At 69.5% G+C, this 55,206-nt stretch carries 52 protein-coding genes (1 of these 52 cut by a window edge); 28 read left to right on the top strand and 24 right to left on the bottom strand.

Going from position 1 to position 55,206, the window contains the following annotated elements; translation table 11 throughout:
* A protein-coding gene (locus Bsp3421_RS25180; protein ID WP_443111524.1) for a serine hydrolase crosses the window boundary here: on the top strand, positions 1–929 show its 3' portion. Its footprint begins 172 nt before the window's first position; only the last 929 of its 1,101 coding nucleotides appear in the window; its start codon lies beyond the left edge, outside the window; it ends in the stop codon at positions 927–929.
* Positions 930–951: 22 nt separating this feature from the next.
* Here the strand turns inward: Bsp3421_RS25180 and eco are convergent, their stop codons facing one another.
* The gene (gene eco, locus Bsp3421_RS25185; RefSeq protein ID WP_443111525.1) at positions 952–1,488 is read right to left on the bottom strand and encodes a serine protease inhibitor ecotin; all 537 of its coding nucleotides are present in this window, start codon (positions 1,486–1,488) and stop codon (positions 952–954) included.
* Positions 1,489–1,640: 152 nt separating this feature from the next.
* Between eco and Bsp3421_RS25190 the strand changes: the two genes are divergently transcribed.
* A complete protein-coding gene (locus Bsp3421_RS25190; RefSeq protein ID WP_273998589.1) occupies positions 1,641–1,946 on the top strand; it encodes a hypothetical protein in 306 nt (101 codons plus the stop codon).
* Positions 1,947–2,357: 411 nt separating this feature from the next.
* Here the strand turns inward: Bsp3421_RS25190 and Bsp3421_RS25195 are convergent, their stop codons facing one another.
* Positions 2,358–2,780, bottom strand: a complete 423-nt coding sequence (locus Bsp3421_RS25195; RefSeq protein WP_273998590.1) for an ecotin precursor — start codon at positions 2,778–2,780, stop codon at positions 2,358–2,360.
* A gap of 150 nt (positions 2,781–2,930) precedes the next feature.
* Here Bsp3421_RS25195 and Bsp3421_RS25200 point away from each other — a divergent pair, with 150 nt between their 5' ends.
* The 3 genes from Bsp3421_RS25200 (at position 2,931) to Bsp3421_RS25210 (ending at position 5,544) form a co-directional block, all read left to right on the top strand.
* Positions 2,931–3,311 carry a DUF5594 family protein gene (locus tag Bsp3421_RS25200; protein WP_273998592.1) on the top strand — a complete coding sequence of 127 codons (381 nt, stop codon included), beginning with the start codon at positions 2,931–2,933 and terminating at the stop codon, positions 3,309–3,311.
* 130 nt (positions 3,312–3,441) lie between these two features.
* Positions 3,442–4,809, top strand: a complete 1,368-nt coding sequence (locus Bsp3421_RS25205) for an MFS transporter (protein WP_273998594.1) — start codon at positions 3,442–3,444, stop codon at positions 4,807–4,809.
* 150 nt (positions 4,810–4,959) lie between these two features.
* Positions 4,960–5,544, top strand: a complete 585-nt coding sequence (locus Bsp3421_RS25210; protein ID WP_273998596.1) for a glycine zipper domain-containing protein — start codon at positions 4,960–4,962, stop codon at positions 5,542–5,544.
* 10 nt (positions 5,545–5,554) lie between these two features.
* Here Bsp3421_RS25210 and Bsp3421_RS25215 read toward each other — a convergent pair whose 3' ends face one another.
* The 3 genes from Bsp3421_RS25215 to Bsp3421_RS25225 form a co-directional block, all read right to left on the bottom strand.
* Positions 5,555–6,124 carry an AAA family ATPase gene (locus Bsp3421_RS25215; RefSeq protein WP_273998597.1) on the bottom strand — a complete coding sequence of 190 codons (570 nt, stop codon included), beginning with the start codon at positions 6,122–6,124 and terminating at the stop codon, positions 5,555–5,557.
* A complete protein-coding gene (otsA, locus tag Bsp3421_RS25220) occupies positions 6,117–7,538 on the bottom strand; it encodes an alpha,alpha-trehalose-phosphate synthase (UDP-forming) (RefSeq protein WP_273998599.1) in 1,422 nt (473 codons plus the stop codon). The genes Bsp3421_RS25215 and otsA overlap by 8 nt, the downstream gene beginning before the upstream one ends.
* 126 nt (positions 7,539–7,664) lie before the next feature.
* Positions 7,665–7,859: a hypothetical protein gene (locus Bsp3421_RS25225; protein WP_274004348.1), complete on the bottom strand. Its 195-nt coding sequence runs from the start codon at positions 7,857–7,859 to the stop codon at positions 7,665–7,667.
* A gap of 283 nt (positions 7,860–8,142) precedes the next feature.
* Here Bsp3421_RS25225 and Bsp3421_RS25230 point away from each other — a divergent pair, with 283 nt between their 5' ends.
* Positions 8,143–8,694, top strand: a complete 552-nt coding sequence (locus Bsp3421_RS25230; protein ID WP_273998600.1) for a hypothetical protein — start codon at positions 8,143–8,145, stop codon at positions 8,692–8,694.
* Complete coding sequence (locus Bsp3421_RS25235; protein WP_273998602.1) at positions 8,691–9,194, top strand: hypothetical protein; 504 nt, start codon at positions 8,691–8,693, stop codon at positions 9,192–9,194. Before Bsp3421_RS25230 ends, Bsp3421_RS25235 begins: the two co-directional genes overlap by 4 nt.
* A gap of 40 nt (positions 9,195–9,234) precedes the next feature.
* Here the strand turns inward: Bsp3421_RS25235 and Bsp3421_RS25240 are convergent, their stop codons facing one another.
* Both Bsp3421_RS25240 and Bsp3421_RS25245 read right to left on the bottom strand, forming a co-directional pair.
* The gene (locus Bsp3421_RS25240) at positions 9,235–10,566 is read right to left on the bottom strand and encodes an ABC transporter ATP-binding protein (RefSeq protein WP_273998605.1); all 1,332 of its coding nucleotides are present in this window, start codon (positions 10,564–10,566) and stop codon (positions 9,235–9,237) included.
* Positions 10,567–10,588: 22 nt separating this feature from the next.
* Entirely contained in the window at positions 10,589–12,343 is a 1,755-nt protein-coding gene (locus Bsp3421_RS25245; protein WP_273998606.1) for an ABC transporter permease, read from the bottom strand.
* A 486-nt stretch (positions 12,344–12,829) separates the two neighbouring features.
* Here Bsp3421_RS25245 and Bsp3421_RS25250 point away from each other — a divergent pair, with 486 nt between their 5' ends.
* Positions 12,830–13,096, top strand: a complete 267-nt coding sequence (locus tag Bsp3421_RS25250) for a double-stranded DNA-specific endonuclease (RefSeq protein WP_252982384.1) — start codon at positions 12,830–12,832, stop codon at positions 13,094–13,096.
* A 46-nt stretch (positions 13,097–13,142) separates the two neighbouring features.
* On the opposite strand, the gene Bsp3421_RS25255 is transcribed toward Bsp3421_RS25250, so the two are convergent.
* Together Bsp3421_RS25255 and Bsp3421_RS25260 are read right to left on the bottom strand one after the other, a co-directional pair.
* Positions 13,143–14,456 (bottom strand): ATP-binding protein, encoded by a 1,314-nt coding sequence (locus Bsp3421_RS25255; RefSeq protein WP_273998610.1) that lies wholly within the window; start codon positions 14,454–14,456, stop codon positions 13,143–13,145.
* Positions 14,440–15,165 carry a response regulator gene (locus tag Bsp3421_RS25260; RefSeq protein ID WP_252982387.1) on the bottom strand — a complete coding sequence of 242 codons (726 nt, stop codon included), beginning with the start codon at positions 15,163–15,165 and terminating at the stop codon, positions 14,440–14,442. Before Bsp3421_RS25260 ends, Bsp3421_RS25255 begins: the two co-directional genes overlap by 17 nt.
* 232 nt (positions 15,166–15,397) lie before the next feature.
* Between Bsp3421_RS25260 and Bsp3421_RS25265 the strand changes: the two genes are divergently transcribed.
* Positions 15,398–15,961: a periplasmic heavy metal sensor gene (locus tag Bsp3421_RS25265; protein WP_273998612.1), complete on the top strand. Its 564-nt coding sequence runs from the start codon at positions 15,398–15,400 to the stop codon at positions 15,959–15,961.
* Between the two features lie 189 nt (positions 15,962–16,150).
* Here the strand turns inward: Bsp3421_RS25265 and Bsp3421_RS25270 are convergent, their stop codons facing one another.
* Entirely contained in the window at positions 16,151–16,846 is a 696-nt protein-coding gene (locus Bsp3421_RS25270) for a pirin family protein (protein ID WP_273998613.1), read from the bottom strand.
* 305 nt (positions 16,847–17,151) lie between these two features.
* On the opposite strand from Bsp3421_RS25270, the gene Bsp3421_RS25275 reads away from it, so the two are divergent.
* The 4 genes from Bsp3421_RS25275 (at position 17,152) to Bsp3421_RS25290 (ending at position 20,274) form a co-directional block, all read left to right on the top strand.
* Positions 17,152–17,928 carry an ABC transporter substrate-binding protein gene (locus Bsp3421_RS25275; protein ID WP_273998614.1) on the top strand — a complete coding sequence of 259 codons (777 nt, stop codon included), beginning with the start codon at positions 17,152–17,154 and terminating at the stop codon, positions 17,926–17,928.
* A gap of 147 nt (positions 17,929–18,075) precedes the next feature.
* The gene (locus tag Bsp3421_RS25280; protein ID WP_273998616.1) at positions 18,076–18,765 is read left to right on the top strand and encodes an ABC transporter permease; all 690 of its coding nucleotides are present in this window, start codon (positions 18,076–18,078) and stop codon (positions 18,763–18,765) included.
* A complete protein-coding gene (locus tag Bsp3421_RS25285; RefSeq protein ID WP_273998617.1) occupies positions 18,762–19,475 on the top strand; it encodes an ABC transporter permease in 714 nt (237 codons plus the stop codon). Before Bsp3421_RS25280 ends, Bsp3421_RS25285 begins: the two co-directional genes overlap by 4 nt.
* A 19-nt stretch (positions 19,476–19,494) precedes the next feature.
* The gene (locus tag Bsp3421_RS25290) at positions 19,495–20,274 is read left to right on the top strand and encodes an ABC transporter ATP-binding protein (RefSeq protein WP_273998618.1); all 780 of its coding nucleotides are present in this window, start codon (positions 19,495–19,497) and stop codon (positions 20,272–20,274) included.
* 94 nt (positions 20,275–20,368) lie between these two features.
* Here the strand turns inward: Bsp3421_RS25290 and Bsp3421_RS25295 are convergent, their stop codons facing one another.
* Positions 20,369–20,887 carry a GNAT family N-acetyltransferase gene (locus tag Bsp3421_RS25295; protein ID WP_443111526.1) on the bottom strand — a complete coding sequence of 173 codons (519 nt, stop codon included), beginning with the start codon at positions 20,885–20,887 and terminating at the stop codon, positions 20,369–20,371.
* A 67-nt stretch (positions 20,888–20,954) separates the two neighbouring features.
* Here Bsp3421_RS25295 and Bsp3421_RS25300 point away from each other — a divergent pair, with 67 nt between their 5' ends.
* On the top strand, positions 20,955–21,908 hold the full coding sequence (locus Bsp3421_RS25300) for a LysR family transcriptional regulator (protein WP_274004350.1): 954 nt from the start codon (positions 20,955–20,957) through the stop codon (positions 21,906–21,908).
* Between the two features lie 499 nt (positions 21,909–22,407).
* A complete protein-coding gene (locus tag Bsp3421_RS25305; protein ID WP_273998621.1) occupies positions 22,408–23,502 on the top strand; it encodes a porin in 1,095 nt (364 codons plus the stop codon).
* A 130-nt stretch (positions 23,503–23,632) separates the two neighbouring features.
* Here Bsp3421_RS25305 and Bsp3421_RS25310 read toward each other — a convergent pair whose 3' ends face one another.
* Both Bsp3421_RS25310 and Bsp3421_RS25315 read right to left on the bottom strand, forming a co-directional pair.
* Positions 23,633–23,971 carry a P-II family nitrogen regulator gene (locus Bsp3421_RS25310; protein ID WP_252982396.1) on the bottom strand — a complete coding sequence of 113 codons (339 nt, stop codon included), beginning with the start codon at positions 23,969–23,971 and terminating at the stop codon, positions 23,633–23,635.
* Between the two features lie 79 nt (positions 23,972–24,050).
* Positions 24,051–25,736 (bottom strand): NAD+ synthase, encoded by a 1,686-nt coding sequence (locus Bsp3421_RS25315; RefSeq protein WP_273998623.1) that lies wholly within the window; start codon positions 25,734–25,736, stop codon positions 24,051–24,053.
* A 107-nt stretch (positions 25,737–25,843) separates the two neighbouring features.
* Between Bsp3421_RS25315 and Bsp3421_RS25320 the strand changes: the two genes are divergently transcribed.
* Complete coding sequence (locus Bsp3421_RS25320; protein ID WP_273998624.1) at positions 25,844–27,022, top strand: GNAT family N-acetyltransferase; 1,179 nt, start codon at positions 25,844–25,846, stop codon at positions 27,020–27,022.
* Positions 27,023–27,081: 59 nt separating this feature from the next.
* Positions 27,082–27,849 carry a GIY-YIG nuclease family protein gene (locus tag Bsp3421_RS25325; protein ID WP_273998625.1) on the top strand — a complete coding sequence of 256 codons (768 nt, stop codon included), beginning with the start codon at positions 27,082–27,084 and terminating at the stop codon, positions 27,847–27,849.
* A gap of 52 nt (positions 27,850–27,901) precedes the next feature.
* On the opposite strand, the gene ppa is transcribed toward Bsp3421_RS25325, so the two are convergent.
* Positions 27,902–28,429, bottom strand: coding sequence for an inorganic diphosphatase (ppa, locus tag Bsp3421_RS25330; RefSeq protein ID WP_273998626.1), 528 nt, complete (start codon positions 28,427–28,429; stop codon positions 27,902–27,904).
* Positions 28,430–28,570: 141 nt separating this feature from the next.
* Between ppa and Bsp3421_RS25335 the strand changes: the two genes are divergently transcribed.
* The 3 genes from Bsp3421_RS25335 to Bsp3421_RS25345 are packed head-to-tail and all read left to right on the top strand — an operon-like array spanning position 28,571 to position 32,170.
* Positions 28,571–30,013, top strand: a complete 1,443-nt coding sequence (locus Bsp3421_RS25335) for an aldehyde dehydrogenase family protein (RefSeq protein WP_273998627.1) — start codon at positions 28,571–28,573, stop codon at positions 30,011–30,013.
* 48 nt (positions 30,014–30,061) lie between these two features.
* Complete coding sequence (locus Bsp3421_RS25340) at positions 30,062–30,820, top strand: SDR family oxidoreductase (RefSeq protein ID WP_273998628.1); 759 nt, start codon at positions 30,062–30,064, stop codon at positions 30,818–30,820.
* Positions 30,821–30,877: 57 nt separating this feature from the next.
* Positions 30,878–32,170 carry an MFS transporter gene (locus tag Bsp3421_RS25345; RefSeq protein WP_273998630.1) on the top strand — a complete coding sequence of 431 codons (1,293 nt, stop codon included), beginning with the start codon at positions 30,878–30,880 and terminating at the stop codon, positions 32,168–32,170.
* A 200-nt stretch (positions 32,171–32,370) separates the two neighbouring features.
* Here Bsp3421_RS25345 and Bsp3421_RS25350 read toward each other — a convergent pair whose 3' ends face one another.
* The 3 genes from Bsp3421_RS25350 to hemC are packed head-to-tail and all read right to left on the bottom strand — an operon-like array spanning position 32,371 to position 36,510.
* Positions 32,371–33,561, bottom strand: coding sequence for a heme biosynthesis protein HemY (locus Bsp3421_RS25350; RefSeq protein ID WP_273998631.1), 1,191 nt, complete (start codon positions 33,559–33,561; stop codon positions 32,371–32,373).
* 1 nt (position 33,562) lies between these two features.
* The gene (gene hemDX / locus Bsp3421_RS25355) at positions 33,563–35,527 is read right to left on the bottom strand and encodes a fused uroporphyrinogen-III synthase HemD/membrane protein HemX (protein WP_274004352.1); all 1,965 of its coding nucleotides are present in this window, start codon (positions 35,525–35,527) and stop codon (positions 33,563–33,565) included.
* Positions 35,527–36,510 (bottom strand): hydroxymethylbilane synthase, encoded by a 984-nt coding sequence (hemC, locus tag Bsp3421_RS25360; protein ID WP_273998632.1) that lies wholly within the window; start codon positions 36,508–36,510, stop codon positions 35,527–35,529. The genes hemDX and hemC overlap by 1 nt, the downstream gene beginning before the upstream one ends.
* 179 nt (positions 36,511–36,689) lie before the next feature.
* Between hemC and ppc the strand changes: the two genes are divergently transcribed.
* Entirely contained in the window at positions 36,690–39,644 is a 2,955-nt protein-coding gene (gene ppc / locus Bsp3421_RS25365; RefSeq protein WP_273998633.1) for a phosphoenolpyruvate carboxylase, read from the top strand.
* A gap of 60 nt (positions 39,645–39,704) precedes the next feature.
* Here the strand turns inward: ppc and Bsp3421_RS25370 are convergent, their stop codons facing one another.
* A complete protein-coding gene (locus Bsp3421_RS25370) occupies positions 39,705–40,460 on the bottom strand; it encodes a class I SAM-dependent methyltransferase (RefSeq protein ID WP_273998634.1) in 756 nt (251 codons plus the stop codon).
* 156 nt (positions 40,461–40,616) lie between these two features.
* Here Bsp3421_RS25370 and Bsp3421_RS25375 point away from each other — a divergent pair, with 156 nt between their 5' ends.
* On the top strand, positions 40,617–41,447 hold the full coding sequence (locus tag Bsp3421_RS25375; RefSeq protein ID WP_273998635.1) for a helix-turn-helix transcriptional regulator: 831 nt from the start codon (positions 40,617–40,619) through the stop codon (positions 41,445–41,447).
* On the opposite strand, the gene Bsp3421_RS25380 is transcribed toward Bsp3421_RS25375, so the two are convergent.
* On the bottom strand, positions 41,437–42,405 hold the full coding sequence (locus Bsp3421_RS25380) for a Csu type fimbrial protein (RefSeq protein WP_273998636.1): 969 nt from the start codon (positions 42,403–42,405) through the stop codon (positions 41,437–41,439). The genes Bsp3421_RS25375 and Bsp3421_RS25380 overlap by 11 nt on opposite strands.
* A 428-nt stretch (positions 42,406–42,833) precedes the next feature.
* Between Bsp3421_RS25380 and Bsp3421_RS25385 the strand changes: the two genes are divergently transcribed.
* The 6 genes from Bsp3421_RS25385 to Bsp3421_RS25410 all read left to right on the top strand — a co-directional run bounded on the left by Bsp3421_RS25385 (position 42,834) and on the right by Bsp3421_RS25410 (position 49,370).
* Positions 42,834–43,367: a Csu type fimbrial protein gene (locus Bsp3421_RS25385; protein ID WP_273998637.1), complete on the top strand. Its 534-nt coding sequence runs from the start codon at positions 42,834–42,836 to the stop codon at positions 43,365–43,367.
* Positions 43,368–43,411: 44 nt separating this feature from the next.
* Entirely contained in the window at positions 43,412–43,942 is a 531-nt protein-coding gene (locus Bsp3421_RS25390; protein WP_443111527.1) for a Csu type fimbrial protein, read from the top strand.
* On the top strand, positions 43,929–44,663 hold the full coding sequence (locus tag Bsp3421_RS25395; protein ID WP_443111528.1) for a fimbrial biogenesis chaperone: 735 nt from the start codon (positions 43,929–43,931) through the stop codon (positions 44,661–44,663). Before Bsp3421_RS25390 ends, Bsp3421_RS25395 begins: the two co-directional genes overlap by 14 nt.
* Before the next feature lie 66 nt (positions 44,664–44,729).
* Positions 44,730–47,093, top strand: a complete 2,364-nt coding sequence (locus Bsp3421_RS25400; RefSeq protein ID WP_273998638.1) for a fimbria/pilus outer membrane usher protein — start codon at positions 44,730–44,732, stop codon at positions 47,091–47,093.
* 96 nt (positions 47,094–47,189) lie between these two features.
* Positions 47,190–48,599, top strand: a complete 1,410-nt coding sequence (argH, locus tag Bsp3421_RS25405) for an argininosuccinate lyase (RefSeq protein WP_273998639.1) — start codon at positions 47,190–47,192, stop codon at positions 48,597–48,599.
* A 90-nt stretch (positions 48,600–48,689) separates the two neighbouring features.
* Positions 48,690–49,370 carry an HAD family hydrolase gene (locus Bsp3421_RS25410; RefSeq protein ID WP_273998640.1) on the top strand — a complete coding sequence of 227 codons (681 nt, stop codon included), beginning with the start codon at positions 48,690–48,692 and terminating at the stop codon, positions 49,368–49,370.
* An 18-nt stretch (positions 49,371–49,388) separates the two neighbouring features.
* Here the strand turns inward: Bsp3421_RS25410 and Bsp3421_RS25415 are convergent, their stop codons facing one another.
* From Bsp3421_RS25415 to apbC, 5 genes are all read right to left on the bottom strand, one after another.
* Positions 49,389–50,093 carry a lysozyme inhibitor LprI family protein gene (locus Bsp3421_RS25415; RefSeq protein ID WP_274004355.1) on the bottom strand — a complete coding sequence of 235 codons (705 nt, stop codon included), beginning with the start codon at positions 50,091–50,093 and terminating at the stop codon, positions 49,389–49,391.
* A gap of 26 nt (positions 50,094–50,119) precedes the next feature.
* Positions 50,120–52,399, bottom strand: a complete 2,280-nt coding sequence (locus tag Bsp3421_RS25420) for an arginine/lysine/ornithine decarboxylase (protein WP_273998641.1) — start codon at positions 52,397–52,399, stop codon at positions 50,120–50,122.
* Positions 52,400–52,483: 84 nt separating this feature from the next.
* Complete coding sequence (gene dcd / locus Bsp3421_RS25425) at positions 52,484–53,053, bottom strand: dCTP deaminase (protein ID WP_252982419.1); 570 nt, start codon at positions 53,051–53,053, stop codon at positions 52,484–52,486.
* Between the two features lie 97 nt (positions 53,054–53,150).
* On the bottom strand, positions 53,151–53,690 hold the full coding sequence (locus Bsp3421_RS25430; RefSeq protein ID WP_273998644.1) for a superoxide dismutase family protein: 540 nt from the start codon (positions 53,688–53,690) through the stop codon (positions 53,151–53,153).
* A gap of 136 nt (positions 53,691–53,826) precedes the next feature.
* Positions 53,827–54,915: an iron-sulfur cluster carrier protein ApbC gene (apbC, locus tag Bsp3421_RS25435; protein WP_273998645.1), complete on the bottom strand. Its 1,089-nt coding sequence runs from the start codon at positions 54,913–54,915 to the stop codon at positions 53,827–53,829.
* Positions 54,916–55,206: the final 291 nt, after the last annotated feature.

A 55,206-nucleotide genomic window follows, 5' to 3' on the forward strand; every position in this document is an offset into this window, starting at 1 on the left:
GCCCCACGAAGATCAGGAAGAAGCCGCGCCGAGCCCGTTCCCGCACCGATGCGGCCGCATCGCAACCGGCCAAACGCCGCGCGAACGCGACGCAGGCGAACGCATCCGGCCGCAAGCGCGGCCAGCCGCCGCGCATCGCCGCTGTCCGTCCCCAGTTGCTCGCGAGTTGCGGCTACACCCAGGCGTCGCGCCAGTTGCTGCGTTCGCGCGCGGTCTACGTGGTCGACGAGCGGACCGGCACCGTGCTCGCGGAAAAGCAGGCGAACCGGATCCTGCCGATCGCGTCGATTTCGAAATTGATGACGTCGGTGGTCGCGCTCGACAGCGGCGCACCGCTCGCACGGCGGCTGAAAGTCGGTGCGCAGGATCGCGACTACGAGAAATTCACCGGCTCGCGCCTGAAGGTGGGCTCGGTGTTATCGCGCAAGGACATGCTGCATATCGCGCTGATGTCGTCGGAGAACCGCGCGGCGGCCGCGCTGTCGCGCGACTACCAGGGCGGCCGTCCCGCGTTCGTCGCCGCGATGAATCGCAAGGCGCGCACGCTCGGCATGGTGAATACGCACTTCGTCAACGGCACCGGGCTGTCGCCGCGCAATGTGTCCACGGCGCGCGATCTCGCGAAGCTCGTCGCGGCGGCGAACGGCTATCCGCGCATCCGCGCGTTCTCGGTGGACAAGCGGCAGACCATGACGCCGGGCCACGGCCGTCTCGTCTACGTGAATTCGAATCCGCTCGTGCGCGCGGGCGACGATCGCATCACCCTGCAGAAAACCGGCTTCATCAACGAGGCCGGCCATTGCGTCGTGATGCGCTACATGGCTCACGGACGCCCGGTGGATATCGTGCTGCTCGGCGCACCCGGCCCGCACGCGCATATCGCGGATGCGGTCCGGATCCGCCGGTGGCTCGACTGCTCGCTGCGCTGACGCGCGCGGCAGCTCGGGCCGCTTACTGCTCGACCGCGCGCGCGACCTCGTTCGACGCGCGCCACAGGCGATAACGCACCTCAAACCCGCTCGGCACGTAGACGACGATCGGCAGACGGCTGTTGTAGCGCAACAGGTAACCGTCGCCGCGCACCGGCACGAAGCCGTTCTGCTTCGCCTGCCCCGGACACGCCATGAGCGTCGACGCCGGGCCGTTAACGTCGGCCAGCTGGTAATACGCGTAACCCCAGCCCTGCACGACTTCCTGCTTGAGGCTGCCGCCAAACCACTGCTGGTTGCAGTCGATCGGCATCGTCTTGCCGACGATCAGCTCGACGCGGATATCGCCTTCCGCCTGTTCCGCCGGCAGCGCGATCACCGCGCGTTTCTGGCCCGGCTTGGCGGCCGGGAACATCTTGATGTCCTCGGCCGATACCTTCGGCGTCAGCGGTGCATCGGCGCCCTGTTCGGGCGTCGCTGCCACCACCGCGCCCGCGGCGCCGGCCAACGCCGCGCAGATGACCCAGTTCGCGAAGCGGGAAACGGGATGCAATTTCATCGAAGAACTCCTGACTGACAGTGGATACGCAGCGCAGCAGCGGCAACGCCGCGGCCACGGCTCAAACTTACACGATTGTAATCCGCGGACACATTTGGACGCGAACTCCTCTCTACACCGGACATTCCTATATGAAACGACAGGAGATCCTCATGTTCCGACTCTTTGCAATCCTGTCCGCCGGCGCGCTGCTGGCGGGCTGCGTCGCCGTTCCGGACGGCGGCTATGGCTATGCCCAGCCGTACTATCCGGGCGGCTACGCCTATGCGCCGGGCTATGGCCCGGGCTATGCGCCCGTCTACGGCACGATCAACGTCTGGGGCGGCGGGGGCGGGGACTGGCGCGGGCATCGCGGCTGGCGCGGCGACGGCGGCTGGCATGGCGGCCGCGGAGACGGCGGTCGGGGCACCTGGCAAGGCGGCGGCCGGGGCGGTCATGGCGGAGGCGGACGCCACTGATCCGGGGATTTGCAACAAGTTGTATCGCAGGGCGTCCGGCTGCCGCGCCGGGCGCCGCAACCGCAAGGACGACTCGTCCCGCATCGCCACGCCGGAAACGCAACGCATCCGCTCGCTCGCCATCGTGCCGACGACAATGCAAAAGCATGCGCCCCGAACGGGCTTGCTATGGAATACGAAGGGAAAGCGTCGGTCGAGACCGACGCCTGAGAAGAAGAAATCTGCAGGGTGACGCGCTCCGCCCGATTCCACCGCCACCTTGCCAAGGCACGCAGTCGACCCGGGATACTGCCTGTACAACCGTCTTCCGACCCACTCCGGACTCACTCCGGACTCACTCCAAACCATCACACCCCCACACGATGTGCGACCGGCGACCGGCCGTGCATCGCATGCGTGTCTCGTGCGTACTTACCAGCCCGCCGGTCGCGGCTGCGCGTACCCGCCGTACCCGTAGCCGTCGTTGCGATACCCGCCCGCGCCGCAGGCGACATAGGCGCGCTGATACGAGTCGTAGCAATAGCCGGGCGGCGGACCGCCGTAGACCGGCGCGGGTTGGTAGGTGGAGGCTTGCTGATAGGTCGGCGCGTCATAGCCGGGCGCTTGATAAGCCGGCGCCTGATACGCCTGATACGCCGGATACGCCGGCTGCGGATACGCGGGCGCCTGATAGGCCACCACCGGCGCCGGATTCAGCGCCGACGCGACGACCGCGCCCAGCACCGCTCCGCCGATCAATGCGCCGACGATCGCGCCGCCGCGATCGTGCGCGGACGCCGGGCCGGCCGCCGCGAGGCTGCCGGCCAATACCAGGACTGCGGCGATCTTCTTCATGTCGTGCTCCCTTGCGCGGGACGCGTATGTCCCGTGATGGAAGCCATTGTGCCGCCGGGCAACGGTAATAGATGCAGCAAGTGGTAACGCGCCATTACGCGCGATGCGCGCCTGCCGTGCTAGGATTTTCGTCATCACGGAGACACCCCCATGAGTCCTGAGACCGCCCACCGCTTCGACTCGGAATTCGCGCCGCGCATCGCGCAGACGATCGCCGGCCTGCTCGACCCTCGCCTGAGAACCGAAATCGTTCCGTACAGCGGGCACGGGCACCCGACCCAGGTGCGCATCCTGAGCGTGACGGACGAACACGTGCGCGGCTACTCGCATCCGATCAACATCGAGCTGACCTGGGACACCGACGAGATCGAGCGCCTGATGGCGGCGGACGGCGCGGCGCGTTTCGCGCGCTATCTCACCGCGCTGCCCAGGAAGCTGCCGGCCTGGCAGGAGGCCCGCGACATCGACTTCGGGTCGCGCACCCAGGCCGAGCCGCTCGTCCTGCTCGGCGGGCTCGATTTCGAAGCGTGAGCGCACGCCGCCGCGCGGTGGCGAACCCGCCCGCCGCGCCTGTTCCAGGCCGAACGGCACATCGCGCCGCCACCCGGTTGCACGCGCAACGATCCGGCCGCGCGCCCACTCCTGCGCCGCTCTCTCCGCCATGAACGCCGACACCGGCCTGCCCTTCCCCCAGCGCTACTGGGCCATCCTGTGCGTCGCGCTCGGCATCACGCTCGCCGTGCTCGACGGCGCCATCGCGAACGTCGCGCTGCCCACCATCGCGCGCGACCTGCGCACCTCCGACGCCGGTTCGATCTGGATCGTCAACGCCTACCAGCTCGCCATCACGATCTCGCTGCTGCCGCTCGCGGCGCTCGGCGACCGGATCGGCTATCGGCGCGTCTACGTCGCCGGCCTCGCGCTGTTCACCGCCGCCTCGCTCGGCTGCGCGCTGTCCGGCTCGCTGGCGTCGCTCGCGACGCTGCGCGTGATCCAGGGATTCGGCGCGGCCGGCATCATGAGCGTCAACACGGCGCTGGTGCGCATGATCTATCCGACCGCGCAGCTCGGCCGCGGCGTCGCGATCAACGCGATGGTGGTCGCGCTGTCGTCGGCGATCGGGCCGACGATCGCGTCCGCGGTGCTCGCGATCGCGCCCTGGCCCTGGCTGTTCGCGATCAACGTGCCGATCGGCATCGCCGCCGTGCTCGGCAGCCTGCGCGCGCTGCCCGCCAATCGCGGGCACGACGCCCCCTACGACTACCTGAGCGCGCTCCTGAACGCCTGCGTATTCGGGCTGCTGATCTTCGCGGTCGACGGGCTCGGCCACGGCGAGCGCTATACGCACGTGGCGGCGGCCGCGCTCGCCGCGCTCGTGCTCGGCTACTTCTTCGTGCGCCGCCAGCTCACGCAAGCCGCGCCGCTCCTGCCCGTCGACCTGCTCAGGATCCCGGTGTTCGCGCTGTCGATCGGCACCTCGGTCGCGTCGTTCACGTCGCAGATGCTCGCGTTCGTCGCGCTGCCGTTCTGGCTGCAGCACACGCTCGGCTTCTCGCAGGTGGAAACGGGGCTCTACATGACGCCGTGGCCGCTCGTGATCGTGTTCGCCGCGCCGCTCGCGGGCGTGCTGTCGGACCGCTATCCGGCCGGCGCGCTGGGCGGCGTCGGGCTCGCGCTGTTCGCCGCCGGGCTCGCCGCGCTGGCGACGCTCGGCGCGCACCCCGCCCCGCTCGACATCGTCTGGCGGATGGGGCTGTGCGGGCTCGGCTTCGGCCTGTTCCAGTCGCCCAACAACCGCGCGATCCTGTCGGCCGCGCCGCGCGCGCGCAGCGGCGGCGCGAGCGGCATGCTCGGCACCGCGCGCCTGACCGGCCAGACGCTCGGCGCGGCCCTGGTCGCGCTGATCTTCGGCATTGCGCCGCAGCATGGCCCGACCACCGCGCTCTACGCGGCCGCCGCGTTCGCCGCGCTCGCGGCCGTCGTCAGCACGCTGCGCCTGCGCGCGCCCCAGCAGTCGCCGACGGCCTGAGCCGCGGCCCGCTCCGGGCCGGACGCACGCGCATCGCACTTCGGCGCGCGCCGCCGGTCCAACGCTTACCCGCGCCGCGCGGTCCGCACCTTCATTCGCCATCCGTGGCGACGGGGCCAGGATGGCTTTTGCCATCGCCAGGAGGGTGCCATGTCATTGATCGTCGCAGCCCGCTTCCCGACGCAGGCCGCCGCCGCCACCGCCGCCCAGCGGTTGGTCGAACGCGGCTTCCCCGCCGAGGACGTCAGCTTTTTCTTCGTCAACCCGCGCGGCCAGCACGCGCGCCATTCGTCCGAATACCCGCCCGCGCCGCCATCGGCCGACGCGCCGCGCCACACGATGCTCGGCGCGGTCACCGGCGCGATCTGCGGGGTCGCGCTGTTCGCGCTGTTCACGCCCTCGCTCGTCGTCGCGCTGTGCGCGGCCGGCGCCGGCGCCTACGTGGGCGCGATGATCGGCAAGTCCGTGCATCTGCGCGACTTCTCGCGCCAGCACCTGCACGAGATGCGGGTGCGCGCCGTGCATCACGAGACGCGCGGCTCCGGCATGCTGGTCGCGGTGCACGTAACGCCCGACACCCAGCGCGACGCCGCGCGGACGCTCGCGGAAGCAGGCGGCGCGGACGTCGAACGCGCCGACGGCGACTGGCGCAACGGCCGCTGGACGGACTTCGACCCGACCCGCGCCCCGACCCTGGTCGAGGCCGATGTCGGGATCGCGCGCCGGCCGGCCTGAGCGGGATGCGTCAGGCCGCGCCGACGGCGTCGAGCACGAAGCGGCAGCGCGCCTCGACGCTCGCGCGCGGCAGCTCGACGAGGCGGTAGTCGAGCGCGGCATAGGTGTCGCGCATCGTGTCGCAGGTGCGGACGGCCTCGGCGTAGTCCTGCTGACGCTCCGCGTCCCGGGCGTAGATGTCCGGCCACGGCGGCGCGACGAACACCGTGCGGTGGTAGAGGAACCGCGCGGCGGCCGCGTGCGCGTGCGCCGGCACGGGCAGGCCGCTCAAGGTCAGGTAGCCGATCACGTCAGGCACGCCTCGATCGAAGAACACCGGCCCCGTGCAGCGCCGCGCCAGATGATGCGAACGCATCTCCCAGCTCAGCATGAGCTCGGCGAATGCGGCGCGGTCGTCCCACGGCAGCGCGCGCCCGCCGATCGCGACCTGATCCTGGATCACGCCGCGCCCGGCCTCCTGCGAGCGCGCGTAGCCGCGCGCCGCCAACGCATTGAGCAAGGTGCTCTTGCCCGCGCCCGGTCCGCCCGTGACGATGAAGAAGCGCGCCGCGTCGTCCGGCATCAGCGCGTCGTCAGACATGGGCGATCCGCCGCCCCGCCCGCAGCGTGACCGACGCCGCCGTGGCCACGCTGCGCAGGTCGGCAAGGAAGGCCTCGCGCCACGCCGACAAATCGTCGCGCCGCAATAACGCGTAGTTCTCCGCATGGCGCGCCTGCCGCTCGACGAGCGGCATCGCGAGCGCGCGCTCGAGCGCCTGCGCGGTCTGCGACAGGTCGTGCGGATTGACCAGCAGCGCGCCCGGCAACTGCGCGGCCGCTCCCGCGAACTCGGACAGCACCAGCACGCCCGGATCCGCGGGATCCTGCGACGCGACGTACTCCTTGGCGACCAGGTTCATCCCGTCGCGCAACGGCGTCACGTAGCCGACCTGCGACAGCCGGAACAGCGCCATCAGCAGATTGCGCTCGTACTTGCGGTTCAGATACTGGATCGGCGTCCAGTCGAGTTGCGCGAAGCGGCCGTTGATGCGCCCCGCCTCGCCTTCGAGGGTCTGGCGGATGCGCTGGTAACTCTGCACGTCCGAGCGGGTCGGCGGCGCGATCTGCACGAGCGACACCCGCCCCTGCCAGCCGGGCGCGTTCGCGAGCATGCGCTCGAACGCCTGGAAGCGCTCGACGAGCCCCTTGGAGTAATCGAGCCGGTCGACGCTCATCACCAGCTTGCGGCCGCGCATCGTCTCGCGCAGCGCCTTCACGGGCTTGCGCCCGCCGAAATCGACGGCGGCCTGCGCAATCGCGTCCGGATGGATGCCGATCGGATAGGCGGCGACCTTCACCACGCGGCCGTGCGCATGCAGCATGCCGTCGTCGCTCGCGGTGCCGACGCCGCGCCGTTCGACGTAGTCGACGAACGCCTGCTTGTCCGCCTCGGTCTGGAAACCCGCGATGTCGTACGCGCACATGAATTTCACGAGTTCCTCGTGCGGCGGCACGACCCGCAAAATCTCCGGCGTCGGGAACGGGATATGCAGGAAGAACCCGATCGGGTTCTTCACGCCCAGCTCGCGCAGGCACTGCGCGAACGGCAGCAGATGGTAGTCGTGCACCCAGATCAGATCGTCGGGCTCGATCAGGGTGCTCAGTTGCTTCGCGAGCGCCGCGTTGACGCGCAGATAACCCCCGTATTCCTGGCGGTCGAAGCGCGCGAGGTCGGCGCGATAGTGGAACGCGGGCCACAGCGTCGCGTTCGAGAAGCCGCGATAGTACTGGTCGTAGTCGCGCCGGGTCAGGCCGACGGTCGCATAGGTGACGCGGCCGTCCTGCTCGATCGTCGGCGCGCCGCCGGCCTCGCCGACGATCTCCCCGTTCCAGCCGAACCAGATGCCGCCCGTGTCCCGCAGCGCGTCGAGTACGCCGACCGCGAGCCCGCCCGCCGACGGGCGCGCGTCCTGGCCGGCGGCCACGCGATTCGATACCACGATCAATCTGCTCATTACGGCTTTCCCTCCTGTTGACGAATGGCGCCGGGAAAACGGGCGCGCGGGCGCCGCATCAGGCCCGCGGCCCGACGCGTCGCGACGATTCGGATTGACGTGCCGCGCGCAGGCGCGGCGAGATGGTCATGCGTCCTGCTCCGTGCCCAGGTCGCGCTGGTAATCGAGCCCTTCGGGACGCGCGCCGCCCTGGTTGTGATCGCCGTCGGCAGGCGCGTCGGACGGCTCAGCAGGCGCGGACGAAGCCGGCCCGGACGGCGGTGGCGGGGAACCCGGCCCGGCATCGCGCCCAGGTGAACCGGGGCGCCGGGTGCGGCGCATGGCGGGGTGTCTCATGATCGGAGCGGCGCATCGCCGTCGTAGAAACAGTCCATGACTAACGAGTTTAGGTGGGAATCCAGGGCCTCAAGGTAACAATTACCTTCATTTTGTAACGATACGACCCTTGCGCGGCGGTTTCCCCGACAATAACCGCCGCCTGCCGACCGGCCCACCGGTCGGGTTTGTCAATTCTTTGCATTTCTCTTCGGACAATTGCAGAACAATGGCGCAGTCGCCGCGCGGCCCGGGCCCGTGGCGCAAGCAGACAGGACCGCAATCAGGGATGAAACAACGCATCGAGGCGCCAGCGCGCCGCTTGACGACCTGGGCGATGCTCGGCGTCGTCGCCTTCTCGACACTGCTCGCCGGTTGCAATTCGCTCTACAGCGAGGGCGCGACGGCGGGCGCTGGCATCGCCGGCGCGACGATCGCCTCGAAAGTCACCAACAACGCGTCCGTCGCGACCGGCATCGGCCTGGGCGCCGTGGCCGGCGCGCGAGCCGGCGTCCAGTACTCGCAGCGGGTCGCCCACCGCTATTCGCAGGCGCAGGTCGCCAATGCGGCCGGTCCGCTCGACGTGGGCGGCGTCGCACCGTGGGCGACCCACCACACGTTCCCGATCGAGGACGACGAGCGCGGCCGCGTGACCGTGAGCCGTCTCATCAGCGTCGGCCCGCTCGATTGCAAGGAAATCGTGTTCTCGGTCGACAGCCCGGCCACCAAGGACGCAGCCGCACAATCGGCGTTCTACGTGGCGACGATCTGCCGCGACGGCCCGACCTGGAAATGGGCGTCGGCCGAACCGGCGACCGAACGCTGGGGCGCGCTGCAATGAGCGGCGCGCGCAGGCTGCCGGCCGCCGCCGCGCTCGCGCTGCTGGCGGCGGCCTCGCTCGGGCTGTCCGGCTGCGGCTCGGTGGGCGCTGCAAGCGGCGCGCTGGCGGGCGCGGCGACGGGCCTCGTCACCGCGAACCCGGCCGTCGCCGTCGGCGTCGGCATCGCGGTGCAGGCCGCCACCGACGAGGCCGTCAACCGCACCATGCGCAAGCTCCACCAGAATCAGCAGGATGCGATCGCGCAGGTGGCGGGCGGCCTCGCGGTCGGCGAGACGCGGCCGTGGAAGGTGAAGAACCGGGTGCCGCTCGAGAACGGCGAAGGCGAGGTGCGCGTCACGCGCGCGTTCTCGACGTCGCTCGCGCTGTGCAAGGAGTTCGTGTTCTCGATGAAGGACGGCGAGCGCGCCGACTGGTTCATGGCGAGCGCCTGCCAGCAGGCGCAGGGATGGAAGTGGGCGTCAGCGGAGCCGGCGGTGGATCGCTGGGGCAATCTGCAGTGAGATCCCGCGCGGCCGGACGCGCCGGCCGCGCGACGCGCCATCAGGACTCGACGTCCTCCAGACTGAAGATCTCCGTCTGGTCGTTATACGAGAAGATCTCGCCGTAGCGGCCCCAGTCGATCACCGCGTCGAGCGTTTCCTCGGCCGCGCTGTCCGACAGGAAATCCTCCAGCTCCTGCTCGAAGCGCACGCGCGGCGCGCGATGCCCCGGGCGCTCGTTCAGCACCTTCTTGATCCGCGCCGCGAGCGGCACGTGCCGCAGCAGGTGCTCGGCGAACATCATCTTGCGCTCCTGCGTGCCGAACTCGGCGAACACGCGCGCGGGCGGCGTGAGGAACACGTCCCCCTCGCGCACGTCGGCGAAACCCAGGTATTGCAGCACTTCCGCGATCGGAAACAGGTCGTCGACCTCCAGATGCAGCGTGCGGGCGATCTCGGGCATGTCCGCGCGGCCGTGGTACGGCGCCGCCGCGAGCGTCTCGATCAGGCCGGCCATCAGGTTGGTCGACACCTGCGGCAGCCAGCTGCCCAGCTCGAGCCCCTTCTTGGTCGCCTCGCCGATCTGGCGCGAGGTCATCTTCGCGTAGATGTCGTCGACGAGCCGGCGGAACGCCGGATCCAGCCGGTTGCGCGGATGCTTGAACGGCACCTTGATCTCGGCGATCACCCGCCCCGGGTTCGACGACAGCACGAGGATCCGGTCGCACATGAACACCGCTTCCTCGATGTTGTGCGTGACGATCAGCACCGACTTGATCGGCATCCGGCCCTGCGTCCACAGATCGAGCAGGTCGGTGCGCAACGTCTCGGCCGTCAGCACGTCGAGCGCGGAGAACGGCTCGTCCATCAGCAGCAGCGTCGGATCGACCACCAGCGCGCGGGCGAAGCCGACGCGCTGACGCATGCCGCCCGACAGCTCGCGCGGATACGCGTTCTCGAAACCGTCGAGACCGATCAGGTCGATCGCCGCGAGCGCGCGTTCGCGCCGCTCGCGCGCGCCGACGCCGAGCGCCTCGAGGCCCGCCTCCACGTTCTGCAGCACGGTCAGCCACGGGAACAGCGCGAAGGTCTGGAACACCATCGCGACGCCTTCGGCCGGGCCGTCGAGCGGCTTGTCGAGATAGGTGATCTCACCGCCCGTCGGCTCGATCAGGCCGGCGATGATGCGCAGCAGCGTCGACTTGCCCGAGCCCGAACGGCCGAGCATGCCGACGATCTCGCCTTCGCGCAGCGACAGGTTCACGCCATCGAGCACGAGCAATTCGCCCTGGGTCTTGTTGAAGCCGCGGCTGACGTCGTCGACGCGCAGGATTTCCTCGCCGAGGCGCGGCGGCATCTGGACGGGGGCGTTTACAGCATTCGGATTTTGCATCGCGTTTCGCTCTCAATCTTGCTCAGTCGAGCCGCAGCTTCGCTTCGGCATAGGCATACAGCGGGCGCCACAGGAGGCGGTTGAACAGGGTCACGAACAGGGACATCACCGCGATGCCCAGAATGATCTTCGGATAGTCGCCCGCGGCGGTGGTCTGCGCGATATACGCGCCGAGGCCGTGCGCCTGGATCTTGGTGTCGCCCCACTGGACCAGCTCCGACACGATGCTCGCGTTCCAGGCGCCGCCCGAGGCGGTGATCGCGCCCGTCACGTAGTACGGGAAGATCCCCGGCAGGATCGCCTGCCGCCACCACTGCCAGCCGCGGATGCGGAAGTTGGTGGCTGCCTCGCGATAGTCGTTCGGGTAGGCCGTCGCGCCCGCGATCACGTTGAACAGGATATACCACTGGGTGCCGAGCACGATCAGCGGCGACAGCCAGATGTCGGCGTTCAGGCGGTAATGCGCGATCACGATCACGAATACCGGGAACAGCAGGTTGGCCGGGAACGCGGCGAGGAACTGCGCGAGCGGCTGCACCTTCTCCGCGATCGCGGGGCGCAGGCCGATCCACACGCCGATCGGCACCCACACGATCGAGGCCAGCACGATCAGCAGCATCACGCGCAGCAGCGTGATCAGGCCGAGCACGAACACGTTGCCGACCTCGGCCATCGTCACGCCGGTCTGCACGTAGGCGACCACGCGCCACACCACGTACACGGTGCCGAGCAGGACCAGGATCGCCCAGCCGATGTCGGCGACCTTCGACGCCTTCTTCTCGACGCGCGGCAAGGTGAAGCGCGACGTGTCGAACGCCGGCAGGCGCAACGGGATCCGCGCGGCTTTCGCGAACAGCCAGCCGGCCGGCACGAGCAGCTGGTGGATCAGGCGGGTGCGGCGCACGAGGTCGAGCAGCCAGGACTCCGGCGCATTGCCCGAACTGGTGTTCTCCATGCGGAACTTGTCGGCCCAGGCGACGAGCGGGCGGAACAGCAGCTGGTCGTAGGCGAGGATCACGACCGTCATGGCGAGGATCACCCAGCCGACCGCCTTCAGGTTCTGGTCGGTGATCGCCTGCGCGAGATACGCGCCGATGCCCGGCAGCGTGATCGTGTGGTTGCCGACCGTGATGGCCTCGGACGCGACCACGAAGAACCAGCCGCCCGACATCGACATCATCATGTTCCAGATCAGGCCCGGCATCGAGAACGGCACCTCGAGCTTCCAGAAGCGCTGCCACGCGGTCAGGTGGAACCCGCGCGACACTTCGTCGAGGTCGCGCGGCACGGTGCGCAGCGACTGGTAGAAGCTGAACGTCATGTTCCAGGCCTGGCTCGTGAAGATCGCGAAGATCGCGGCCATCTCCGCGCCAAGCACGCGGCTCGGGAACAGCGCGAGGAAGAAGGTCACCGTAAACGAGATATAGCCGAGCACCGGCACCGACTGCAGGATGTCGAGGATCGGCACCAGCACCATCCCGGCGCGCCGGCTCTTGGCGGCCAGCGTGCCGTAGACGAGCGTGAACACGAGCGAGGCGACCATCGCCGCGAGCATCCGCAGCGTGGTGCGCAGCGCGTACTCGGGCAGGTTGGACGGATCGAGCGAGATCTTCTGCGTATCGAGCACGGCGATCGGCGCCATGGTCTCGTGGAAGCCGACCACCGCCATGGCGATCAGGCAGATGATCAGCGGAAACGCGATGAAGTCCCAGCGGTTCGGCAGAACCCGCCATGCGGACGCATTGGCGATCCGGTTCGGATTGAATCCGAAATCCATCAGGCGCCCTCCCCGGCAATGCCGCAAGAATCGAAAAATGAGGCCAGAAAGCGAATATGACTCATGGCTTGGCGCGCGGACGCGATCAATCGTTTGGACTTCGGTTACCCCGGCAGGGCCGCTCCTGCGCGGCCCTGCCGGCCGCAAGCAACGTTCATGCTGCTTTGCGACGGCACGACACTACACCATCCTGTATTTCAGGCACAACCATCCGGGGTGCGGCGGGTGGAAATTCCCCCACAGCCGCGGACAAGCCAGGCCCTGAACGGGCGAGCGGCGGAGGAATCTGAAAGGAGCTGCAGGCGGATCGCCAGCGGCCGGGGCCGTTCTGCAGGCCCGAATTATGCCGTGAACCGGCCCGCCCGGGAACCCGCCCGGCCGATCCGGCGGTGCAAAAACGTGTCCGGAATCGAACGATCGGTGCGGCGGAGGTATGATCGGGACTCGCAGCCCTTGCAACGCATCGCCCATCCGCTGGAGGAATGAATGGCAGGAAACCTGGTAATCGTATGCCGCGATCAGGACGCCGAGGCGTTCTATCACCTGATGCAGGAGTATGGGACGTTCCAGACGCGGCTGTCGTCGACGGCCTGGTACCTGAACATGAACATCGTGCCCGAGACGCTCCAGGACGACATCCTGGACCGGCTCGGCAAGTACACGACGCTCTATATCTTCGACGCGAAGAGCGTCACCTACAACACCATCGACAGCAACGCGGCCGAAACGCTGAGCACGCTGTTCGGCGAGTAGGCCCGCCGCCCGGCGCCTGCGCCCGCCGGGCGCCGCGCTCATGCGGTCACGAAGTCGCCGCCTGCGGCGCTTCCTTCGACATCACGTCGAGCGGGAAGGTCATCGTGATCTGCAAGCCCCCCTCTTCCCGGTTGCCGATCTCGCACGCGCCGCCCGTGCGCTGCACGAGCCGCTCGACGATCGCGAGCCCGAGCCCGCTGTGGCCGTTGCCGCCGCGCGCCGGGTCGAGCCGCACGAACGGCCGGCTCGCGTCGGCCAGGTCGCGCGGCGCGATGCCCTTGCCGTGGTCGCTGACCGTCAGCGCATAGCCCTCGGGGGTGCGCGCGGTCGCGATCGTCACGGGCGGCGCGCCGTAGGCGTGCGCGTTGTCGAGCAGGTTCGACAGGATCCGGTCGAGCGACGCGGTCGGCAGCCGGAAGCCCGGCCCCGCGTTCAGCTCGGTCCGCACCGCCGGCGCGTTGGGCGCCACCGCACGGTAGGTTCTCGCCACCCGCTCGCAGGCCTGGTCGACCTCGACCACTTCGCTGCGATCGGCGCCGCCGTGCGCGAACACGAGGAACTGGTCGACGATGTGCGACATCGAGTCGACGTCGCGCACCACGCCGTCGCGCAGGCGCGCGTCGTCCATCATCTCGGCCCGCAGCCGCATGCGCGCGAGCGGCGTGCGCAGGTCGTGCGCGACACCCGCGAGCATCACCGCGCGATCGTTTTCCGCGCCCGACACCTGCTGGACCATCTGGTTGAAGCCGCGCGTCAGCTGGCGCAGCTCGCGCGGGCCGCGCTCGCGCAGCGGCGGCACCGGCATGCCGCGGCCGAAGCGCGCGACCGCGCGCGCGAGCGAACGCAGCGGCTGCTGCAGCTGCCAGGCGGCGAACAGCGCGGCCATCACCGCCGCCGAGAAGATCATCACGAGCCACAGCACCATCCGGTCGAGCGAACGCGGCGGGCGCAGCGGCTGCGCGGGCACCACGATCCATTCGGCGTCGGACGGTTCCTTCACCCACAGCACGGGCGGCCGGCCCGGCGCGCCGATCCGCACCTGGGTGCCGGCCGGCATGCGCTCGCGCAGGTCGTCGACGAAACGCCGCAGCGGCACCGGCAGGTCCGGATCGTCGCGCGGCACGTCGGGGCTGTCCGGCGGCACGAGCCGCACCCGCGACGGCAGCGGCTGGCCGGGCGCGCGCTCGGCGTGCTGGCGCACCGCGTCGACGAGGAAGGCGGCTTCCTCGACCGCGTAGCGCGCCTGAAACTGGTTGCGCTCGAGCCGGATCGCCGTGTACCACGCGAAATGCGACAGCAACAGCACCCCCACCACGAGGAGTGCCAGCCGCCCGAACAGCGAATCAATGGGTTTGCGCATGAGCCTCGCCGTTCGGCACGAACACGTAGCCGCGGCCCCGTACCGTCTGGATGAAACGCGGCGTCGACGGATCGCTCTCGAGGATGCGGCGCAGGCGCCAGACCTGCACGTCGATGCCGCGGTCGGTGCCGTCGTATTCCGGCCCGTGCAGCAGCTCCAGGAGGCGCTCGCGGGTCAGCGTGCGCAGCGCGTTGTTGACGAAGATCTTCAGGAGCGCGAATTCGCTGCTCGACAGCGTCGCCGGCTTGCCGTCGACGGCCAGCGTGCGGGCCTGGAAATCGAGCACGAAGCGGCCGAACGCGTACGGCTCGCGCTGCTCGGGCGCCGCCGCCGACGGCGTCGTGCGGCGCCGCCGCAGCACCGCCTGCACGCGCGCGAGCAGCTCGCGCGGGTTGAACGGCTTGCCGAGGTAGTCGTCCGCGCCCAGTTCGAGGCCGACGATGCGGTCGACGTCGTCCGCGCGCGCGGTCAGCATGATCACGGGGATGTCGTCGCCCGCCGCGCGCAGCTGCCGCAGCGCGGTCAGGCCGTCGACGCCCGGCATCATGAGATCGAGCACGATCAGGTCGGGACGCTCGCGTTCGAGGCGCTTTTCGAGCGATGCGGCGTCGTGCAGGACCGACACCTCCATGCCCTGGCGAACGAGGTAGTCGCGCAGCAGGTCGCGCAGTTCTTGGTCGTCGTCGACGATGAGGATCTGGGTAGTCATGGCGTGAAGTTTATCGTGCAGGTTGGGAGACTTAGGAGAAACAACGTTCCGAAAGGGTTACTGCGGGTTACGACGCAAGGGAAGTGTAATGGCTGGTAAACACCCTCCGCCGTCGCGTAACACGCCGCGGGTAGCGCTTGGCTACGCTGCGTCTTACCGGATGCCGGCGAGCGTCGGCGCAATCGCTGGACGCCCGCCGCATCGTGGCCCCGTTCACACAGGAGTATCCGAAATGTATAAGAAGATGTCCCGGGTGGCCATCGCCGCCTCCGCCGTGCTCGCCCTTGCCTTCGGCGCCACCGCCCAAGCCGCGCCTGCCGACCAGCCGCCGTCCGGCGGCCCCGGCATGCACCGGATGCACGACGGGCACGAAGGCGGTCCGTTCATGATGATGAAGCGCCTGCACGACAAGCTGAACCTGTCCGCCGCGCAGGAACAGCAGTGGCAGGCCGCCCTCAACACCATGAAGCAGAACGGCGCGGCGATGCGCAAGAACCACGAGCAGATCCGCCAGCAGTTCGCCGCCCAGCGGAACCAGCCGATCCTCGACATGAACGCGCTGCACGCGGCCCGCCAGCAGGTCGAGCAACAGAACGCGCAGCTGCGCGAACAGACTTCGGCCGCCTGGCTCGCGTTCTACAACGGCCTGAACGACCAGCAGAAGACCACCGTCAGCACGGCGTTCAAGGAGCACATGGCGAAGATGGCGCAGCGCCACGAGAAGATGAAGGAACGCTGGCAGCAGCACCGCGCCGCGCAAGGCGCGTCGGCCGCCGCGCCGGCCCAGCCGCAGTAAGCGCCTGCCGCGGCCTCCCGGGCCGCGCTCATGACAACGCCGCGCCGGGGTTCGCGCCCCGTCGCGGCGTTTTCACGCGCGGGCGGCGAGGCGCGCGATCGGGTGGCAGCCGCCTTGCGCCTTGCGCCTTGCGCCTTCCGCCTTCCGCCTTCCGCCTTCCGCCTTCCGCCTTCCGCCTTCCGCCGACCGTCACCCCAGATCGAACAGCAGCACCTCCGCCTGCTCGCCGCACGCGAACGAGACCGCGTCGACCCCGCCGATCCGCGCGCCGTCGCCCGCCTCCAGCCGCTCGCCGTTGACCGCCAGCGCGCCGCGCACAACGTGCACATAGGCGCGCCGCCTCGCCGCGAGGTCGAACACGGCCCGCTCCGGGCCGTCGAACAGCCCGACGTAGATCGCCGCGTCGGCGCGCAGCGACAACACCCCGTCGCGCCCGCCCGGCGCCGCGAGCGCCCGCAGCCCGCGCCGGCCGTGCTCCGCGCGGCGCTGCCCCGCATAGTCCGGCCGCCCGCCGCGCTCGCCCGGCCGCAGCCAGATCTGCAGCAGGCGCAGCGGCAGGGCGCACGACGCGTTGTAGGTGCTGTGCAGCATCCCCCGCCCGGCGCTCAGCCGCTGCGCATCGCCCGCCCGCAGGATCGCGCCGTTGCCCATGCTGTCGCGATGCGCGAGCGCCCCCTCCAGCACGTAGGTGACGATTTCCAGGTCGCGATGCGGGTGCAGGCTGAAACCGCGGGTCGGCGCGATGCATTCGTCATTGAGCGCGTACAGCGCGCCGAGCGGCGGGTGCGGGTCGTCGGGCGCATCGGGCGCCGCGAAACTGCGGTGGCGTTCGAGCCACCCCTGGCTGGCATGGTCGCGCTCGGCCGCGCGGCGAATCCGGAACATGGCGGTCTCCGTTCGATTGAATGGCACGGAACCAATGTAGGGGCGCACCCCTCGCGCAACAATCCGCGCGTCCGCACCGGATCGTTGCCCGGATCGCGCCAATCGCCCGCCCGGCGGCCCGCGCCAGTTTCTTCCGGGGCCCGGTCGGGGTTCGGGTAAAATACCGCGCTTTTGGCCGTCCCTTCCCTGCGGGAGGCGACGAGAAAAGCCGGCGAACGCGAATTTTGGCTACCTAGAATACGGCCGGCACGCCGCGCCCCGGCTCATCCCGGCACGCGGCCCAGGCAGTCAGGAAGAGGAACGACATGAAGAAGCTCGCCCTGTGCGCAGCCCTCGCCCTTGCGGCGGGCGGCGCCTTCGCGAAAGATTGGAAGACCGTGCGGATCGGCGTCGACGCCAGCTATCCGCCGTTCGAATCGACGGCCCCCAGCGGCGACATCGTCGGTTTCGACGTCGACCTGACCAAGGAGGTCTGCAAGCGGATCAACGCGAAGTGCGTCTGGGTCCCGCAGGATCTCGACGGCATCATCCCCGCACTGAAGGCCAAGAAGTTCGACGTGATCGTGTCGTCGCTGACGATCACCGACAAGCGCCGCGAGCAGATCGACTTCTCCGACAAGCTGTACGACGCGCCCGCGCGCATGATCGCGCCGGCCGGCTCGCCGCTGCGGCCCACGGTCGAATCGCTGAAGGGCAAGCGGGTCGGGGTCGAGCAGGGCTCGACCCAGGAAACCTTCGCGAAGACCCACTGGGAACCGCAGGGCGTGACGATCGTCCCCTACCAGAACCAGGACCAGGTCTACGCCGACCTCGGTTCGGGCCGGCTCGACGCCGCGCTGCAGGACGAGCTGCAGGCCGACTACGGTTTCCTGCGCACGGCGCGCGGCAAGGGCTTCGCCTGGGCCGGCCCGGACGTGAAGGATCCGAAGACCCTCGGCGACGGCACCGCGATGGGCCTGCGCAAGGAGGATATCGACCTGAAGGAGAAGATCAATCAGGCGCTGGCCGCGATGCACAAGGACGGGACGTACGACAGGCTGTCGCACCGCTACTTCTCGTTCAGCATCTATTCGGCGAAGTAAGCCGGTCGCGCGGCCGCCCGCGAGGCGACCGCGCGCCGATCACGCGCTGCCCGCGCCGCGGCCGGGCAGTCCGATACGCACGGGGCGTTCCGCACAGCGCGGGGCGCGTCTTTCGCGACGCCGCGCGCGCGTCGTCAAGGACTTCATATGTTTCTTCAAGGCTACGGCCCGCTGATTCTTTCCGGCACCTGGCAGACCGTCAAGCTTGCGGTGCTGTCGCTCGTGCTCTCGTTCCTGCTCGGCCTGCTCGGCGCGGCGGCGAAGCTGTCGCGCAACCGCCTGTCACAGGGCGCCGGCACGCTGTATACGACGCTGATCCGCGGCGTGCCCGACCTGGTGCTGATGCTGCTCTTGTTCTACAGCCTGCAGATCTGGCTGAACCAGCTGACCGACCTGATGAACTGGGATCAGATCGACATCGATCCGTTCGCGGCCGGCGTGCTGGTGCTCGGCTTCATCTACGGCGCGTACTTCACCGAGACCTTCCGCGGCGCGTTCCTGTCGGTGCCGCGCGGCCAGCTCGAGGCGGGCAGCGCGTACGGCATGACGAACTGGCAGGTGTTCACGCGGATCATGTTCCCGCAGATGATGCGCTTCGCGCTGCCGGGCATCGGCAACAACTGGCAGGTGCTCGTCAAGTCGACCGCGCTCGTGTCGATCATCGGCCTCGCGGACGTCGTCAAGGCCTCGCAGGACGCCGGCAAGGGCACGCTGCGGTTCTTCTTCTTCACCCTGCTGGCCGGCGCGATCTACCTCGCGATCACGACGATCTCGAACTTCGTGCTGATGTGGCTTGAAAAGCGTTACTCGACCGGCGTCCGAAAGGCAGACCTATGATCGACCTGATCCAAGAATACTGGCGCAACTACCTGTATACCGACGGGTATCGCTTCACGGGCCTCGCGATCACGCTGTGGCTGCTCGTCGTGTCGATCGGCATCGGCTTTTGCCTGTCGGTCCCGCTCGCGGTCGCGCGCGTGTCGAAGAGGAAATGGCTGTCGGGCGCGGTGTGGCTCTACACCTACGTGTTCCGCGGCACCCCGCTCTACGTGCAGCTGCTGCTCTGCTACACGGGCCTCTACAGCCTGCAGGCGGTGCGCGGCACGCCGCTCCTCGATTCGTTCTTCCGCGACGGCATGAACTGCACGCTGCTCGCGTTCACGCTCAACACCTGCGCGTATACGACCGAGATCTTCGCGGGCGCGATCAAGGCCACCTCGTACGGCGAGATCGAGGCGGCGCGCGCCTACGGGATGTCGAGCTTCACGCTGTACCGGCGCGTCGTGCTGCCGTCGGCGCTGCGGCGCGCGCTGCCGCTGTACAGCAACGAAGTGATCCTGATGCTGCACGCGACCACGGTCGCGTTCACCGCGACCGTGCCCGACATCCTCAAGATCGCGCGCGACGTGAATTCGGCGACCTACATGTCGTTCCACGCGTTCGGCATCGCCGCCCTGCTCTATCTCTCGATCTCGTTTACGCTCGTGTGGCTGTTCCGCCGCGCCGAGCACCGCTGGCTCGCCTACCTGCGCCCGCAGGGCAAGTAAGCCGCGCCAGGACCCTCTGATGACTACCCAGATGCACAAGCTTTTCGTCGACGATCTTCACAAGCAGTACGGCAGCAACGAGGTGCTCAAGGGCGTGTCGCTGAAAGCGAACGCCGGCGACGTGATCAGCGTGATCGGCTCGTCCGGTTCGGGCAAGAGCACGATGCTCCGCTGCATCAACTTCCTCGAGCAGCCCAATGCGGGCCGCATCTTCGTCGACGGCGAAGAAGTCCGCACCGCGCGCGACAAGGGCGGCGCGCTCAAGGCCGCCGACCCGCAGCAGCTGCGCCGCGTGCGCACCAAGCTCGCGATGGTGTTCCAGCACTTCAACCTGTGGTCGCACCTGAACGTGCTGGAGAACGTGATCGAGGCCCCCGTCAACGTGCTGGGGCTGTCGAAGCGCGAGGCCGAGGAACGCGCGCGCGAATACCTGGAGAAGGTGGGGCTCGCGCCGCGCCTCGAGAAGCAGTATCCGTCGCACCTGTCGGGCGGCCAGCAGCAGCGCGTCGCGATCGCGCGCGCGCTGGCGATGCAGCCGGACGTGATGCTGTTCGACGAGCCGACTTCCGCGCTCGATCCGGAACTGGTCGGCGAAGTGCTGAAGGTGATGCAGAAGCTGGCCGAGGAAGGCCGCACCATGATCGTCGTCACGCACGAGATGGGCTTCGCGCGCAACGTGTCGAACCACGTGATGTTCCTGCACCAGGGCCGCGTCGAGGAAGAAGGCGCGCCCGCCGAGGTGTTCGGCGGCACCCGCAGCGAACGCCTGAAGCAGTTCCTGTCCGGCAGCCTCAAGTAACGGCCGGGCCGCGGCGGCGGGCGGCGCGCGCCGGGGCGAAGCCACCCGCCCGCGCGCCGGCAACCCGCGCCATTCAAGGCGCGCTTGCCCTCGCTCAGCCCGCGGCGGCGGGCGCGTCGGCGGCCGCGGCGCGCAGCGCGTCGCCCGCGAGCCGGTAGCGCACCCACTCGGGCTGCGCGGCCGCGCCCAGCGCCTCGTAGAAGCGGATCGCCGGCGCATTCCAGTCGAGCACGCTCCATTCGAAACGGCCGCAACCCTCCTCCACCGCGATGCGCGCCAGCGCGCGCATCAGCGCCTGACCCACGCCCGCGCCGCGCGCATGCGGCGCCACGTAGACATCCTCGAGGTACAGGCCGGCCTGGCCGAGCCAGGTCGAATACGAGCGGCAGTACACCGCGAACCCGGCCGCCTCGCCGCCCACCTCGACGATCAGCGCACGCGCGGCGGGCGTCGCGCCGAACAGGCTGCGCTCGATCGATTCGACGGTCGCGACGACCTGGTCGCGCGCGTTTTCATACTCGGCCAGCTCGGTCACGAAGCGCAGGATCAGCGCGGCGTCGGCGCGCGCGGCGGGGCGAATCCAGGTAGTCAAGGCACGGCTCCTCGGTTGCATCGGATGACGGGCGCAGCACTGGCGCCGCCGGACCCCTCATGCTACGGTGTGCCCCTTCATGCAGGAAGTGCAATTTCTTCATCCAGACATGAAATCCATGCATTCCGATCTGCGCCGCCTCGACCTCAATCTGCTGCTCGTGTTCGACGCGCTGTGCCGCCATCGCTCGGTGAGCGCGGCCGCGCACGAGATGGCGCTGAGCCCCTCCGCGCTGAGCCACGCGCTCGCGCGCCTGCGCCAGGCGACGGGCGACGAGCTGTTCGTGCGGCTCGGCAACGCGATGCAGCCGACGGCGCGCGCCGAACAGATGGCGGGATGGGTCGGCGACGCTCTCGGCGTGATGTCGCAGGGCCTGCAGCGCACCCGCCATTTCGATCCCGCGGACAGCGACCACACCTTCGTGTTCGCGGCGACCGACTACACGGCGTTCGCGGTCCTGCCCGCGTTCATCGCGCGCATGCAGCAGCAGGCGCCGCGGCTGCGCTTCCGGATCGTCTATTCGAGCCGCCGCGTCGCGACCGACGACCTCGCCTCGGGCCGCGTCGACTTCGCGCTCGGCTACAACGACGATCCGGCCGCCCATGCGACGGGCGTCGAGGAGTTCGACTGGTTCTCCGACGACTACGTGGTGATCGCGCGCGATCCGCATCCGCGCATCGACGGCCCGTTGAGCCTCGACCAGTACCTGGCCGAGCGGCACGTGGTGGTGACGCCCTGGAACGAACCGCGCGGCATGGTCGACCACGTGCTCGAACGGCTCGGACTCGCGCGCGATGTCGCCGTGCAACTGCCGACCGTGCTGGCCGCGCCGTTCATCATCGCCGACTCGGCGCTGCTGATGACGGTGCCGCACCGCGCCGCGCTCGCGCTGCGCCACGCCGCGCCGATCCGGATCCTCGATGCGCCGTTCGAGATACCGCGCTACACGGTCAAGGTCTACACCCATGCGCAGCGCGCGCGCACCGACGCGCATCAATGGCTGCGCGCGCAACTATTGCAGGCCGTGCCCGCGTTCGACTGAAACCGCGGACGCCGGCTGAAATTACTAAATGCTTACCAAATAGGAGCAATTTCGCACTACGCCTGACAATTATCACCGTCAATACTCGCAATCCTTGAGCCTCCCCGTGCGAAATCGTGAGTCCCTTATTCGACAAGGGTAGCGCCCATCTTACGCATGCCGCGCGTGCGACCTGCCGCACACCATCATTGCAATTTGGCGACACGGGCTAGTCAAACAACGATTTTCGTCGCCACCAAAGTGTATTTTTGCTAAATTAGTAACCAAAGTAGCAAAACGAAGATCATGAAAAGTAGTTTTACTTCATGACAACAAGGAGACCCCGGCAGGCCCATCCGGTCGCACGGGTTCGCAAAACGGTCCATCCGTCGCTCCCGACGTGCACTGCCCAGCCGGCCCCGCACGCGGTCTCCCTGGTTATCCCAATTTTGTCCGGAATCCGGTTCCGGACATCTCGCGTGGTACTGGGTTGACTTTTTGACAGGGTATGGAGGAGATGATGAAGAAAGCTTTGCTCGCGGCGGCACTGATGACCGCCGGGGTGGCGGCGCAGGCTCAAAGCAGCGTCACGCTGTACGGCCGGATCGACGCCGGCATCGAGTATATGAACGGCCTGCCCAGCGCGAACGGCGGCAGCGCGAGCCGCTGGCGTGCCGAAAGCGGCAACTGGGGCACCAGCCTGTGGGGCCTGAAGGGCTCCGAGGACATCGGCGGCGGCAACAAGGTGGTGTTCCAGCTGGAAGGCAGCTTCAACACGATGGACGGCACCGGCCCGGGCGGCGGCAGCCTCTGGAATCGCTGGGCGACGATCGGTATCGCCAACGACAGCTACGGTACCCTGCTGCTCGGCCGCGAACTCGCGATCGCGAACGGCGTGTGGGACTTCGATCCGTTCGGCCAGTCGTCGTGGTCGACCGCGTCGCTCGTGCGCGGCCGTAACTGGAACAAGACCAGCAACAACATCTCGTATCAGTCGCCGAAATTCTACGGCTTCGACGTGTACGGCCAGTACTCGCTGTCGAACGCGACCAACTGGAACGGCAACGGCAGCACCGGCCAAGGTCGCAGCGAAGGCCTGCAGGTCACCTACACGAACGCGCTGTTCCAGGTGCGCGGCGTCTACGACGAAGCGCGCAACCCGGTCACCGGCCAGCTCGACGACGTGTTCAACTACTCGCGCGAATACTTCGCGGGCGTGAACGTGTTCCTCGGCCAGTTCAAGCTGCAGGCGGCCTATCAGTCGTCGCACGCGAACTCCACCGCGGGCAATCCGGCCAACAACGGCGTCACGACCACCCAGCAGGTCTGGGGCGGCGTGACCTGGCAGGCCACGCCGGCTGCCGCGCTGATCGCCGCCGTGTACCACGTGAACGCCAACAACGGCGGCGGCAACGCGAACATCTACACGGTCGGCGGCTCGTACAACCTGTCGAAGCGCACGCTGCTCGACCTGCAGGTCGCGACGGTGCGCAACAGCAAGACCGCGAACTTCGGCCTGAACGCGAACCCGGCGGGTACGGACATCGCGAACGGCAATCCGAAGTTCGGCGGCAGCCAGACGGGCGTGTACGCGGGCATCCAGCACCTGTTCTGAGCCGCGCGCGGCTGATTCCAACTCAAGACGAAGTTTTCACGCTGCTGCGAGAGGCGCGTATCGGTGCGGTACCCACCCGGGTATCGCACCGTTTTTTATTGTCTCGTCGGACATCGGGCAACGCGCCCGTTCAGACCGCCGCCTCGTTCTCCTCGCCGGTGCGGATCCGGATCACGCGTTCGACGTCCGACACGAAGATCTTGCCGTCGCCGATCTTGCCGGTGCGCGCGGCGCCGATCACCGCGTCGATCACCTGGTCGACCTGGCTCGCGGCGACCACCACCTCGATCTTCATCTTGGGCAGGAAGTCGACCACATACTCCGCGCCGCGATACAGTTCGGTATGCCCCTTCTGCCGGCCGAAACCCTTGACCTCGGTGACCGTGAGCCCGGTCAGGCCGACCTCGGCGAGCGCCTCGCGAACTTCGTCGAGCTTGAACGGCTTGATGATGGCGGTGATGCGTTTCATGATGGTGCCCCTCTGATTGAATGAAAGTCTCGCTCCGCCGCGCGGCATGCCGCGCGGCCCATGCCCTGCCCGCCGCGCGTCAGTCGATCCGCTCCGCGAACCGCGACGTGATCGGGTAGCGCCAGTCGCGCCCGAACGCGCGATGCGTGACGCGGATCCCGATCGGCGCCTGACGGCGCTTGTATTCGTTGATCTTGATGAGCCGCGTGACACGCGTCACATCCGCCTGCGCATAACCCGCCGCGACGATCTCCGAAAGCGGCCGGTCCTCCTCCATGTACATCCGCATGATCGCGTCGAGCACCTCGTACGGCGGCAGGCTGTCCTGGTCGGTCTGGTTCTCGCGCAGTTCCGCCGACGGCGCGCGCGTCAGGATCCGCTCGGGGATGATGTCGCGCGAGTCGTACTCGGCCGCCCCGTTGCGGTAGTGGCACAGCCGGTAGACCAGCGTCTTCGCGATGTCCTTGATGACCGCGAAGCCGCCCGCCATGTCGCCGTACAGCGTGCAGTAGCCGACCGCCATCTCGCTCTTGTTGCCCGTCGTCAGCACGATCGAGCCGAACTTGTTCGACAGCGCCATCAGCAGCGTGCCGCGGATGCGCGCCTGGATGTTCTCCTCGGTCGCGTCCTCCGCGCGCCCCGCGAACTCGCTCGCGAGCGCGCCGCGGAACGCGTCGAACATCGGCGCGATCGCGATCTCGTCGTAGCGCACGCCGACCCGGCGCGCCATCTCGGCCGCGTCGGTCGTCGAGATGTCCGCGGTATAGCGCGACGGCATCATTACCGCGCGCACGCGCTCCGCGCCCAGCGCGTCGCACGCGATCGCGAGCACCAGCGCCGAATCGACGCCGCCCGACAGGCCGATCAGCGCGCCCGGAAAACCGTTCTTGCCGATGTAGTCGCGCACGCCGAGCACCAGCGCGCGATACACCTGCGCCTCGACCGTCAGCGTCGGCTCGATCGCGCCCGGCAGCGGCCGCGCGCCGTCGAACTCGACGATCGCGTGGCTCTCGGCGAACTGCTGCATCCGCGCGACCAGTTCGCCCGCGCCGTCGAGCACGAACGAGCCGCCGTCGAACACCAGTTCGTCCTGGCCGCCGACGAGGTTCACGTACACGACGGGCAGCCCGGTCTCGCGGATCCGCGCGCGCAGGATGTCGACGCGCACCGCCTCCTTGTTCAGGTGGTACGGCGAGCCGTTCGGCACGAGCAGCACCTGCGCGCCCGCCGCCTTCGCGATCTGCGCGGCCGACGCATGCCAGACGTCCTCGCAGATCACCACGCCGTAGCGCGTGCCATGCAGGTCGAACACGAACGGCTCGGCATCGGTCGCGAAATAGCGCTTCTCGTCGAACACCTCGGCGTTCGGCAGGTCCTGCTTCCGGTAGGTGCCGACGATCTCGCCGCCGACGATCAGCGACGCCGCGTTGTAGGTGTCGGCGGGCGCCGCGCCGCGCTCGATCGGGCGGTTTGCATTACCATCGGCGCTGGGCGCGCGCAGCGGATGGCCGACCAGCACCGCGAGGCCGTCGAGCGGCTTCAGCTGCGCGGCCAGCTCCGCGAGCGCGGCGGCCGAGGCCGCGTAGAACGCCGGACGCAGCAGCAGATCCTCGGGCGGATAGCCCGACAGCGCGAGTTCCGGCGTGATCAGGAGGTGTGCGCCATCCTGGTGCGCGGCGTGCGCGGCGGCCACCAGCCGCGCGACGTTGCCGGCGAAATCGCCGACGGTGACGTTGAGTTGGGCAAGAGCGATACGAGTCTTCATGACGGGACCAGCGGCGGCCTCGCCGGCGCGCCGCGCGAACGGCTTTGGATAAACCTGCCGGCGGACGCCGCGGCGTCCGCCACATGGAACGGAACGGATTGATACCGTTGAAACACGAACGCATCGATTATCGCACGGGCATTCTGTCCTCTCCGCTCGACGCGGACCCGGCCGAATGGGACGCCCTCCTCGCCGCCTCCGGGCGGCCGACGCCGTTCCTGCGCCACGCCTTCCTGAGCGCGCTGCACGGCGCGCACTGCGCGGTCGACGACACCGGCTGGACGCCGCGCTACGTGGTGCTCACCGACCCGCGCACGGGCCGCCTCGCGGCCGCCGCGCCGGCCTACCTGAAGAGCCACTCGTACGGCGAATACGTGTTCGACTGGGCCTGGGCCGACGCCTACCAGCGCAACGGCGTGCCCTACTATCCGAAGCTGCTGTGCGCGGTGCCGTTCACGCCGGTCCAGGGCGCGCGCCTCCTCGCCGTCGACGACGATGCGCGCCGCCAGCTGGCCGCGACGCTCGTCGCGCTCGCCGGGCAGAGCGAGGTGTCGTCGCTGCATGTGTTGTTCCCGACCGAGGCCGAGGCCGAGCTGCTCGCCGGGCTCGGGATGATGCTGCGCGAGGGCGTGCAGTTCCATTGGCTCAACCAGGGCTATCGCGACTTCGACGCGTTTCTCGCGACGCTCGAACAGAAGAAGCGCAAGAACATCCGCGCGGAACGCCGCAAGGTCGCGGACGCCGGCATCACGTTCCGCCGCGTGCGCGGCGAGGACGCGAGCGATGCCGACTGGCGCTTTTTCTCGCGCTGCTACCAGCGCACTTACCGCGAGCACTATTCGACGCCCTACCTGAACCTCGAATTCTTCCGCACCCTCGGCGCGACGATGCCGGACAACCTGCTGCTCGTGATCGCGGAGCATGCGGGCAAGCCGATCGCGAGCGCGCTCGCCGTCTACCAGCGCGGCCCGGACGGCGGCGGCACGCTGTACGGCCGCTACTGGGGCGCGCTCGAGGACGTGCCTTGCCTGCACTTCGAGACCGCGTATTACCAACTGCTCGATTTCTGCATCGAGGAGCGGCTCGACGCCTTCGAGGGCGGCGCGCAGGGCGAGCACAAGCTCGCGCGCGGCTTCCTGCCGACCGTCACGCGCTCCGCGCACTGGCTCGCGCATCCGGCGTTCGCGGATGCGGTCGGGCGCTTCCTCGAACGCGAGACCGGCCACATCCACGCGTATGTCGACGAACTGCGAGAACACAATCCGTTCAAGGACGGCGCGGGCTGAAACGCGGCGGCCCGGCGCTTTTCTGAGACACTGGCGGCTTCGCGTTCCGCCTTCCCTTCATGTCCTGGCATCTCTACCTGATCGAATGCGCCGACGGCAGCGTGTACACCGGCATCACCACCGATGTCGCGGCGCGCTTCGAGCAGCATGCGAACGGCACGGGCGCGCGTTACACGCGCGCGCGCAAGCCGCTCGCCGTGCTCGCGTCGTTTCCGCTGCCCGACCGCTCGAGCGCCTCGCGCGCCGAATACTGGGTGAAACGGCTCACGCCCGTGCAAAAGCGCGAGCTGGCGGCCGGCGTGCGCACGCTCGAATCGGTGCTACCGGTCGCGGCGGCGGTGCCGGTCGAGGTGAAAGCGGAGGCCGGCGAGGCAGCCGCCGATGACGCGGAAGTCGCCGCCACGCCGCCCGCCCGGGCCAAACGAAGCAGACGCGCCGGGGAGAACGCCGCCGCGGCCGGGAGCAAAACCGCAGTCAAACGCGAAACCCGGCGCAAAGTCCAGGCCAAAACCAGCGGGAGCGTCGACGTCGGTGTCGAAGCCAAGGTCAAGACGAAAGCCAAAGCCGGAGCCGGAGCCGGAGCAAAAGTAAAAGCGGGTGCGGGTGCGGGTGCGGGTGCGGGTGCGGGTGCGGGTGCGGGTGCGGGTGCCAAGGCTAAAGCCAAAGCCGGCGTCAAAACCGAAGCCAAGGCCCAAATCAAAACCCAGGCCAAGCCCCCCGGCCCCAAGCGCGGCCCGGCCAAAGAAGCCGTCCTTGCCTCCGCGCCGCCGCGGCGCGCGCGCAAAACAAAACCGCGCGGCCTCCAGGGAGACTCGCGCGGTTCGTGATGCGCTTCGACGTCGCGACCGGCATGCGCCGGCCGCGCCACCGCATGCCGGCTTACTTCTTGAAGTTCGCCACGCCGTCGGTGATTTCCTTGTGCGCCGCGTCGATGCCGGCCCAGCCCTCGACCTTCACCCACTTGCCCTTCTCGAGCGCCTTGTACTGTTCGAAGAAGTGCTTGATCTGATCCTTCAGGTAGCCCGGCACGTCGTCCATCGACTTCAGGTTCGCCGTCATCGGGCAGACCTTGTCGTGCGGCACCGCGACCAGCTTCGCGTCGACGCCCGACTCGTCGGTCATCTGCAGCATGCCGAGCGCGCGCGCGCGCACGACCGAGCCGGCCAGCAGCGGGAACGGCGTGATCACGAGCACGTCGACGGGATCGCCGTCGCCCGACAGCGTCTGCGGAATGAAGCCGTAGTTGACCGGGTAACGCATGCCCGTGCCGATGAAGCGATCGACCACGAGCAGGCCCAGTTCCTTGTCGGCCTCATACTTCACCGGCTCGCTCTGCGCCGGAATTTCGATGATGACGTTGAAGTCTTGCGGCAGGTCCTTGCCGGCCGGAACGTTGCTAAAGCTCATAGTGTGCTCTGAGGTTCGAGTGGTGGAATTCGGGACAGGGTGCGCCACGATAGCGCGGCCCCGGAAGAATGCGCCATTATAGCCAATCGACCGGCGACGCTTCGCACTCGAATGACCGGTCGCGACACGCAAGGAGGCGGCATGGCACCCCAGGCGGCACACTTCATCGCGGGCGAGTGGGTCCCGCCCGCGCACGGCGAAACGATCCCCGTGATTGATCCATCCGACGGCGCGCCGTTCGCGCAGCTCGCGCGCGGCGGCGCCCCCGACGTCGACGCCGCGGTGCGCGCCGCCCGCGCCGCCTTCGAGGGTCCGTGGGGCGCGACGGGCGCGGCCGAACGCGGGCGCGTGCTGTACCGGCTCGCACAGCGGGTCGCCGAGGAACGCGAGGCGCTCGCCCGGATCGAGGCGCGCGACACCGGCAAGCCGCTGAGCCAGGCCCGCGCGGACGCCGCCGCGCTGGCCCGCTACTTCGAGTTCTACGCCGGCGCGGCCGACAAGCTGCACGGCGAAACGCTGCCCTACCAGCCCGGTTACACCGTGCTGACGATCCGCGAGCCGCACGGCGTGACCGGCCATATCATCCCGTGGAACTATCCGATGCAGATCTTCGGCCGCAGCGTCGGCGCCGCGCTCGCGGCGGGCAACGCGTGCGTGGTGAAGCCCGCCGAGGATGCGTGCCTGTCGCTGCTGCGGGTCGCCGCGCTCGCGGCCGAGGCCGGCCTGCCGGCGGGCGCGCTGAATCTCGTGACGGGCTACGGCCACGAGGCGGGCGCGGCGCTCGCGCGCCACCCGGGCGTCGACCACCTCTCGTTCACCGGCTCGCCCGACACCGGCCGGCTCGTCGCGCAGATGGCGGCCGAGCACCACGTGCCCGTCACGCTCGAACTCGGCGGCAAGTCGCCGCAGATCGTGTTCGCCGACGCCGACCTCGACGCCGCCCTGCCGGTGCTCGTCGGCGCGATCGTGCAGAACAGCGGGCAGACCTGTTCGGCGGGCAGCCGGGTGCTGATCGAGCACGCGATCTACGAGCCGCTCGTCGACCGGCTCGCGACCGCCTTCAACGCGCTGCGGGTCGGTCCGAGCCAGGCCGATCTCGACTGCGGGCCGCTGATCAACGCGAAGCAGCAGCAACGCGTGTGGGACTTCCTGTCCGACGCGCAGCACGACGGCATCGCGATGGCCGCGCACGGCGAGGTCGTGCCCGAGGCTCCCGAGACCGGCTTCTACCAGGCGCCCGCGCTGCTGCGCGACGTGCCGCCGAGCCATCGGCTCGCCCAGGAGGAAGTGTTCGGCCCGGTGCTCGCGGCGCTGCGCTTTCGCGACGAGGAGGAAGCGCTCGCGCTCGCCAACGGCACGCCGTACGGGCTGGTCGCGGGCGTGTGGACGCGCGACGGCGCGCGCCAGCTGCGCATCGCGCGCCGCGTGCGCGCAGGCCAGGTGTTCGTCAACAACTACGGCGCGGGCGGCGGCGTCGAGCTGCCGTTCGGCGGCGTCGGCCGCTCCGGGCACGGCCGCGAGAAGGGCTTCGAGGCGCTGTACGGCTTCACCGTGCTGAAGACCATCGCGCTCAAGCACGGCTAGCGGCGCGGCCGCGCCCATCACGATCCATCGACAGGAGGAGACACCATCATGCGCTTGAACGGCAAGACGGCCATCGTCACGGGCGGCGGCTCGGGCTTCGGCGAAGGCATCGCGAAGACGTACGCGCGCGAAGGCGCGCAGGTCGTCGTCAACGATCTGAACCGCGCCGCCGCGGAACGCGTCGCGAGCGAGATCGCGCTCGCGGGCGGCCGCGCGATCGCGGCGCCGGGCGACGTCGCGCGCGAGGACGACTGGCGCGCGCTGCTGGCCGCGGCGCTCGACGATTTCGGCCAGGTGCAGATCGTCGTCAACAACGCCGGCACCACGCATCGCAACAAGCCGGTGCTCGACGTGACCGAGGCCGAGTACGACCGCGTCTACGCGGTCAACATGAAGAGCCTGTTCTGGTGCGTGCGCACCCTCGTCCCCTACTTCCGCGGCCGGGGCGGCGGCGTGTTCGTCAACATCGCGTCGACCGCGGGCGTGCGGCCGCGCCCCGGCCTCGTCTGGTACAACAGCACCAAGGGCGCGCTGATCACCGCGAGCAAGACGCTCGCGGCCGAGCTGGGCCCGGACCGGATCCGCGTCAACTGCGTGAATCCGGTGCTCGGCGAAACCTCGCTGATGACCGAGTTCATGGGCGTCCCCGACACCCCCGACAACCGCGCGCGCTTCCTCGCGACGATTCCGCTCGGCCGCCTGTCGACGCCCCAGGACGTCGCGAACGCCGCGCTCTATCTCGCCTCCGACGAAGCCGAGTTCATCACCGGCGTGTGCCTCGAGGTCGACGGCGGACGCTGCGTGTAACCCGCGCGGCGGCCCGCCGCCGCGCGCCGATTCCCCACGACACTCGCAGGAGACATCATGGCCAGTTCCGCACCCGCGTCGTCCGCGTTCGAGGAAGCGATCTATCGCAAGGTCTCGTGGCGCCTCACGCCGCTTTTGCTGCTCTGCTACGTGGTCGCCTACCTCGACCGCGTCAACGTCGGCTTCGCGAAGCTGCAGATGGCGGCCGACCTGAACCTGTCGGACGCCGTCTACGGGCTCGGCGCCGGCATCTTCTTCTTCGGCTACTTTCTGTTCGAAGTGCCGAGCAACATCATCCTGCACCGGGTCGGCGCGCGCCTGTGGATCGCGCGCATCATGATCACCTGGGGCATCATCTCGGCGCTGATGATGTTCGTCACGACGCCCGTGATGTTCTACGTGATGCGCTTCCTGCTCGGCGTCGCCGAGGCGGGCTTCTTCCCGGGCGTGATCCTGTACCTCACCTACTGGTATCCGGCCCACCGGCGCGGCCGCATGACCACCTTCTTCATGACGGCGATCGCGCTGTCGGGCGTGATCGGCGGCCCGGTGTCGGGCTACATCCTGAAGGCGTTCGACGGCGCCAACGGCTGGCACGGCTGGCAGTGGCTGTTCCTGCTGGAAGGCATCCCCTCCGTGCTGGTCGGCCTGCTCGTGCTGCTCAAGCTCGACGACCGCATCGACGGCGCGCGCTGGCTCACCGACGAAGAGAAGGCGCTGCTCGCGCGCAACGTCCACGCCGAGGAGGCCGGCAAGCAGCACCCGTCGCTCGGCGCGGTGTTCGCGACCCCGCGCGTGTGGCTGATGGCCGCGATCTATTTCTCGTTCGTGATGGGGCTCTACGGCGTCGGCTTCTGGCTGCCGACCATCATCAAGTCGACGGGCGTCACCGATTCGCTGATGATCGGCCTGCTCTCGGCGATCCCCTACGCGGCCGCGGTGGTCGCGATGATCCTGATCGCGCGCAGCGCCGACCGGCGCGGCGAACGGCGCTGGCACGTCGCGCTGCCGGCCGCGCTCGGCGCGCTCGGGCTCGTGCTCTCGGTCGTGTGGGCGCATCAGACCGCGCTCGCGATGCTCGGCCTCACGCTCGCCACGATGGGCATCCTGACCACGCTGCCGCTGTTCTGGAGCCTGCCCACCGCGTTCCTCGGCGGCGCGGCCGCCGCCGCGGGCATCGCGCTCATCAACTCGGTCGGCAATCTCGCCGGCTTCCTGAGCCCCTATCTGATCGGCTGGCTCAAGCAGGTCACCGCGTCGACCGCGGCGGGGATGTACATGCTCGCCGGCTTCATGGTGCTGGGCGGGCTGCTGGCGCTGTCGGTGCCGAAGGCGCTCGTCAACCGCTGAGCGGCACGGCATGCGGTGCATGTCGACGGCTGCGCGTCGTCGTCGCACGTCGTCGTCGCACGTCGTCGTCGCACGTCGTCGTCGCACGTCGTCGTCGCACGTCGCCGTTGCACGTCGCCGTTGCACGTCGCCCCCAAAAACAAACCCCACGGGCCCTTCGGGCGCGTGGGGTTTCGTCAGGCAACGATGCCGCGACGCGTTCAGACCGTCGTCATCGCCAGCGCGCTTTCGCGGTAGTGCTTCGCCGCCTTGTCGGTCTCGCCGAGATGCTCGAACAGCCGCGCGAGCGCGCGGTGGGTGCGCACCTTGAGCGCCTCGCTGTCCGCGAGCTTGAGCGCCGCCTCGAGGAACGACTGGGCCTTGCCCCACAGCTGCTGCTGCTGACACAGCCGGCCGAGCGCGAACAGCAGGTCGGCGTCTTCCGGGCGGTCCTTCTTCCAGGTCTCGGCCTTCTGGATCAGCGGCAGCGCGTCGGCGCCCGCCGTATCCGGATAACGGCGCAACAGCCGCGCGTCCCAGTTGTGCGCGAGCGCATCCTCGACGATCCGGCGCGCTTCCGGGCGGCGCTCGAGCGCGACCATCAGTTCGGCCGCCAGATCGGCGAGGCGCGGCGACTGGCGCTCGGCGACCGACAGCGACTGCCAGACTTCGAGCAGCGCGTCCGGATCGTGCCGGCGGTCGCGCAGCAGATGTTCGGCCGCCTGCTGGCGCAGCCGCACGGCCGCGGCCGGATGCAGCGCCTCGCGCTTCTCGAGCAGCTTCGCGAGCTTCAGCACTTCCGCCCAGTTCTTCAACTGCTGCTGCGCGCGCAGCGCCACCTGCTGCGCATGGATCCGCTTGCCGCCCGACGCCTGCATCTCGGCCAGCGCGCCCAGCGCGCCCTCCGCGTCGCGGCCGTCGGCGCGCATGTCGGCCGTCGCGAGCAGGCGCGCGTCCTGCCATTCCGGCGCGTCGACCTTCGCGAGCCATTCGTCGCGCCGCGCGTACTCGTGCATGCGGTGCGCGGCCGTCGCGCCGACGAGCCCCGCCGCGCCCTGGTTCGCATCGATCACGAGCGAATCGCGCGCGGCCTTCTCGGCGCGCGTGAAGCGGCCCGCGTACAGGTTCGCGATCGCGTCGCGCAGCGCCACCTGCGCCTTCTCGTTGCGCGCGCGCGCCCGATACGCGGCGACCCGCTGCGGCATGCGCCAGATGTTGCGCACGATCCGCAGCAGCGCATACAGCGCGATGAACAGCACGATGATGCCGAGCACGAACAGGTTCAGCGACAGGTCGACCCGGTACGGCGGATAGACGAGCAGCACCTGGCCGGTGTCGAAACGCCCCACCGTCGCGAGCGCCGCGGCGATCGCGAACAGCACGGCGAGCCAAATGATTCCACGCACGCTCATGTCACCCCCGGCTCTTGAACTGTTGCACGGCGTTCAGGCTCGTGTTCAGGTTCGGCACCGCCACGGTCAGCGACGCCGCGTCGAGCTGCTTGAGCAGGTCCTGAACCACCCGGGTATCCCGCGCCGCGCCGTCGAAATAACGCGCGAGCGCCGCCTGCGCGGCGTGCAGGTCGGATTTCATCGCGGCATCGTTGCGCGCGAGCAGCGACAGGCGCGCGGCGAGCAGCCGCAGCTTCACGTTCTCGCGCACGTAGTAGCCCTGGTCGGGCGCCGCGAGCATCGCGTCCGCGTTGTCGATCCGGCGCACCTGCACGAGCCCCTTCAATTGCTGGCCGACGCCCGCCGAGAAGTCGCGCCACCAGCCCTTCCAGCGCGGCTCGCCGGGCGCGGCGTCCGCCTGCGCATGGACCGGCTGCGGGCCCGCGTGCGGCGTCAGCGCCTCGCCCGCGAGCGGCAGCGCGTCGATCCGGCCGATCGCGTCGTCGAGCTTGATCGCGAGCCCCGTCAGGTCGGCCGACGGCGCGGCCTTCAGCTTGTCGATGTCCTGCGCGAGCGCCTTGCGGACCGTCACGGCCTGCGCGCTCTGCGAGGTCGCGAGCCGCGCGTCGGCGTTCTGCAGCGCGATCAGCGCGAGCTGGGTGTTGCCGGTCAGCTGCAGCTGCTGGCTCGCGCTCGACAGCATCTGGTCGATCTCCTCAAGCATCCAGGCGTCGCGGTTGCGCGCGAGATCCTGGTACTGCTGCTGGAGCGCCTGCTGCGCGTTCTGCGCGTCGGACAGCTTGCCCTCGAACTGCGCGAGCTGCGCGTCGACCTGATGCACGTTCACGAGCGCCTGGTCGGTCTTCACGCGGGTTTCGGCCGTCTGCGCGTCGAGCGCCTTCTGGCGGTCGACCGTGTGCTGGTCGAGCCGGTCGATCTTGCGATTCAGCGCGTAGCCGCCGACGCCCGCGCCGGCGCCGATCGCGATGGCCACGAGCCACAGCGCCGCGAGCGCGCCGCCGCCGCGCCGCGCCTTGGCCTCGAACGGCGTGAACGGCGGATTGGGCGGAACAGCCTGCGCGGCGGGACGGGACGGATTGGAATGGGTATCGTTGGTATCTGTCATGCGTGGGGGCACCGGTGCGGCTGTCGCCGGTTGAGCGGCCGTTTCGGCCAACGAACGGAAGGCGCGGACGATACGTTCGTCGCCCGCGCCGGACAGCGTAATCCTATCAAAACCCAATGCGCGCGCGGTCTCCGCGATGCGCGGATGCGGCGCGACGAGCGGCGCGTGGCGCAGCGCCTCGATCTCCGCATCGTTCAGGTGTTCGTGCGCGAGCGCGTCGAGATTGCGCACGCCCTCGGAACTCGTGACGAGCCACGCGTGCGGCGCGCCCGACAGCAGCGCATGCACGCGCTCCCAGGCGCCGATCGACGGCTCCGGCACGATGCGCCGGTAGGCCGCCACCAGCTCGACCTCGACGCCCGCGTCGCGCAGGCGCTCGGCCAGCCACTCGCGCCCGCCGTCGCCGCGCACGATCAGCACCCGCTTGCCGGCCAGGCCCGCCGCGCCGCCGAAGGCCGCGTCGATCGCCACGAACAGGCTTTCCGAATCGTAATGCGGCTCGCCGCCGTCGGCCGGCGTGTGCGGCGCGATCACGCGATACGCGCCGCCCGCGATGCCGTGCCGCTCGAGCGCCGCGACGCTGCCCGGCCCGACCACGCCGATCGGCAGCGGATGCGGCCAGATCGCCGGATGGCGCGCGAACGCCTGGTCGATCGCATTCGGCGACACGAACACGACGAGCGCATACGCGTCGAGCCGCGCGAACGCGGCGGCGAGCGGCTCGGGATCGTCGAGCGGCGCGATGTCGATCAGCGGGAAGTCGAGCACCTCGAACGCCTCGGCCGCGAGACGCGCGGCGAGCGCCGTCGATTGCCCGTCGGGACGGGTGAGCAGCGCGGTGAAGCGGCGCCCGCCCGCCATCACGCGCCGCCCTTCTGCGCGCTCGCGGCGAGCAGCGCGTCGACGATCTCGCGCGCGCCCTGGCGTTCGAGGTCGTCGGCGACCGCGCGGCCGAGCGCGAGCGCATCGGCCACGCTGGCCGCGTTCGCCTCGGCGCGGGCGAGCAGCACCCGGCGGCCGTCGGTCGACGACACGCTGCCGGCCAGATGCAGCACGCCGCCGCGCCACACCGCATGCGCGGCGAGCGGCACCTCGCAGCTGCCGCCCAGGCGGCGCGACACCATCCGCTCGGCCTCGACCGCGAGCGCGGTCGCCGGGTCGTGCAGCGGCGCGAGCCAGGCGGCCACATCGGCGCGGCGCGCGGCGATCTCGATGCCGAGCGCGCCCTGGCCGGCGGCGGGCAGGCTCGCGTCGACCTCGAGCAGCGCGCGGATCCGCGCGCCGAGGCCGAGCCGCTTGAGGCCGGCGGCCGCGAGGATCACCGCCGCGTAGTCGCCCCGGTCCAGCTTGCCGAGCCGCGTGTCGAGATTGCCGCGCAGCGGCCGCACCTCGAGGTGCGGATGGCGCGCGCGCAGCATCGCCTCGCGGCGCAGGCTGGAGGTGCCGACCACGGCGCCCGCGGGCAGCTCGGCGAGGCTCGCGTAGTCGTTCGACACGAACGCGTCGCGCGGGTCCTCGCGGCTCATCACCGCCGCGAGCGCGAAGCCGTCGGGCAGCTCCATCGGCACGTCCTTGAGCGAATGCACCGCGAGATCGGCGCGGCCGTCCGCGAGCGCGGCCTCGAGTTCCTTCACGAACAGGCCCTTGCCGCCCACCTTCGACAGCGTGCGGTCGAGAATCTGGTCGCCGCGCGTGGTCATCCCGAGGATGTTCACGTCACAAGCTGGATATAATTTGCGCAGCGCATCACGCACATGTTCGGCCTGCCACAGGGCCAGGCGGCTTTCACGCGAGGCGATCGTCAGCGTCGTGGGGAGCTTGGCCGAAAGGGTCTCGGAATTCATTGCAGATACATTGCAGGACGGGATCTAGGAACGAACAATGGTAGCACGCACGCCTTGCCCGCCCTGCGGCGGGAAGGCGCGCCGGCCGGGCCCGCGCGGGCCGCGTGATGGGCCGCAGTGCCGCAATCCAGCCAGACCGCAGTTCCCTGTTCACTCGTGCTTTCCCAAGGAAACCCATCGTGAAGTCTTCCGGATCGGCGCGCGCCACGCGCCGCAATGCTGCCTCGTCCTCCGACACCCCCGTCAGCGCGCGCAAGCGCGCGAAGCCGGCCCCCGCCGCCCGCCGCGCCGCCAACGATCCGGCCGGCCCCGCGCCCCGCACGAACGGTCGTACGCGCGAGGACAAGGATCAGCCGCTGTTCGAGGACATCCGCTACCTGGGCCGGCTGCTCGGCGACGTGGTGCGCGAGCAGGAAGGCGATGCGGTGTTCGACGTGGTCGAGACGATCCGCCAGACCGCGGTCAAGTTCCGCCGCGAGGACGACAAGGAAGCCGCGCAGACGCTGGAGAAGAAGCTGCGCAAGCTGACGCCCGAGCAGACCGTGAGCGTGGTGCGCGCGTTCAGCTACTTCTCGCACCTCGCGAACATCGCGGAAGACCGCCACCACAACCGCCGCCGCCGCATCCACGCGCTCGCGGGCTCCTCGCCGCAGGCGGGCACCGTCGCCTATGCGCTCGCCCAGCTGGACGACGCGGGCGAGGGCTCCGCGGCGGCGATCGCGCGCTTCTTCGACAACGCGCTGATCGTGCCCGTGCTGACCGCGCATCCGACCGAGGTGCAGCGCAAGAGCATCCTCGACGCCCAGCACGACATCGCGCGCCTGCTCGCCGAGCGCGACCAGCCGCTGACCGCGCGCGAGCGCGCGACCAACGAGGCGCTGCTGCGCGCGCGCGTGACCTCGCTGTGGCAGACCCGGATGCTGCGCGACGCGCGCCTCACGGTCGCCGACGAGATCGAGAACGCGCTGTCCTACTACCGCGCCACCTTCCTGGAGGAGCTGCCCGCGCTGTACGGCGACATCGAGGCGGCGCTCGCCGAGCACGGCCTGCCCGCGCGCCTGCCGGCGTTCTTCCAGATGGGCAGCTGGATCGGCGGCGACCGCGACGGCAACCCGAACGTGACGGCCGCGACGCTCGACGAGGCGATCAACCGCCAGGCCGCGGTGATCCTCGAGCACTACCTGGAGCAGGTGCACAAGCTCGGCGCCGAGCTGTCGGTGTCGCACCTGCTGGTGGGCGCGAGCGACGAGCTGAAGGCGCTCGCCGCCGCCTCGCCCGACCAGTCGCCGCACCGCGTCGACGAGCCCTACCGGCGCGCGCTGATCGGCGTGTATACGCGGCTCGCCGCGAGCGCGCGGGTGCGGCTCGGCCAGGGCACGGTGCCGGTGCGCAGCGCCGGACGCGGCGCGGCGCCCGTGCGCGCCACGCCCTACGCGGACGCCGACGAATTCGCCGCCGACCTGCGCGTGCTGCTCGCGTCGCTCGCGCGCCATCACGGTGAATCGCTCGCGACGCCGCGCCTCAAGCCGCTGATCCGCGCGGCCGAGGTGTTCGGCTTCCACCTCGCGAGCATCGACCTGCGGCAAAGCTCCGACATCCACGAGGCCGTGGTCGCGGAGCTGTTCGCGCGCGCGGGCGTCGAGCCCGACTATGCGGCGCTGTCCGAGGCCGACAAGCTGCGCGTGCTGCTCGACGCGCTCGCCCAGCCGCGCCCGCTGCGCTCGCCGTTCCTCGACTACTCGGCGCTCGCGCAGAGCGAACTGGGCGTGCTGGAAAAGGCCCGCGAGGTCCGCGCGCAGTTCGGCGCGCGCGCGGTGCGCAACTACATCATTTCGCACACCGAGACCGTCAGCGACCTGGTCGAGGTCCTGCTGCTGCAGAAGGAGACCGGCCTGCTCGCCGGCGCGCTCGACGCCGGCGACGCGCGCAACGCGCTGATGGTGATCCCGCTGTTCGAGACCATCGCCGACCTGCGCAACGCGTCGCACATCATGGGCGAGTTCCTCGCCCTGCCGGGCGTCGCGGCGCTCGTCGCGCACCAGGGCGGCGAGCAGGAGGTGATGCTCGGCTATTCCGACAGCAACAAGGACGGCGGCTTCCTGACCTCGAACTGGGAGCTGTACCGCGCGGAGCTGGCGCTCGTCGAGCTGTTCCATGCGCACGGGATCACGCTGCGGCTGTTCCACGGGCGCGGTGGCACGGTCGGCCGCGGCGGCGGCCCGACCTATCAGGCGATCCTGTCGCAGCCGCCGGGCACGGTCGCCGGCCAGATCCGCCTCACCGAACAGGGCGAGGTGATCGCGAGCAAGTTCGGCAACCCCGAGATCGGCCGGCGCAACCTCGAAACGGTGGTGGCCGCGACGCTCGAGGCGTCGCTGCTGCCGCGCAACAACGCGCCCGCGCAGCTGGCCGCGTTCGAGGCCGTGATGCAGACGCTGTCCGACGAGGCGATGGCCGCCTACCGCGCGCTCGTCTACGAGACGCCCGGTTTCACCGAGTATTTCTTCTCGTCGACCCCGATCAACGAGATCGCCGAACTCAACATCGGCAGCCGGCCGGCCTCGCGCAAGCTCCAGGATCCGAAGCAGCGCAAGATCGAGGACCTGCGCGCGATCCCGTGGGGCTTCTCGTGGGGCCAGTGCCGCCTGCTGCTGACCGGCTGGTACGGCTTCGGCGGCGCGGTGGCCGCCTATCTCGACACCGCGCCGGACGCCGCCGCGCGCGCCAAGCGGGTCGCGCTGCTGCGCCGCATGAACAAGACCTGGCCGTTCTTCGCGCACCTGCTGTCGAACATGGACATGGTGCTCGCGAAGACCGACCTCGCGGTCGCCTCGCGCTATGCGCAGCTGGTCGCGGACAAGAAGCTGCGCCAGCACGTGTTCGCGCGCATCGTCGCCGAATGGGAGCGCACCTCGGCGGCCCTGGCCGAGATCACCGGGCATGAAGGCCGGCTCGCCGGCAACCCGCTGCTCGCGCGCTCGATCAAGAACCGCTTCCCGTACCTCGATCCGCTCAACCACCTGCAGGTCGAGCTGATCAAGCGGCACCGCGCGGGCGACAGCAACGCGCGGCTGCGGCGCGGGATCCACCTGACCATCAACGGCATCGCGGCCGGCCTGCGCAACACCGGCTGACCCGCGCGCCGGCGCGGCCCCTGCGCGGCGGCTCGCCCGCCCGCAGGCGGGCCGCCGCCGTCAGCGCGCGTCGATCATCAGCGCGTCGAGCTCGAACGAGCCGTCGGGCTGCACCGCGTAATGGGCGCGCACCTCGTCGGGCGCGCCGCGCCACATCGAGCGGATCGCCTCGACTCGCTCCGGCGGCGTCCGCATCCGCGCCACCCACGACGCAAACTCGATCGACAAGCGCCAGCGCGTGCGCACCTGCGCGCTGAAGCCCGCCCGCGCGAACAGCGCGAGCCATTCGTCCGCGCGGTAGTCGCGAATATGCGACGCATCGCGCAACAGCTCGATCGCCTGGATGTGGGTATCGAGCAGCGGGTGGTCGCCGCCCGCGATATCGATGAACAGCACGCGGCCGCCCGGTTTCAGGACGCGGCGCACCTCGGCGAGCGCGCGCGGCACGTCGTGCCAGTGGTGCGCGCTCATCCGGCTCACGACCCAGTCGAACGCCTGGTCCGCGAACGGCAGCGACTCGGCCGGCCCCTGCTGCACGCGAATGTTGCCGAGGCCGCGTTCGCGCGCGGCCGCCGTCACCGTCGCGAGCATCGGCGCCGCGATGTCGTAGGCAACCACCTCGGCCGCGCCGGCGCCCGCCGCCGCGAAGCTCGCATGGCCCGCGCCGCAGCCCAGGTCGAGCACGAGCGCGTCCGGCGTCGCGGCGATCTCCGCGGCCAGCGCGGCGAGATCCGCGCCGGTCGCGTGCACCGTGCTCGTCAAATAGGCGGCCGCCGTCGAACCGAACGCATCCGCCACCTGATCGTGATGTTTCATCGCATGCACCTCTCTATGCTGGTATTGAAGGGAAGGCCGGCTCGACGCACCACGAGCCGGCGAGCCGCTACAATAGAACCCGATCAGTACCGGTACAAGTCAAGCAGTTATTCCGGTATCCGTGCCACCCGTCTGTTATCCGCCCCTGTTTTTCGCATGCGCACCACCTCATCCGCCCCGCCCCCCCTCGACGCCACGCCGGCCCGCGCGCTCGGCGAGTTCATCCGCGCCCACCGCGAGCGCCTGACGCCCGCGGCGGTCGGGCTCGCGCCGGGGCCGCGCCGGCGCACGCCGGGGCTGCGGCGCGAGGAAGTCGCGCAGCTGTGCGGCGTGAGTCCGACCTGGTACACCTGGATCGAGCAGGGCCGGCAGGTGTCGGCCTCCGCCGATGCGCTCGCGCGGATCGCCGTCGCGCTGCAGCTGTCGCGCGCCGAGCGCGCCTACCTGTTCGAGCTGGCCGCGCAGCGCGACCCGGCCGAACCGGCGCTCGCGGCCACCGACGTGCCCGCCACCCTGGTCGCGACAGTCGCGCTGATCACGACGCCCGCCTACCTGCTCGATCGCCAATGGAACGCCCTCGCGTGGAACGCACCGGCCGCCGCGCTGTTCACCGGCTGGCTCGACGGCGAGCACGACCGCAACCTGCTGCGCTTCACCTTCATCGATCCGGCCGCGCGCACGCTAATCGTCGACTGGGAAACCCGGGCGCGCCGGCTGGCCGCCGAATTCCGCGCCGACTCGATCCGCCACCAGAACGACGCGCCGACCCGCGCGCTGATCGACGCCCTGCTCGCCGACAGCGACGCGTTCGCGCATTACTGGGCGTCGCAGGATGTCGGCGAGCGCGAGGGCGGCGTGCGCGAGTTCGACCATCCGCGCGACGGGCGGCTCGTCTACCAGCAGCTGACGCTCAAGCCCGCGCATCGCGAGGATCTCAAGCTCGTCGTGCTGGTGCGCGAGGGCGACGCGCCGCCCCTCAGAAGCTGATGGTCGCGGTGATCGTGTCGCTGTAGCTGCCCGGCGCGGGCGTGGCCTGCGTCGGCACCCGGCCGTACACGGTGAGCGCCTGCGCGACGCCGCTGCCCGTGCCGGTCGCCATCGAGGTGCCGCTCGTGCCGTCGCCCCACGGGTTCGCGTGCGCGGCATCGAGATACAGCTGATAGCCGACCGAACCGCCGCCGCCCGAGCGCAGCATGGTGCGCGCGGAGACGCTGCCGCTCGTGCCGCCGTTCAGCGCGATCTCGAACGCGTCGCCGTTGGTGCACTGCGCGCTGATCGAGCCGGTCGCGGTCAGCGCGCTCGTCAAGAGGCCGGCCGCCGCGAACGCGACGTTGGTCGCCGTGATGTTGCAGTTGTTGATCACCGTCGCGGTGGCCGTGAACGCGAACGTGCCGTACGCGGTCTGCCCCGTGCAGCTCGGCGGCCCCAACAGGTAGAACAGGTAGTTGAGCGAGGTCTGGCTGCCGCCGAAGTTTTGCGAGTAGACCGTGTTCGCGTTGCCGACCGACGGCACCGTCGGCTGGTTCGCGGCGATCTTTCCGTAGATCGTCACGTTCGCGCTCGTGGTGGTCGACAGCGCCGGCTTCGTCAGGATCAGCGAAATCGGCGTCGTGCCCGAGTAGGTCGAGCCCCAGCTCGTCGTATAGCCGGCGTCCTGATACAGGTCGTACTGCATCTGGTTCGCGCCGCTGGTCAGGTAGCGCGGGCTCGTGCCGCCCAGGTTCAGGCACACGAGCACGTTCGGCACGAGCGTGATCGCGGACCAGGTGCAGGTGACGGTCATGGTCGACGTGGTCGTGACCGCGGTGAGCGCGATCGGGCTCACCGAACCGAAGCTCGGCGCGGGCGCGGTCACCGTGCAGGTCTCGGCGCGCGCGGCCGCCCAGGGCGCCGCCAACGCGATCAGCATGCCGAGCGCGAACAGGCCCCGTTTCAGAAACCGCATCCATCCGCGCCGTTGTTTTTCAATGCGCAGCACTGCCGACTCCGTCATTCCAACTCCACGAAATAGTCGCCCACAATTCAATTTCAAAAATCATGAACAATCTTATTCAGACACAAACAATTCGATTCCATAAAAGAATTTCTTGCGCCTCGATCGGTATTCCACGAATGCACCGATCCACGGGATCATTAACCAGCATAGGCTTGAAATGACATGCATCCAGAGTACTTTAATTCTCCTTTTCCAATACTTATTAATTGATTTTTCACTTTCACCGTTGCAGCCCAATAATCCGTGCGCTAATCTTACCTAAAACATCAGGAATATCCTGAATAAAAATCCGTCCGATTCGCCGATCCTCGAGGTGTTGTTTCACCCCCGGGAGCAGTCCCGGCGGTTCACAACCAGAACAGCAGGAGCGCTACGCGATGAACCACTCTTTCCGTCCGTTTCTGTCGGCCGCGGCGGCCGCGCTGCTCGCCGCGACACCGGCCTTCCAGCCCGCCGAGGCCGCGGTTTACTCGAACGGCACGGCGACGGCCACCTTCAACGTCACGCTGACGATCCAGGCCAACTGCACGATCGCCGCGACGCCGCTCGCGTTCGGCACGACCGGCGTGCTCGCGGCCGCCCTCAACCAGCAGACCACGCTGTCGGTCACCTGCTCCAACCTGACGCCCTACAACGTCGGGCTCGACGCCGGCAACGTCACCGGCTCGACCGTCACCGCCCGGCTGCTGGCCGGCACCGCGACCGGCAACACCGGCACGACCGTCGGCTTCCAGCTCTACCAGGACTCGGGCCACACGACCGTGTGGGGCAACACGCAGGGCACCAACACCGTCGGCGGCACCGGTTCCGGCTCCGCGCAGACGATCAACGTGTACGGCCAGGTGGCCGCCCAGTCGACGCCGAAGCCCGACACGTACCAGACCACCGTCACCGCAACCGTCTACTTCTGACCGACGCGCGCGGCGAGCGCCGCGCGACCTCACCGGAGCCGCCCATGAATGCGACCGCACGCGTCTTCACCAGGCTCGCGCTCGCCGCGAGCCTGGCCGCCATGCCGCCGATGCAGGCGGTCCGCGCCGCCGTGTATTCGAACGGCACCGCGACGGGCACCTTCGGCGTCACGCTGACGATCCAGGCCAACTGCACGATCGCGGCGAATCCGCTCGCGTTCGGCACGACCGGCGTGCTGACCACGGCGATCAACCAGACCACGACCCTCTCGGTCACCTGCTCGAACGCGACGCCGTACAACGTCGGGCTCGACGGCGGCTCGGTGCTCGGCTCGACCGTGACGAACCGGGTGCTGGCGGGCAGCCTGCTGCTCAACCTCGCCGTCGTCAACTACCAGCTCTACCAGGACGCCGGCCACACGACCATCTGGGGCAACACACAGGGCACCAATACGCTCGGCGGCACCGGCTCCGGCTCGACGCAGACCCTGACCGTCTACGGCCAGGTGCCCGCGCAGACCACCCCGCAAAACGACACCTACCAGTCCACCATTACCGCGAGTGTCTTCTTCTGACCTTTTCCCGATCCGCGCGCGCCTGCTCTGCGCGCTGGCCTGCGGCCTCGCGGCGGCCGCGGCGCACGGCGCGACCCTGCAGATCTCGCCCGTCACGCTCGACCTCGCCGCCGACAGTCCCGCGGCGGCCCTCACGCTGCGCAACCCGGGCGACCGGCCGATCTACGGCCAGGTGCGCACCTATCGCTGGACCCAGGAACACGGCGACGACGTGCTCACGCCCGCCCCGGAGCTGGTCGCGAGCCCGCCGCTGCTGCAGATCGGCGCGCAGTCGGACCAGTTGGTGCGGCTCGTGCGCACCGCGCGCGACAAGCCGCCGCGCGAGCAGAGCTACCGCGTGCTGATCGACGAGCTGCCGACGCCCGACGCGCCGGTGACGAGCGGCATCACGATCCGCCTGCGCTACTCGATCCCGGTGTTCGTCGCGCCCGCCACGGCCGGCGCGCCCGCCCAGCTCGACTGGAGCCTCGCGCGCGGCGAGCAGGCCTGGCAGTTGCGCGTCGCGAACCGCGGCGAGCATCACGCGCAAATCTCGGCCGTGCGCCTCGTCGACGCGGCCGGCAAGCGCTACGAGATCACCGAGGGCCTGCTCGGCTATGCGCTCGCGGGCAGCGCGCGGCAGTGGCCGCTGCGGCTCGATCCGGCGATCGGGCCGCAGATCCGCCGCGTGGAGGCCATCGTCAACCTGCAGAAGGTCGAGGCCGCCGTGGCCTCGCCCTGAACCCGACGCCCCCCCGCTCCCGCTCGTCCGACCGTGCCGCTCGCTCGCCCCGCGCCCCGCCCGACGATGTCCGGGCGCCCCGGGCGCCTGGCCGCCCCTGCCGCCGCCGCCGCGCTCGCGCTCGCGCTCGCCGCGTTCGAACCGGCCGCGCGTGCGCAGGACCTGCCGCGCGTGATTCCGTCCGACGCGCGCGCGGCCCTGCCCGGCTCCGCCGCGGGCGCGCCGGACGACCTGTATCTCGACGTCACGCTCAACGGCGAACCGACCCACCTGATCGTGCATTTCAGCGTGCACGACGAGCGGCTGTCGGCCAGCCAGGACGATCTCAACGACCTCGGCATCACGACCGCGAGCCTGAAGCTGCCCGCCAACGCGCTGGTCGCGCTCGACGCGCTGCCGGGCCTGCGCTATCGCTACGACGTCACGAGCCAGACCATCGCGCTCGAGGTGCCCAACGCGCTGCGCATCCCGCACACCTACGACACGCGCGCAATCCAGGCCACCCCGAACGCCACCGCCGGGCGCGGCGTGCTGCTCAACTACGACCTCTACGCGCAAAGCGGCGAGCACGCGCCGGTGTCGCTGTGGAGCGAACTGCGCTATTTCGATCCGGCCGGCGTGTTCAGCACGACGGGCATCGCGTCGTTCTATCGCGGCGACCAGCGCTATACGCGCTACGACACCTCGTGGAGCCGCTCCGATCCGAAGACGCTGAGCACCCTGCAGCTCGGCGACACCATCTCGTCGTCGCTCGCCTGGAGCCGTTCGCTGCGCCTCGGCGGCGTGCAGTGGCGCAGCAATTTCGCGCTGCGCCCCGACCTCGTGACCTTCCCGGTGCCCGCGCTGCCGGGCTCGGCCGTCGTGCCGACCTCGGTCGACCTGTACGTGAACAACGTGCGCCAATTCAGCAGCAACGTGCCGAGCGGGCCGTTCGTGATCAACAACGTGCCGGGCATCATCGGCGGCGGCAACGCGACCGTGATCACGCGCGACGCGCTCGGACGCTCGATCGCGACCTCGCTGCCGCTCTACATCGACACCCGGATGCTCGCGCCCGGACTCGCGAGCTACGGCGTCGAGGCGGGTTTCCTGCGGCGCGCCTACGGACTCGATTCGTTCGACTACGACCCGCATCCGGCCGCGAGCGCGACCGCGCGCTACGGGCTCACCGACACGTTCACCGCCGAGACCCACGCCGAGGTCACGAGCGGGCTCTACAACGCGGGCGCGGGCGCGCTGCTGCGGCTCGGCATGGCGGGCGTCGTCAGCGCCTCGGCCGCCGCGAGCGCGGGCCGGCTCGCGGGCGCGCAGTTCGGGCTCGGCTACCAGTTGATCGAGCCGCGCTTCTCGATCGACGCGCAGACCCTGCGCACGGTGGCGAACTACGGCGACCTCGCCGCGCGCGACGGCACGCCGGTGCCCACCGTCACCGACCGCGTCACGCTGTCGCTGCCGTTCATCCGCGCGCAGACGCTGTCGCTCAGCTACATCGGCCTCAAGTATCCGGGCGCGCCGACCTCGCAGATCGGCTCGGTGGCCTACTCGATCAGCCTCGGCGGCCTGCTGTCGCTGACCGTGAGCGCATTCCAGGACTTCCGCCAGCGCGATTCGCGCGGCGCGTTCCTCAGCATGAACCTCGGCCTCGGCAACAACACCTCGATCAACGCCAACGTCGGCCGCCAGAACGGCGAATCGATCTACAGCGTCAACGCGACCCGGCCGCCCGACTACGACGGCGGCCCCGGCTGGGCGGTGCAGGCGGGCAACGCGGGCGACGTGCGCTACGGCCAGGCGCAGGCCCAGTACCTCGGCCGCGCCGGCCAGGTGACGGCGCTCGCGCAAACCATCGCGGGCCGCCGCAACGTCTCGCTCGACGTGAGCGGCGCGCTCGTGCTGATGGACGGCAGCGCGCTGCCGTCGCGGCGCATCGACGACGCGTTCGCGCTGGTGTCGACCGACGCCGCGCCCGGCGTGCCGGTGCTGCACGAGAACCGCGCGATCGGCACGACCGACGGGCGCGGCCACTTCCTGATTCCGGACCTGAATTCGTACCAGAACAACCGGATCGCGATCGACAGCCTGCGCCTGCCGATCGACGTGCGGCTCTCGGACACGATGCGGAACGTGGTGCCGCAGGCCGGCTCCGGGGTGCTCGCGCGCTTCGCGATCACGCGCGAGCAGGCCGCGTCGGTGCTGCTGCGCGACGCGCAGGGCGCGCCGCTGCCGCCCGGCCTCGCGGTGCGCCAGGTCGAGAACGGCGCGCGCACGATCGTCGGCTACGACGGCATGACCTTCGTGAGCGGCCTCGGCGCGCTCAATCACCTCGAGATCAGCGGCAACGGCCGCCGCTGCGACGTGTCGTTCCCCTACACGCGCCCGGCCGACGGCACGCCGCCCACCCTCGGCCCGCTCGTGTGCGACCTCAAGTAGGCGCGGCGCCCGCCGGCCCGGGCGCGCCGCGATGCTAGAATGATCCGCTATCCCTGCGCGGCGCGAGCCGCCTTCACTCCCCCTCAAAGAATCGCCATGACGTCCCAACTGCACAAAAAGGGCGAGGCCTGGTCGGCCCGCTTCTCGGAACCGATGTCGGAACTGGTCAAGCGCTACACGTCGTCGGTCTTTTTCGACAAGCGCCTCGCGCTCGTCGACATCGCCGGCTCGCTCGCGCACGCGAACATGCTTGCCGCGCAGCGCATCATCGGCGCCGACGACCTGGCCGCGATCGAACGCGGCATGGCGCAGATCAAGGGCGAGATCGAACGCGGCGAATTCGAGTGGCAGCTCGATCTCGAGGACGTGCACCTGAATATCGAGGCGCGCCTGACCGCGCTGATCGGCGACGCGGGCAAGCGCCTGCATACGGGCCGCTCGCGCAACGACCAGGTCGCGACCGACATCCGCCTGTGGCTGCGCGGCGAGATCGACCGCATCGGCGACCTGCTCGGCGACCTGCGCGGCGCGCTGCTCGACCTCGCCGAGCAGCACGCCGACACCATCCTGCCGGGCTTCACGCACCTGCAGGTCGCGCAGCCCGTGACCTTCGGCCACCATCTGCTCGCCTATGTGGAAATGTTCACGCGCGACGCGGAACGGATGCGCGACTGCCGCACCCGGGTGAACCGCCTGCCGCTCGGCGCGGCCGCGCTCGCCGGCACCAGCTACCCGATCGACCGCCACGCGGTCGCCAAGACGCTCGGCTTCGACGGCATCTGCGCGAACTCGCTCGACGCGGTGTCGGATCGCGACTTCGCGATCGAGTTCACCGCCGCGTCGGCGCTCGTGATGACGCACGTGTCGCGCCTGTCCGAGGAACTGGTGCTGTGGATGAGCCCGCGCGTCGGCTTCATCGATCTCGCGGACCGCTTCTGCACCGGCAGCTCGATCATGCCGCAGAAGAAGAACCCGGACGTGCCCGAGCTCGCGCGCGGCAAGACCGGCCGCGTGAACGGCCACCTGATCGCGCTGCTCACGCTGATGAAGGGCCAGCCGCTCGCCTACAACAAGGACAACCAGGAAGACAAGGAGCCGCTGTTCGACACGGTCGACACGGTCGCCGACACGCTGCGCATCTTCGCCGAGATGGTCGCGGGCATCACCGTGAAGCCGGACGCGATGCGCGCCGCCGCGCTGCAGGGCTTCTCGACCGCGACCGACCTCGCCGACTACCTCGTCAAGCGCGGCCTGCCGTTCCGCGACGCGCACGAAGCGGTCGCGCACGCGGTGCGGATCTGCGAAGTGCGCGGCTGCGACCTCGCCGACCTGACGCTCGACGAAATGAAGCAGGAGTTGCCGAACGTCGCGCACCTGATCGGCGACGACGTGTTCGGCTATCTGACGCTCGAAGGGTCGGTCGCGAGCCGCAACCACCCGGGCGGCACCGCGCCCGACCAGGTGCGCGCGGCCGTGCGGGCGGCGCGCGCGACGCTCGGCCGCTGAGCGGCTGCGGCGCCACGGCGGACACCGGCGGTGTCCGCTTTTTTTTCGCCGCGCGACGCGCGGCCGCATCACACCTCACGAGGGAAGCGGATGTTCTCAGCGGCGATCTTCGACATGGACGGTCTGCTCATCGATTCCGAGCGCACCATCATGAACACCTGGCTCGCGGTCGCCCGCGAACACGGCGTGACGCTCGCGCCCGCCGACTACCTGCAGATCGTCGGCCGCTCGTTCGCGGAAGGGCAGCGGATCCTCGCCCGCCTGCTCGGCAGCGAAGCGGCGTTCAGCGTGGTGGCGGGACGCGTGCGCGCGCAGCTCGCCACGCCGACGTCGACCCCGAAGTATCCGCTCAAGCCCGGCGCGCTCGCCCTGCTCGACGCGCTCGCGCGCGCCGGCATTCCGTGCGCGGTCGCCTCGTCGTCGGGCCGCGACGTGATCCGCGCGAGGCTCGACGAAGTCGGCGTGCTGCAGCGCTTCGCCGCGCTCGCGGGCGGCGACGAGGTCGCGCGCGGCAAGCCCGATCCCGCCGTCTACCGGCTCGCGGCCGAGCGCCTCGCGGTGCCCGCGCAGGCCTGCCTCGCGTTCGAGGACAGTGATTTCGGCGCGCATGCGGCCGCCCGCTCGGGCGCATCGGTCATCACCGTGCCCGACCTCAAGACGCCCACGCCGGAAGTCATCGCATTGAGTTTCAGGATCCTCACCTCGCTCGACGAGGCGGTCGCGCACGTGCCCACGTGGTTCGCCGCCGCGCCGCGCGCCGGCGCCGCCTGAGCGGCGGGGGCCCGCCGCTCAGCGGTTGCCGACCGTCTCGGAGAAACGCTTGAGCGTCGCGACCCGCGCGCCGATCAGGTCGACGCGCTCGTCCTCGCTGATGAGCGGCGTGGTGCCGTCGCGGAACGACGCCCAGGCGCGCTGCGCGCGCATCAGCGTCGCGCGCGAGCGGGCCGGCATGCGTTTCTGCAGCTTCGCGGCGTAGCGATTCAGATCGAACTGCGCGTGCTCGCACGCGGCGTCCTGCGCGCACGGCCGCACCCGGTGCACCGCGCCTTTCGCGCCGCCGGGCTGCGCATAGCGGTCGGCCGCCTCGCGCAGCGCGAGCGCGCGGTCGCGCACCGGCTGCAACTGCATGTCGGCGCTCGCCATCGCATACATCGTGCCCTGCGTGGTCTCGTACACCGCGCGCGCGAGCGGCAGCTCGTCGCCGCGCCACGCGAGCCAGCGGCGCTGGCTCTCCTGCCAGCCGCGCTTCGCATCGGCGGGCGCCACCCGCACGAGCCGCGCGTACGTCTCGCCCATCGCGGCCTGCCATTTCTGCCGCGCCTCGTCCATGCACTGGATCTGGCCGACGGTCGACGAGCGGTCGCGCTGCGCGAGACACTGCCGCATCGCGACGTCGATCGGATCGGCCGCCGCGACTTCCGCGCGCGCGACGCCCGCGGCGGCGGCCCAGGCAAGCGCCGCGACCAGCGCCGCACGCGCGAGCGGCCTACGCATGCGCGTCACGCCCATCGTCGGCATCGTCAGTCGCGCACGCAATCGACGTAGTACTCGACGCGCCCGTTCATCTCTTCCGCGACGAGGCCGTGGATGTCGGTGTGGAAGCCCGGGAAGCGCGCGTTGAAATCGCGCGCGAACCGCAGGTAGTTGACGATGGTCTTGTTGAAGCGCTCGCCCGGGATCAACAGCGGAATGCCCGGCGGGTAAGGCGTCAGCAGGATGCTCGTCACGCGGCCTTCCAGCTCGTCGAGCGGCACGCGATCGATCTCGCGGTGCGCGAGCTTCGCGAACGCATCCGACGGCTTCATCGCGGGCTCCATGTTCGACAGGTACATCTCGGTCGTCAGGCGAGCGATGTCGTTCGCGCGGTAGACGTCGTGGATCTGCGCGCACAGGTCGCGCAGGCCGACGCGCTCGTAGATCGGGAACTGCGCGACGAATTCCGGCAGCACGCGCCACAGCGGCTGGTTGTTGTCGTAGTCGTCCTTGAACTGCTGCAGCTCGGTCACCATCGAGTTCCAGCGGCCCTTCGTGATGCCGATCGTGAACATGATGAAGAACGAGTACAGGCCGGTCTTCTCGACGATGATGCCGTGCTCCGCCAGGTACTTCGTGACGATCGCCGCCGGAATCCCGGTCTCGCCGAACTCGCCGTCCACGTCGAGCCCCGGCGTGATGATCGTCGCCTTGATCGGATCGAGCATGTTGAAGCCTTCGGCGAGCGGGCCGAAGCCGTGCCAATGGTCGTTCGGCTGCAGGATCCAGTCCTCGCGCGAGCCGATGCCCTCTTCCGCGAGATCGTCCGGCCCCCACACCGAGAAGAACCAGTCGTCGCCGTATTCGGCGTCGACCTTGCGCATCGCGCGGCGGAAGTCGATCGCCTCGGCGATCGATTCCTCGACGAGCGCCGTGCCGCCCGGCGGCTCCATCATCGCGGCCGCGACGTCGCACGACGCGATGATCGCGTACTGCGGGCTCGTCGAGGTGTGCATCAGGTACGCTTCGTTGAAGCGGTGCTTGTCGAAGGTGCGGTGTTCGGAATCCTGCACGACGATCTGCGAGGCCTGCGAGATGCCGGCCAGCAGCTTGTGGGTCGAGTGGGTCGCGAACACCAGCGCGCCGGTGCGCGGCCGGCCCGCGCCGATCGCGTGCATGTCCTGGTAGAACGGGTGGAACTCGGCGTGCGGCAGCCACGCTTCGTCGAAGTGCAGCGTGTCGAGCAGATCGCCCAGCAGATCCTTGATCTGCTCGACGTTGTAGACCACGCCGTCGTAGGTGCTCTGCGTGATCGTGAGAATCCGCGGCTTGAGGTTCGGGTTCTTCTTGAGCGCCTCGCGCGCGAACGGGTTCGCCTCGATCTTCTTGCGGATGTTCTCCGGCTTGAACTCGTCGCGCGGGATCGGGCCGATGATGCCGAAGTGGTTGCGGGTCGGCGTCAGGAACACCGGGATCGCATGCGTCATCGTGATCGCGTGCAGGATCGACTTGTGGCAGTTGCGATCGACCAGCACGATGTCGCCCGGCGCGACCGTCGCGTGCCAGACGATCTTGTTCGAGGTCGAGGTGCCGTTGGTGACGAAGAACAGGTGGTCCGCGCTGAAGATGCGCGCCGCGTTGCGCTCCGAGGCCGCGACGGGGCCGGTGTGGTCGAGCAGCTGGCCGAGCTCGTCGACCGCGTTGCAGACGTCCGCGCGCAGCATGTTCTCGCCGAAGAACTGATGGAACATCTGGCCGAGCGGGTTCTTCAGGAACGCGACGCCGCCCGAGTGGCCCGGGCAGTGCCACGAGTACGAGCCCTCGTCCGCGTACTTGACGAGCTCCTTGAAGAACGGCGGCGCGAGCGAATCGAGATAGACCTTCGCCTCGCGGATGATGTGGCGCGCGACGAACTCCGGCGTGTCCTCGAACATGTGGATGAAGCCGTGCAGCTCGCGCAGGATGTCGTTCGGCAGATGCCGCGAGGTGCGCGTCTCGCCGTACAGGAAGATCGGGATGTCGCCGTTGCGGCGGCGCACTTCGGTCACGAACGCGCGCAGCTCGATGATCGCGGTCGCCAGCTCGGGCAGCTCGCCGTCCGCGCCGGTCTCGCCGAGCATCAGTTCGTCGTCGTCGAGCGACAGGATGAAGCACGACGCGCGGCTCGACTGCTGCGCGAACGAGGTCAGGTCGCCGTAGCTCGTGAGGCCGAGGACTTCCACCCCTTCCTTCTCGATCGCTTCCGCCAGCGCCCGGATGCCGGACCCGGAAATATTTTCGGAGCGGAAATCTTCGTCGATGATGACGACGGGAAAACGAAACTTCATGGGCGATTCTCCAAAAAGAAACGACCGCGGCGCATCACGCGCAGCGGTCACCCGGTAACTGGCGGTGTTCGATATACAAGCAGATCAGGTTTTCGGGAGCGTGACACCCCGTTGCCCCTGATACTTGCCGCCGCGATCGGCGTACGACACCTCGCACACCTCGTCGCTCTCGAAGAAGAGGACCTGTGCGACGCCTTCGTTCGCGTAGATCTTCGCGGGCAGCGGCGTGGTGTTCGAGAACTCGAGCGTCACGTAGCCTTCCCACTCGGGCTCGAACGGCGTGACGTTGACGATGATCCCGCAGCGCGCGTAGGTCGACTTGCCGAGGCACACGGTCAGCACCGTGCGCGGGATCCGGAAGTACTCGACCGTGCGCGCGAGCGCGAACGAATTCGGCGGGATGATGCAGACGTCGCCCTTGAAGTCGACGAACGAACCTTCGTCGAAGTTCTTCGGGTCGACGATCGTCGAATTGATGTTGGTGAAGATCTTGAATTCGTCGGCGCAGCGGATGTCGTAGCCGTAGCTCGACGTGCCGTAGCTGACGATCCTGCGCCCGTCCTCGGACGCGCGGACCTGACCGGGCACGAACGGCTCGATCATCTTGTGCTCTTCGGCCATGCGCCGAATCCACTTGTCGGACTTGATGCTCATAAAAAAGCGCCAGAAAACGAGGAAGGAGGCCGGCCGACGGACGGCGGCCGCGAAAGGCGCACATTTTACGCGATCGGCGCCGCGTCGACGCGGCGCTTTACGGACGAATCACGCCGCACGCGAGACCGGGGCCCGCGCCGTGCTGCGGAAACAGCGGATCGCTCGCGTCGCGATGCACGAGCACCGACCGCGCGAGCACCGAGCGCACCCCGTCGAGCGCGACGTCCGGCGCGACGATGAAGCCCGCCGCGACGCCGTTCGCATCCGCGTGGATGTTGCCGAGATCGCCGCCGACGCGCGCGCCCGCGCGCAGCCGGTCGGCCGCGGGCGAGAACACGGGGCCCGCGCTCGAGCCGTCGCCCGCGTTGCAGTCGCCGCGCTCGTGAACCTGCAGCGCGTGGTCGCTGTTCGGCGGCAGCCCGGAGAAGTTGTAGGTGACCTGCACGCCATCCGGCCGCTCGACGAAGGTCACGGTGCCGCGCGCCTGGCTGCCGACCGTCGGCTGCAGCATCGCGTCGGCCCGCTTCTCGTGCTGCGACGCGAACGACGTGCAGCCGGCCAGCATGCCGCCGGCGGCCAGGAGGGCGAGCACGCCGCGCGCGAGGCGGCCAAATGCGCCGTCGAGTCGTGGTTTCATGCGTTCCTCATGCCGGCTGATGCGCGCGGGGTGGCGCGCCGCGCCCGCCGGACGGGTAAGTGGACCTGGAAAAGTCGACATCATACCGCGCCTCGTCGCGCTTAAAACAGCGGCACCCCCCGTCCGGCAAGGCATTTTACGTATTTTGAACAACGATGCTCGGGAACTTCGAGGTCATGTCCTTCGCGCGCTCGGCAATCGCGATCGCCACGCTGCGCGCGATCGCGCGATAGCGTTCGGCGAGCGCGCCGCCCGGATCCGCGACCACGGTGGGCGTGCCGCTGTCCGCCTGCTCGCGGATCGCGATGTCGAGCGGCAGGCTGCCGAGCACCTTCACCCCGTAATCCTGCGCCATGCGCGCGCCGCCGCCCGCGCCGAAGATCGGCTCTTCGTGGCCGCAGTTCGAACACACGTGGATGCTCATGTTCTCGACGATGCCGAGGATCGGGATGCCGACCTTCTCGAACATCTTGAGCCCCTTTTTCGCGTCGAGCAGCGCGATGTCCTGCGGCGTCGTCACGATCACCGCGCCCGTCACCGGCACGCGCTGCGCGAGCGTGAGCTGGATGTCGCCCGTGCCCGGCGGCATGTCGACGATCAGGTAGTCGAGCGCCTGCCAGTTGGTCTGGCGCAGCAGCTGTTCGAGCGCCGAGGTCGCCATCGGGCCGCGCCACACCATCGGGTTGTCTTCCTCGATCAGGAAGCCGATCGAGTTCGCCTGCAGCCCATGCCCCACCATCGGGTTCATCGACTGGTTGTCGGGCGATTCCGGCCGCCCGTGGATGCCGAGCATGGTCGGCAGCGAGGGCCCATAGATGTCGGCGTCGAGCACGCCGACCGACGCGCCCTCGGCCGCGAGCGCGAGCGCGAGGTTGACCGCGGTGGTGCTCTTGCCCACCCCGCCCTTGCCGGACGCGACCGCCACGATGTTCTTCACGTTCGGCAGCAGTTTCACGCCGCGCTGCACCGTGTGCGCCACGATGTCCTGCGACACCGCGATGCGCGCCTCGCGCACGCCCGGCACCGCGGCCAGCGCCGCGGCGACCTGCCCGCGCACCGCCTCGAACTGGCTGCGCGCGGGATAGCCGAGCACGACCTCGAGCGTCACCGCGTCGCCGTCGATCGCGACATCGCGAATGCCCTTGTTCGCCGCATACGGGCGGCCGGTATTGGGGTCAGTGAGAGCCGCAAGTGCGGCGTCGACCAAAGCCCGGTCAATGCTCATCGATACTCCGTGGGAAGAACGTCGCTTAAAAGCGCCCAAATCATCAATAATCTTCAAATAACGGGGCTGAAAGCGGGAAAAGTGAAAAAATGTGTTGCACGCCATTGCGCGGCGACGCGTTGCGGCGCACGCTTCGCGGGCGGCGCAGATCGGGGCCATATCCGCCCCGTAGCGCCTATATTGTAGAGGCTGAGGCGACGCCCTGTCCGAACGGCCATCGTGATGGTCGGGGTTTGCCGCGCGGCGCAGGCGGCCTCGGCCGCCAAGCAGTGCTTATTTGTGTCCTTGTCG

It is taken from the genome of Burkholderia sp. FERM BP-3421 (assembly GCF_028657905.1).
Classification (GTDB): domain Bacteria; phylum Pseudomonadota; class Gammaproteobacteria; order Burkholderiales; family Burkholderiaceae; genus Burkholderia.

Excerpts from the sequence above, each read along its gene's own strand:
- dcd (WP_252982419.1), bottom strand. The coding sequence starts at position 53,053 with ATGAGCATCAAGTCCGACAAGTGGATTCGGCGCATGGCCGAAGAGCAC.
- Bsp3421_RS25295 (WP_443111526.1), bottom strand. The coding sequence starts at position 20,887 with ATGCAACCGAGGAGCCGTGCCTTGACTACCTGGATTCGCCCCGCCGCG.
- Bsp3421_RS25310 (WP_252982396.1), bottom strand. The coding sequence starts at position 23,971 with ATGAAACGCATCACCGCCATCATCAAGCCGTTCAAGCTCGACGAAGTT.
- Bsp3421_RS25340 (WP_273998628.1), top strand. The coding sequence starts at position 30,062 with ATGCGCTTGAACGGCAAGACGGCCATCGTCACGGGCGGCGGCTCGGGC.
- Bsp3421_RS25315 (WP_273998623.1), bottom strand. The coding sequence starts at position 25,736 with ATGAAGACTCGTATCGCTCTTGCCCAACTCAACGTCACCGTCGGCGAT.
- Bsp3421_RS25400 (WP_273998638.1), top strand. The coding sequence starts at position 44,730 with ATGTCCGGGCGCCCCGGGCGCCTGGCCGCCCCTGCCGCCGCCGCCGCG.
- Bsp3421_RS25415 (WP_274004355.1), bottom strand. The coding sequence starts at position 50,093 with ATGCGTAGGCCGCTCGCGCGTGCGGCGCTGGTCGCGGCGCTTGCCTGG.
- Bsp3421_RS25345 (WP_273998630.1), top strand. The coding sequence starts at position 30,878 with ATGGCCAGTTCCGCACCCGCGTCGTCCGCGTTCGAGGAAGCGATCTAT.
- Bsp3421_RS25305 (WP_273998621.1), top strand. The coding sequence starts at position 22,408 with ATGAAGAAAGCTTTGCTCGCGGCGGCACTGATGACCGCCGGGGTGGCG.
- Bsp3421_RS25385 (WP_273998637.1), top strand. The coding sequence starts at position 42,834 with ATGAACCACTCTTTCCGTCCGTTTCTGTCGGCCGCGGCGGCCGCGCTG.
- Bsp3421_RS25430 (WP_273998644.1), bottom strand. The coding sequence starts at position 53,690 with ATGAAACCACGACTCGACGGCGCATTTGGCCGCCTCGCGCGCGGCGTG.
- Bsp3421_RS25265 (WP_273998612.1), top strand. The coding sequence starts at position 15,398 with ATGTATAAGAAGATGTCCCGGGTGGCCATCGCCGCCTCCGCCGTGCTC.
- Bsp3421_RS25280 (WP_273998616.1), top strand. The coding sequence starts at position 18,076 with ATGTTTCTTCAAGGCTACGGCCCGCTGATTCTTTCCGGCACCTGGCAG.
- Bsp3421_RS25235 (WP_273998602.1), top strand. The coding sequence starts at position 8,691 with ATGAGCGGCGCGCGCAGGCTGCCGGCCGCCGCCGCGCTCGCGCTGCTG.
- hemC (WP_273998632.1), bottom strand. The coding sequence starts at position 36,510 with ATGAATTCCGAGACCCTTTCGGCCAAGCTCCCCACGACGCTGACGATC.
- Bsp3421_RS25390 (WP_443111527.1), top strand. The coding sequence starts at position 43,412 with ATGAATGCGACCGCACGCGTCTTCACCAGGCTCGCGCTCGCCGCGAGC.
- Bsp3421_RS25410 (WP_273998640.1), top strand. The coding sequence starts at position 48,690 with ATGTTCTCAGCGGCGATCTTCGACATGGACGGTCTGCTCATCGATTCC.
- Bsp3421_RS25200 (WP_273998592.1), top strand. The coding sequence starts at position 2,931 with ATGAGTCCTGAGACCGCCCACCGCTTCGACTCGGAATTCGCGCCGCGC.
- Bsp3421_RS25205 (WP_273998594.1), top strand. The coding sequence starts at position 3,442 with ATGAACGCCGACACCGGCCTGCCCTTCCCCCAGCGCTACTGGGCCATC.
- Bsp3421_RS25215 (WP_273998597.1), bottom strand. The coding sequence starts at position 6,124 with ATGTCTGACGACGCGCTGATGCCGGACGACGCGGCGCGCTTCTTCATC.
- Bsp3421_RS25325 (WP_273998625.1), top strand. The coding sequence starts at position 27,082 with ATGTCCTGGCATCTCTACCTGATCGAATGCGCCGACGGCAGCGTGTAC.
- Bsp3421_RS25255 (WP_273998610.1), bottom strand. The coding sequence starts at position 14,456 with ATGCGCAAACCCATTGATTCGCTGTTCGGGCGGCTGGCACTCCTCGTG.
- Bsp3421_RS25225 (WP_274004348.1), bottom strand. The coding sequence starts at position 7,859 with ATGCGCCGCACCCGGCGCCCCGGTTCACCTGGGCGCGATGCCGGGCCG.
- Bsp3421_RS25370 (WP_273998634.1), bottom strand. The coding sequence starts at position 40,460 with ATGAAACATCACGATCAGGTGGCGGATGCGTTCGGTTCGACGGCGGCC.
- Bsp3421_RS25275 (WP_273998614.1), top strand. The coding sequence starts at position 17,152 with ATGAAGAAGCTCGCCCTGTGCGCAGCCCTCGCCCTTGCGGCGGGCGGC.
- Bsp3421_RS25240 (WP_273998605.1), bottom strand. The coding sequence starts at position 10,566 with ATGCAAAATCCGAATGCTGTAAACGCCCCCGTCCAGATGCCGCCGCGC.
- apbC (WP_273998645.1), bottom strand. The coding sequence starts at position 54,915 with ATGAGCATTGACCGGGCTTTGGTCGACGCCGCACTTGCGGCTCTCACT.
- Bsp3421_RS25195 (WP_273998590.1), bottom strand. The coding sequence starts at position 2,780 with ATGAAGAAGATCGCCGCAGTCCTGGTATTGGCCGGCAGCCTCGCGGCG.
- Bsp3421_RS25270 (WP_273998613.1), bottom strand. The coding sequence starts at position 16,846 with ATGTTCCGGATTCGCCGCGCGGCCGAGCGCGACCATGCCAGCCAGGGG.
- Bsp3421_RS25250 (WP_252982384.1), top strand. The coding sequence starts at position 12,830 with ATGGCAGGAAACCTGGTAATCGTATGCCGCGATCAGGACGCCGAGGCG.
- Bsp3421_RS25210 (WP_273998596.1), top strand. The coding sequence starts at position 4,960 with ATGTCATTGATCGTCGCAGCCCGCTTCCCGACGCAGGCCGCCGCCGCC.
- Bsp3421_RS25420 (WP_273998641.1), bottom strand. The coding sequence starts at position 52,399 with ATGAAGTTTCGTTTTCCCGTCGTCATCATCGACGAAGATTTCCGCTCC.
- Bsp3421_RS25290 (WP_273998618.1), top strand. The coding sequence starts at position 19,495 with ATGACTACCCAGATGCACAAGCTTTTCGTCGACGATCTTCACAAGCAG.
- eco (WP_443111525.1), bottom strand. The coding sequence starts at position 1,488 with ATGAAATTGCATCCCGTTTCCCGCTTCGCGAACTGGGTCATCTGCGCG.
- ppa (WP_273998626.1), bottom strand. The coding sequence starts at position 28,429 with ATGAGCTTTAGCAACGTTCCGGCCGGCAAGGACCTGCCGCAAGACTTC.
- Bsp3421_RS25190 (WP_273998589.1), top strand. The coding sequence starts at position 1,641 with ATGTTCCGACTCTTTGCAATCCTGTCCGCCGGCGCGCTGCTGGCGGGC.
- Bsp3421_RS25230 (WP_273998600.1), top strand. The coding sequence starts at position 8,143 with ATGAAACAACGCATCGAGGCGCCAGCGCGCCGCTTGACGACCTGGGCG.
- Bsp3421_RS25285 (WP_273998617.1), top strand. The coding sequence starts at position 18,762 with ATGATCGACCTGATCCAAGAATACTGGCGCAACTACCTGTATACCGAC.
- otsA (WP_273998599.1), bottom strand. The coding sequence starts at position 7,538 with ATGAGCAGATTGATCGTGGTATCGAATCGCGTGGCCGCCGGCCAGGAC.
- Bsp3421_RS25375 (WP_273998635.1), top strand. The coding sequence starts at position 40,617 with ATGCGCACCACCTCATCCGCCCCGCCCCCCCTCGACGCCACGCCGGCC.
- hemDX (WP_274004352.1), bottom strand. The coding sequence starts at position 35,527 with ATGGCGGGCGGGCGCCGCTTCACCGCGCTGCTCACCCGTCCCGACGGG.
- Bsp3421_RS25350 (WP_273998631.1), bottom strand. The coding sequence starts at position 33,561 with ATGAGCGTGCGTGGAATCATTTGGCTCGCCGTGCTGTTCGCGATCGCC.
- Bsp3421_RS25245 (WP_273998606.1), bottom strand. The coding sequence starts at position 12,343 with ATGGATTTCGGATTCAATCCGAACCGGATCGCCAATGCGTCCGCATGG.
- argH (WP_273998639.1), top strand. The coding sequence starts at position 47,190 with ATGACGTCCCAACTGCACAAAAAGGGCGAGGCCTGGTCGGCCCGCTTC.
- Bsp3421_RS25335 (WP_273998627.1), top strand. The coding sequence starts at position 28,571 with ATGGCACCCCAGGCGGCACACTTCATCGCGGGCGAGTGGGTCCCGCCC.
- Bsp3421_RS25380 (WP_273998636.1), bottom strand. The coding sequence starts at position 42,405 with ATGCGGTTTCTGAAACGGGGCCTGTTCGCGCTCGGCATGCTGATCGCG.
- Bsp3421_RS25260 (WP_252982387.1), bottom strand. The coding sequence starts at position 15,165 with ATGACTACCCAGATCCTCATCGTCGACGACGACCAAGAACTGCGCGAC.